The organism is Streptomyces sp. NPDC012794 (assembly GCF_042901085.1).
GTDB lineage: Bacteria > Actinomycetota > Actinomycetes > Streptomycetales > Streptomycetaceae > Streptomyces.
Map to the genome: position 1 here is coordinate 1 of NZ_JBIBCI010000024.1, position 55,063 is coordinate 55,063.

A 55,063-nucleotide genomic window follows, 5' to 3' on the forward strand; every position below is an offset into this window, starting at 1 on the left:
CCGAGTACGTCCAGTACGCGCGCTGTGCCTCCGCCTTGCGAGGCACCGCACCAGACGCCGCGGGCTTGACCGGCAAGATCCGAAAGAGACGACCTGGTCGTGGGGCGGGCGGGACTCCTGGGCCGGGCGATGCGCTGAAATTCGAATACATGCATGGAAACCACCCTTTGGGGTGAAGTGACGTCAGGTTGCTGACCGTTCACTCCTCGTGCGCAAGGATTCGAACGTCGAAGCCGTCGGCGTGCGCGATGTCCCCCATTGGCGCCGCGACGGCACCCAACTCCCCGGGGGTTCCACCATCTTGAACAGCAACACCTTCCGCATGCCCGCGGCCGTTCTGCTCGCCACGGGAGCGGTGGCCCTGCTCGCCGCGCCGCCCGCCCTCGCCACGGGCGGCGGTACCGGGAGCGAGGGAACGTCCGGCGCCGCCGTCCTGCGGACCGGACTGGACGTGGGCCTGCTCAACAAGGCCGTCCACGTTCCGCTGAAGGCCACCCTCAACGAGGTCACCGCCCCCGCCAGCGCCGCGAAGACGGCCCTCACCGTCACCCTCGACGGGGCCGAACAGGGGCGGCCGGTCAGCGTCCTGCGGGCGGACGTCGCCACCGCCAGGGCGAGCGCCGACAAGAGCCGCGCCGAGGCCGAATCGCACCTCGCCCACGCCAAGGTGCACGTCCCCGGCCTGCCCGCGCTCTCCCTCATCGAGGTCGAGAAGGTCACCTCCAAGGCCGTCTGCGAGGCCGGGAAGAAGCCCGTCGCCTCCTCGAACGTCCTCGGCACGGTCACCGCCCTCGGCAAGAAGGTCACCCTCACCTCCGGCGGCCCCACCAAGGTCGAGGTACCCGGCGTCGGCCTGGTCTCCCTGGAGCTCTCCGGTACCCGGACCACCTCCACCACCGCCGCCGCGTCCGCGCTGCGCCTGAAGGTGTCGGTCAACCCGCTGAACCTGAACGTGGCCGAGGTCGACGGCGAGGTCGTGCTCGCCGAAGCGCACTGCGAGTCCCCCCGGGGAACCGGCCCGGGCCCCGGCCCCGCGGCGAAGCCGGACGTCAAGCCGCAGACCGTGCCACAGGCCAACCTCGCCGAGACCGGCGCCGGTTCGGTCACCCCGTACGTCGCCGGCGGCGCCCTCCTCCTGCTCGGCATCGGCGCGGGCGCCCTCGTCGTCACCCGCCGCGGCAGGACCCGCTGACCCGTCAGCGCGAGGCGCGCTCCAGCCCCTGGCCGACGGCGCCGCGCGAGGTGACGGCCGCCGTGATCTCCTTGTCGGCCCGGGCGTAGTCGGACCGCCGGGCGGCTCCGTCCGCCGCGCAGGAGGTGCACACGACCCGGAAGGGCGGGCCCATGTCCGAGTACTGCGTGAAGTACTCGGCCTTGACGACCTCCCAGCGGCCGGGCCGCCCCGCCGCCGGGGCGAAGGTGAACCGGGGGATCGAGGACATGTTGCCCCGCGCCTTCTCCGCCTCGTAGAAGCTCGCGATCTGATCGCCCATGCCGAACACCACCCAGGTGCCGTTGATCTTCTCGTAGGGCTGCGGCACGTGGTTGTGCGTACCGAGGATCAGATCGATGTCGGGGAGGCCGTCCGCCCCGCGCGAGGCCGTCAGCGCCTGTGCCAGGTCGCGCTGCTGCTGGTCGGGCGCCGTCTGCCACTCGGTGCCCCAGTGGATGCTGAGGACGACGACGTTCGCGCCGGCCGCCCGGGCCGCGCGGGCGTCGGCGATGATCCGGCCCTGGTCGATCAGGTTGACGGCCCAGGGCTTGCCCGCCGGGAGCGGTATCCCGTTCGTCCCGTACGTGTAGTCCAACTGGGCGACCTTCGCGCCGCCGGCCGAGAGCACGGCCGGCGCCTTGGCCTCGTCGGCGCTGCGCGCCGAGCCGACGTGCTTGATGCCGACCCGGTCGAGGTGGTCGAGGGTGCGGGTGAGGCCGTCGTAGCCGTCGTCGAGGGTGTGGTTCGAAGCGGTGGAGCAGCTGTCGTAACCGGCGTCCTTGAGGGCGTCGGCCAGCTGGTGCGGGGCCTTGAAGGCGGGGTAGCCGGTGTAGGGGCCGCCGGGCCGCCCGTACGGTATCTCGTGGTGGCATATCGCCAGATCGGCGGCCGACACGATGGGCTTCACGCCCGCCAGTATCTTCCGGAAGTCGTACTCCCCGGCCTTGCCGCCGGCGTCGTCCGCCGAGCGCTGGATGATCGAGGGGTACGGGATGATGTCCCCGGTCGCGACCAGCGTGAACGGTGTCCCGCCCGGCGCGGCCCGGTCCGTCCCCGGCTTCGCCCCGAGCCGCTGCTCGGGGGCGGAGGCGCCGTCCCCCAGCAGCCGCGGCGCGGCGTACACGCCCCCGCCGACCACGGCCAGCCCGACCAGCCCGACCCCTATCCGCGCCGCCACCTTCATGGACCGTCCCCCGTCATCCCGTAGTTCCGGCCATCGTAGGCGCCCCGTAGTCCCCGCGCCGGACGGGCACCAGTGGGCACGGGTCGGCCGTACAACCGGCGCGAGGGGCCGGGGACGGGGTGGGGTGTCGTCCGGGACCGAAACGAGATGATTTCGGCGCGCGGTACCCCGCACACCTCACACCCGGAACAGGCGCCGAACGTCGAAGCCCGTCCCGGACGACACCCCACCCCGGCACCGACCCCCCCCCCCCCCCCCCCCCCCCCCCCCCCCCCCCCCCCCCCCCGGCACCGACCCCGCCCCACCACCCCGCCAACCAGGGCAACGGCACCCGCCCAACGGGGGCAACGGCAACGGCACGCGCCCGGCCAGGGCAAGGGCACCGCCACCCGCCCGGCCAGGGCAACGGCAACGGCCCGCCCCCGCCCCCTCCCTACCGCGCGGCCAGCGCCAGCGCGTGGTCCAGCGCCTGCAGCAGCCTCCCCGTCGTCGCCCTGTCGCGGACCGCCAGGCGCAGCCACGTCGCGTCCAGCCCCGGGAAGGTGTCCCCCCGCCGCACCGCGAAGCCCAGCGCGCGCAGCCGGGTGCGGACCTCCGCCGCGCCGGGGACCTGGACCAGCACGAACGGCCCCTCGGCCACCCCCGACACCCGCACCTCCTCGAACTCCGCCAGCCCCGCCAGCAGGTGCTCCCGGTCGACCGCGATCCGCCGCGCAGCGTCCTCCGCCTCCGCCAGCGCCGCCGGCGAAACGCACGCCTCCGCCGCCACCAGCGCCGGCGTCGACACCGGCCACAGCGGCTGCGCCCCGGCCAGCTTCGCGATGACCTCCGGCTCCGCCAGCACGTAGCCGATCCGCAGACCGGCCAGCCCCCACGTCTTCGTCAGGCTCCGCAGCACGACCAGCCCGGGGACGTCCATCCGCCCGGCCAGCGCCTCCCGCTCGCCCGGGACGGCGTCCATGAACGCCTCGTCCACCACCAGGATCCGCCCCGGCCGGGCCAGCTCGGCCAGGACCCCCGCCGGGTGCAGGACCGACGTCGGGTTGGTGGGGTTGCCGACCACCACCAGGTCGGCTTCCTCCGGCACCGCCGCCGGGTCCAGCCGGAAGCCGTCCTCGGCCCGCAGCAGCACCCGTTCCACCCGGTGCCCGGCGTCCCGCAGGGCCGCTTCCGGCTCGGTGAACTGCGGATGCACCACGACCGGCCGTACCGCCCCCAGCGCCCGCGCGATCAGGACGAACGCCTCCGCCGCCCCCGCCGTCAGCAGCACCCGTTCCACCGGCAGCCCGTGACGGGCCGCCACCGCCGCCCGCGCCGCCCGCCCGTCGGGGTAGGCCGCCAGGTCGCCCAGGCAGGCCGCGATCCGCTCCTTGAGCCACTGCGGCGGCGTGTCGGAGCGTACGTTCACCGCCAGGTCCACCAGCGCGCCGCCCGCGTCCGCCACCTCCGCGTCCCCGTGGTGGCGCAGGTCGTGCTCCTCGGTGCCGGCCACCGCGCACGTCGCCGCCACCGAGCGCCGCTTCGGCACGAGGAGTTCCCCGCCCCCGGCCAGGGCCGCCGCCTCCGCCACCGAGGCCGTGCCGGAGGCGTCCCGCACCGTCGCCGACGGATGCGGTACCGGTATGCGCGCGAGCTGTTCCGCCGGATAGCCGACCAACGGCACGCCGAAACGTTTCGCCGCACCGGCGATCCCCGGCTCCCCGGTCTTCGACTCCACCGTGGCCAGCGCCGCAACCGCCCCGGTGGCCAGCCCGGCCCCCCGGAGCGTCTCCTCCACCAGCGCGCAGACCTCCTCGACGGAGACCCCCGCACGCCCGCCGACCCCGACCACCAGCCGCGTCACGTATTCGCCCACAGCGATCCCTCCTCCGTCCGTCGTCCGTCTGTCGTCGTCAACACGCTGCCGCCCGCCCCCCGCACACGGAAGTGCGCGCCCGGCCGCCAGTCGGTATGCAGGGGCACATGGCGGTGATCGTGGCTTTGGGCGCGTTCCTGATGACGCTGGCCGGCGGCTGGACGGCGCAACGCGTCACCGACCGCCGCCACCTGGTGCTCGGCCTCGCCGGCGGGCTGATGCTCGGCGTGGTGGGCCTCGACCTGCTGCCCGAGGCGATGCACGCGGCCGGCGACGAGGTGTTCGGCGTGCCGCTGGCCCTGCTGCTCTTCGTGGGCGGCTTCCTGACGGCCCACGTGGTGGAGCGGCTGCTCGCCGTGCGCCAGGCCGCGCACGGCGCCGCGAACGACGCCGCGGCCCCCGGCGAGGACCCCCACGGCCCCAGCGGCGGCCGCGTTCCGCAGGTCGGTCTCACCGCGGCCGCCGCGATGGTCGGCCACAGCGTCGCCGACGGAGTGGCCCTCGGCGCGGCCTTCCAGGTCGGCGGCGGCATGGGCGTGGCCGTGGCGCTGGCCGTCATCACCCACGACTTCGCCGACGGGTTCAACACGTACACCCTCACCCGCCTCTACGGGAACGCCCGTCGCAAGGCCCTGCTGATGCTCTTCGCGGACGCCGTGGCGCCGGTCGTGGGCGCCGCGTCCACCCTGCTGTTCACCCTTCCGGAGGAACCCCTCGGGGCGTACCTCGGATTCTTCGGCGGCGCCCTGCTGTATCTCGCCGCCGCCGAGATTCTCCCCGAGGCGCACCACAGGCACCCCGCCCTGTCCACGCTGATGTGCACGGTGGGCGGGGTGGCCGGGATCTGGCTCGTGGTCGGCCTCGCCGAATGACCGCCGGCCGGGGCGGGCGGTCACCGGTGGGCTGCCGCGGCTTCCGCGAAGCGCCGGGCGACCGAGGGCCGGGCCGCCCAGTGGGTGTGCAGGTAGCTGGCGTGCACGCCCTGCCGTACGAAGCCCTCGACGCGGCGTTCGGGATGCGTGAACCCCCACGCCGGCTCGGCTCCGGCGCCCGGCTCGATCACCGTCCGGTGGAACTCGTGCCCCCGCAGCCGCGTCCCCGCGGCGGCGAGCGAGCTGTCCGTCACCGCCACCGCCTCCCGGTAGCCCAGCGTGAGCCGCTCCGACATCCGGGCGTCGGCGTCGAGCACCCCGCACATCGGCTTCCCGTCCAGGGAACGGGCCAGGTACAGCAGCCCCGCGCACTCGGCGGCGACCGGCCCGCCGGACGCCGCGAAATCCGCGACGGCCTTGCGCAGCGGCTCGTTCGCCGACAGCTCCGGCGCGTACACCTCGGGGAACCCGCCGCCGATCACCAGTCCGGAGGCCCCCTCGGGGAGCGACTCGTCCCGGAGCGGGTCGAAGGTGACCACCTCGGCTCCGGAGGCCGTCAGCAACTCCGCGTGCTCGGCGTACGAGAACGTGAACGCGGCCCCGCCCGCGACGGCGACGACGGGCCGCCGGCCCCCCGCGTCCGGGACGGCGGAGACGGCGTCCCGCGGCGACCACGCCGCGCAGTCCAGCGGCGGGGCCGTCCGGGCCAGCGCCATCAGCGCGTCCAGGTCGCAGCCGGCCCGCACCTGCCCGGCCAGCGCCGCCACCGCGGCCACGGCGTCGGCCCGCCGCTCGGCCACCGGGACCAGGCCCAGGTGCCGGGACGGCGTTGCCACCTGCGGGGCCCGCCGCATGACACCGAGGACCGGCATCCCGGCCTCCTCCAGCGCCTCCCGCAGCATCGCCTCGTGCCGGTCGGAGCCCACCTTGTTGAGGATCACCCCGCCGAGCCGCACCTGCGGGTCGAAGGAGGCGAAGCCGTGCACCAGCGCCGCCACCGACCGCGACTGCGAGGAGGCGTCCACCACCAGCACCACCGGCGCCCGCAGCAGCTTCGCCACCTGCGCCGTCGACGCGAGCTCACCCCGCCCCGCGGCCCCGTCGTACAGCCCCATCACGCCCTCGACCACGGCGAGGTCGCACCCGGCGGAGCCGTGCGCGAACAGCGGCGCGACCAGCTCCGGCCCGCACATGAAGGCGTCCAGGTTGCGGCCCGGCCGGCCCGTGGCCAGGGCGTGGTAGCCGGGGTCGATGTAGTCGGGCCCGGCCTTGTGCGGGGACACGGCCAGGCCGCGCTCCGCGAAGGCCGCCATCAGGCCCGTCGCCACGGTGGTCTTGCCGCTGCCGGAGGACGGCGCGGCGATGACCAGCCGGGGCACGCTCACGGACGTCACCACTCGATGCCCTTCTGGCCCTTCTGGCCGGCGTCCATGGGGTGCTTGACCTTGGTCATCTCCGTGACCAGGTCCGCGAACTCCACCAGCTTCTCCGGCGCGTTGCGGCCCGTGATGACCACGTGCTGGGTGCCGGGGCGGTTCCGCAGCACCTCGATCACCTCGTCCACGTCGATCCACCCCCAGTGCATGGGGTACGCGAACTCGTCGAGCACGTACAGCCGGTGCGTCTCGGCGGCCAGGTCGCGCTTGACCTGCTCCCACCCCTCCTTGGCGGCCTGCTCGTTGTCGAGCTGCGCGTCCCGCTGCACCCAGGACCAGCCCTCGCCCATCTTGTGCCAGACGACGGAACCGCCCTCGCCGGAGGCGCCCAGCACCTTCAGCGCGTTCTCCTCGCCGACCTTCCACTTCGCCGACTTGACGAACTGGAACACCCCGATCGGCCAGCCCTGGTTCCAGGCGCGCAGCGCCAGGCCGAACGCGGCCGTCGACTTGCCCTTGCCCGGGCCGGTGTGCACGAACACGAGCGGGCGGTTGCGGCGCTGACGCGTCGTGAGCCCGTCGTCGGGAACGACGGTCGGCTGTCCCTGCGGCATTACGCGGCCCTCCTGGAGGATTCGGATGTCACTGCGGTACGTACGTTCTTCACGAGCCCGGCCAGCGAATCGGCCCGCAGCCCGTCGAGGGTCACGGCCGGCCCGCCCAGATCGGCGGCCAGCGCCCCCGCCAGCCCGAGCCGGACCGGCCCGGACTCGCAGTCCACGACCACCGAGGCGATCCCCCCGGCCGCCAGCAGCCGGGCACTGCGCCCCGACAGCTCGCGCGGGTCACCGCCGAGGGCCCCGGCCGACGTGGCCCGCCCGTCGGTGACGACCACCAGCAGCGGGCGCCGCGAGGGGTCCCGCAGCCGCTCGATCCGCAGCACCTCGTGGGCCTTGAGCAGGCCCGGGCCGAGGGGGGTGCGGCCACCGGTCGGCAGCTTCTCCAGCCGGGCGGCCGCCGCGTCCACCGAGGAGGTGGGCGGCAGCGCCAGCTCGGCGCCGGCCCCGCGGAAGGTGATCAGGCCGACCTTGTCGCGGCGCTGGTAGGCATCCAGGAGCAGGGAGAGCACCGCGCCCTTGACCGCGCTCATACGCTGCCGGGCCGCCATCGAGCCGGAGGCGTCCACCACGAAGAGCACGAGGTTGCCCTCGCGGCCCTCCCGGGTGGCCTGGCGCAGGTCGTCCTTGCGCACGACGAGGCCGCGCCCGGCGCGCCCGCGCGCCTTCTGGTGCGGTGCGGCGGCGTGCACGGTGGCCGCCAGGTGCAGCTTCGTCAGCTGCCCCCGGGGCCGCTGGGCGCCGGTGGTGCGGCCGTGCGCGGTGCGGGCGCGCGAACGCCGCCCGGCCGCGCCCTCGCCGAGGCCGGGCACGCTGAGCATCTTGGTGCGGAACGGCTCGGCGGCCCGTACGGCGGCCTGCTCGGCGCCGCCGGCCCCGCCCCGCGGGGCGGAGGGCTCCGGCTCGGGGGCCTCGCCCGCGGGTTCGGCTCCGGCGGGCTCGTCCGGGGTGTCCGGCGCGTGCGCGGTCTCGGGCCCGCTCTCGGGCCCACCGCTCTGCGGGGGCACCCCGCCGCCGCCCCCGCCGGGTCCGCCGTCACCGCCGTCACCGCCGTCGTCCGGGCCCTCGGGCCCCGGGCCGGGCTCGGGCTCCGGGTCGGGCTCCTCGTCGGGGAACCGGTCCAGGATCTCGTCGAGCTTGTCCTCGTCGAGGCCCGGCGCGTCGAAGGGGGCCCGCCTGCGGCGGTGGGGGAGGGCCAGCAGGGCGGCCTGGCGGACATCCTCCTTGCGTACGGAGGTCCGCCCCGCCCAGGCCGCGAGCGCGGTCGCGGTACGGGCCATCACGATGTCGGCGCGCATCCCGTCGACCTCGAAGCCGGCGCAGGCGGCGGCGATCCGCAGCAGCGCGGTGTCCCCGAGCCGTACCCGCGGGAGCAGCGCCCGCGCCGCCACCACCTGGGCGCGCACCTCGTGCTCGTCCGCGGCCCAGCGGGCGGCGAAGCCCGCGGGGTCGTCCTCGTACGCGAGCCGGCGGCGCACCACCTCGACGCGCTGCCCGGGCTCCCGGGAGGCCGCGACCTCGACGGTCAGGCCGAAGCGGTCCAGGAGCTGCGGGCGCAGCTCGCCCTCCTCGGGGTTCATCGTCCCGACGAGCAGGAAGCGGGCGGCGTGCCGTACGGAGACGCCCTCCCGCTCCACGTACGAGGCGCCCATCGCGGCCGCGTCGAGCAGGACGTCCACCAAGTGGTCGTGGAGGAGGTTCACTTCGTCGACATACAGGATCCCGCGGTGCGCGTCGGCGAGGAGCCCCGGCTCGAAGGCCTTCACGCCCTCGGCGAGGGCCCGCTCGATGTCCAGGGCGCCGACGAGCCGGTCCTCGGAGGCACCGACGGGCAGCTCCACCATGCGGGCGGGCCTGGCCTTGCCCGGGCCGGGCTCGTGCGGCCCGTCGGGGCAGGCCGGATCCGGTGCGGCCGGCGCACACGAGAACCGGCAGCCGGGGACGACGTCGACCTGCGGCAGCAGCGCCGACAGCGCGCGCACGGCGGTGGACTTGGCGGTCCCCTTCTCGCCGCGTACGAGCACGCCGCCGACCGCGGGGCTCACGGCGTTGAGCAGCAGGGCCAGCCGCAGGTCGTCCTGACCGACCACCGCTGTGAACGGGAAGTGGGTGATGCTCATCCGCTGATCGCTCCTTCGAGTGGAATGCGCCCGCTGCCCATGGAGCGAGAGTGGCCCGCAGTGCGGGCACCTGACCGAACCGCTTCTCCGGTCCCCGCGCGCAGGGGGACGCCGGAGGCCCTCATGGGGCACCCGGCGGGAGGAAGGGGAGGCCGGACGGGGCGCCCCCCTCGATGAGGGCCAGCAGCGCGCGGGTGTCGGCGTGTTCCTCGATCAGGTCCCCCAGCAGGTCCAGCTGCTCCTCCCGCAGGGCGGCGAAGGAGGTGTCCGGGGCCGGGACGAAACGCCGTCCGGCCGCGACCGCCACCTCCCGCAGGAACGCCCGGCGGAAGCCGTCCGACTCCAGCGAGCCGTGCCAGTGGGTTCCCCACACCGATCCGACCCGGCAGCCGTCGAGGAAGGGCTCCCCGCCCAGGACCTCGGCGACACCGTGGTGGATCTCGTAGCCGTCCACCGGCTCGCCGAGGGCGGTACCGGCCGGCCGCGCCAGGGTCTTCCCGGGCGCGAACCGCACCCGGACCGGCAGCAGCCCGAGGCCCGCCACCGAGCCCGCCCGGGACTCGACCTCGTCCTCGATGTGCTCGCCCAGGGCCTGGAAGCCGCCGCAGATGCCGAGCACCGGGCGCCCCTCGGCGGCGCGGCGCGCCAGCGCGTCCGCGAGTCCCCGCTCCCGCAGCCACTCCAGGGCCTTCACCGTGCCGCGCGTACCCGGTACGACGACCAGGTCCGCGTCGGCCAGTTCCTCGGCCCGGTCCACGAACCGCACAACCACGCCCGGTTCCGCCGCCAGCGCGTCGACGTCGGTGAAGTTCGACATCAGCGGCACAGCGCACACCGCGACCCGCAGCACGTCCTCGCCGACCGGCGGTGCGACCACGGACTCGCGCACGGCGCCGCGCAGGGAGACCCTCAGGCCGTCCTCCTCGTCGATGCCCAGCCCGTGCCGGTAGGGCAGCACCCCGTACGTCGCCCGCCCGGTCAGGCCGCGCAGCATCTCCATGCCGGGCTCCAGCAGGGACACGTCACCGCGGAACTTGTTGACGAGGTATCCGGCGATCAGCGACTGGTCCTCGGGGGACAGCAGGGCCGTCGTGCCGAAGAAGGAGGCGAAGACCCCGCCCCGGTCGATGTCACCGACCACGACCACCGGGAACCGCGCGGCCCGGGCGATGCCCATGTTCACGATGTCGGTCCGGCGCAGGTTGATCTCGGCCGGACTGCCCGCCCCCTCGCAGATCACGGCGTCATACGTGCCCCGCAGCTGTTCCAGGCAGTCCGTGACGATGCCGAGGAGCTGTTCCTGCCGGCCGCCGTGGTAGCCGCGGGCGCTCATCTCGCCCACTGGCTTGCCGAGCAGCACCACCTGGCTGCTGCGGTCGCTGCCGGGCTTGAGCAGCACGGGGTTCATCAGCGCGGTCGGCTCCACCCGGGCCGCCTGGGCCTGCATGGCCTGGGCGCGGCCGATCTCGGCGCCCTCGCGCGTCACGAACGAGTTCAGCGACATGTTCTGCGCCTTGAACGGGGCCACCTTCACGCCCTGCCGGGCCAGCCAGCGGCAGATGCCCGCCGTGACCACGCTCTTGCCCGCGTCCGATGTCGTACCCGCGACCAGCAGTCCGCCGCCGCGCTTCGTGCCGCTCATCTGCCCGCCCTCCTTGTGCGGCAGCCCTCGCGTGCGCGGGCCGCCAGCGTCCGGGCCGCCACGCAGGCCCCCAGCGCCAGCCAGGTCACCCGCCGTGACAGCCGTACCGCGCGTTCGATGTCCGCGACCTCCACGGGCCGCCCCCGCTCCCCGTTCAGCACCGCGCGGTGCTCGACGCGGCCCCCGTAGGACAGGGTCCCGCCGAGCCGCACGCCGAGCGCCCCGGCGAAGGAGGCCTCCACCGGCCCGGCGTTGGGGCTGGGGTGGGCGGCGGCGTCCGCGCGCCAGGCCCGTACGGCTCCCCGCCGGTCGGGGCCGGCCGCCACGGCGGCGAGGGCCGTGAGCCGGGCGCCGGGCCAGCCCGCCACGTCGTCGAGGCGGGCGGAGGCCCAGCCGTAGCGCAGGTAGCGGGGCGACTTGTGGCCGACCATGGCGTCCAGGGTGTTCACGGCGCGGAAGGCCAGCAGCCCGGGGACCCCGGCGACGGCACCCCACACCAGGGCCCCGACCACCGCGTCGGAGGTGTTCTCGGCGACGGACTCCACGACGGCCCGCGCCATCTGCTGCTCGTCCAGGGCCTCGGGGTCGCGCCCGCACAGGTGGGGGAGCCGCTCCCGGGCCACCTCCGCGTCCCCGGCGGCGAGCGCCCCGCCGATCGCGCGGGCCTCCCGGCCCAGCGAGGTGCCGCCGACGACTGCCCAGGTGGCCGCCGCGGTCAGGGCGATACGGGCCGCCGCGGGCCGGGAGCGCACGGCGCGTGCGCCCAGCGCGCCGACGGCGGCGGCGCCGCCGGCGCAGAGGAGGGTGTGCAGGAGGCCCCGCGCGCGGTCGTCGCGCCACAGGGCGCCCTCGACTGCGGCGGCGGCTCGTCCGAAGGCGGCCACGGGGTGCCCCCGGCGCGGATCCCCGAGGATCCGGTCGCCGATCAGCCCCGCCGTGACGCCGTACGCGAAGACGCGGTCGGCACGCATGGTGGCAGGTATGTCCTCACTCAGGGTCCGCGCCCTGGTTCGACGTGTCCGGCGGCGAGAGTTCCTGGCTCCCGGGGCGCACGCGTCGCGTGAGCTCCTCGGTGACAGTGGCGGGACCGCGCCGGATTCGCACCGGACTTCCTCTCCATGCCGCCGTATTGGCTCGGGCAGTCCACCACGGCCTGCGAACGCCCGTCAACTTGCCGTTGACCTGGTGGGACGGCGGCGGAGAAGGGGCACGGGTGCGCGAAAGCTCCCTCCCGGGAATCCCGGAGGGAGCTTTCGTACGCGCTGCGCCGGTGTCAGCTGACGATCAGGTAGATCCCGTAGGCCACGGCCGCCGCGCAGAGCGCGAAGCAGGCGTAGGCGCCGCTGCGGGCCAGGCCGGCCGTTCCGCCCTGCTCGGTGGCGGTCTCGTGCTTGGAGAGGCCCACCAGGCCGAGGGTGAAGAGGGCCACGAGGGCGACGGTGGCGGAGAGGCTGACCCCGAAGACGGAGCCGAGTGCTGCCCAGTCGATCTTCATACTGCCGTTTCCTCTGTCGTTCTCGGGCTCAGACCGCCGCGGCCGGAGCCGTGGGGGTCGTCGGGGCGGCCGTCGCGGCCGGGATGGTGGCCTTGAGGTCCTCGTCGGTCACCGCGGCGGTGGTGCCGGCGGCCGGCGGGACGGCGACGGCGGCCATGGCGGTGGTGACCACGCCGGGCTGCTCGGCCCCGGCGAGGTCGGTGTCCGTGGCGTTGACGTTGGTGTGGTCGACGACCTGGCGGCGGGAGATGAGCCAGATGGCGACGCAGGAGGCGACCAGGAAGACCGTGACGGCGGCGACGCCGACGTCACCGGTGCGCATGACCAGCTCGGCGCCGGCGGCGACGAGGGCGGCGGCCGGCAGGGTCAGGCCCCACGCGATGAACATGCGGGTGGCGGTGGACCAGCGGACCACACCGCCCTTGCGGCCCAGGCCCGCGCCCATGACGGCGCCGGAGCAGGCGTGCGTGGTGGAGAGGGAGAAGCCGAGGCTGGACGAGGCCAGGATGACGCTCGCGGCCGAGGTCTGGGCGGCGAAGCCCTGCTGCGGCTGGAGGTCGGTCAGGCCGGAGCCCATGGTGCGGATGATGCGCCAGCCGCCCAGGTAGGTGCCCAGGGCGATGGCCACACCGGCCGACACGATGACCCAGACCGGCGGGTTGGAGCCGGGCGCGAGCGCGCCGCCGGCGACCAGGGCCAGGGTGATGATGCCCATCGTCTTCTGCGCGTCGTTGGTGCCGTGCGCGAGGGAGACCAGTCCGGCGGAGGCGATCTGGCCGGCCTTGTAGCCCTTGGCGGAGGTCTTCTCGCCGACGTGGCCGTTCAGCTTGTACGTGAGCTTCGCGGCCAGCATCGCGGCCACGCCGGCCACGATCGGGGCGGCGACGGCGGGGATGAGCACCTTGGTGACGACGACGCCGCCGTTGACGGCGCCGAGGCCGGCGGAGGCGACGGCCGCACCGACCAGGCCGCCCATCAGAGCGTGGGAGGAGCTGGAGGGGAGGCCGACCAGCCAGGTGACGAGGTTCCAGAGGATCGCGCCGACCAGGGCCGCGTAGATCACCTCCGGCTGAATGCCCTCCTCGTTGACCAGGCCCTTGGAGATCGTCTTCGCGACCTCCACGGACATGAACGCGCCGACGAGGTTGAGCACGGCGGACATGGCCACCGCCGTCTTGGGCTTGAGGGCGCCGGTCGAGATGGTGGTGGCCATCGCGTTGGCTGTGTCGTGGAAACCGTTCGTGAAGTCGAACACGAGAGCGGTGATGATCACGATCCCGAGGAGAAGCGTTATGTGCTCCATTTACCCAGGCTTCTGTTTGGCGTCAGTGGCACGGCGACCGTAGGCAACCTGGGTGAACGGAAGATGAACTGACGCGGGCGGCACGGTGTCCCCACGCGCCACACCATCAGGCCATTCGTCCCGATTCTCTCGCAGTCATCCCGGTTCATGCACGTCAAAGGGGGGTGAACGGATCCCTCCGGGCCGATCGGACACCCCGCGGAGCACCGCCCGCCGGCCCCCGGAAGAGAGGTAGATCACTCCTCCCGGGGCCGCCCCCGGCTCGGGGTGCGCCGTTCGCGGGACGATCTCCTCCGGTGGCCCCCGCGCCGTCGCGCGCCGAGACTGGAACGGTGCGTACCGCCACAGCGACGGCAGCGGCCGTCACCACGACCCTGATCGGTGCCGGAGCAGCCGCGGTCGCGGCCGGCCGGTACGCCGCCGACGCCGCCCTGCGGCCCGAACCCGGCCGCCCGCTGCCCGGCGGCCCCCGCCTCACCGTCCACTCCACCGGCCCCGGCCGGGTGGTCCTCACCCGCTCGCTGGCTTCCCTGCGCCCCGGCGTCCACGGACTGGAGGCGCCCGGGGTGCACGCCGTGGTCGGCTCCGTCCTCACCGACGTCCCGCACGACGCGGACACCGTCGTACGCCGCCTCCTCGCCGTCACCCACGGCAGCCTGACCCCCGGCACGAGGGTCGCCCTCACCCCTCAGGTGCACCGGGGCGACCCGCGCACCGCCCTCGGGCTCGACCACGCCGACGTGGACGTGCCCGGGGAGCTCGGCCCGCTCCCCGCCTGGTTCCTGCCCGGCGCCCGGGGCACCTGGGTGATCACCGTCCACGGGCTCGGCACCGGCCGCGAGCACCCGATGGTGGTCATGCCCTTCCTGCACCGCCACGGCCTCCCCGTGCTCGACCTCGGCTACCGGGGCGACCTGGGCGCCCCCGCCTCCCCGGACGGCCTCGGCCACCTGGGCGAGTCGGAGTGGCGGGACCTGGACGCCGCCATCCGCTACGCCGTGCGCTACGGGGCCCGCCGCGTGGTCCTGTACGGCTGGTCCACCGGGGCGGCCATGGCCCTGCGCGTCCTGGAGCGCTCCGCCCTGGCCGGGCGGGTCTCCGGGGTGGTGCTGGACTCGCCCGTCCTGGACTGGCACGCCACCCTCCGCGCCCTCGCGGCCGGCCGCCGCACCCCGGCCCCGCTGCTCCCGCTCGCGGTCCGGGCCGCCGAGGGCCGCGCCGGGCTGCGCGCCGACCACCTCGCCCCGGGGGCCGACCCCGGCGCGCTGCGGGTGCCCGTCCTGGTCTTCCACGGGCCCGCCGACGCGATCGCCCCCTGGCAGCCCTCCCGCCGGCTCGCCGCCGCCCGGCCCGACCTGGTCACCCTGCACACCGTCATGGACGCCGGGCACGGGGCGATGTGGAACGCCGACCCGCTGCGGTACGAGGAGGCGCTGCGGCGCTTCCTGACCCCGCTTATGTGACGTGTGGTGCGGCGCCACCGGTGAAGGGCCTGGGGCGGACGGGACGGGGTGGGTGATTCATCCCGGTTCCTCCGCCTCGTGACCTGTGGAAATGACCGGTTCCGTTTGGGCTTTCGGCCAGTGACGGGCGAGACTGCTTCCGTGACGTCCCGAAAGCCTGATGAGCAGTTGGCTCGCGACTCCAGACTCCGACTCGTCTCCCAGCGCTCCGTCGCCACGGCGCGCAAGGCGGTGACCGACCGGCGAACCCGGTCGGCCACCCGGCCCCCGGCGGGCACCCCCGCCACGGCAGACCTGGCGGACCGCGCCCGCGCCTCCCTCGCCGACGCGGTACGGCTGGCCCGCTGGGCCGAGCTGAACCTCGGCGCGGGCGATGGCGGCCGCCCCGTACCGGCGGGCGCGCTGCCCGCTCCCGACGTCGAACGCGCCGCCGCGGAACTGGGGCTGACGCACGGCCAGATCCAGGTCGGCTGGGACCGCGCCCGCCTCTCCGGCCTCGTCGAGGTGCACGGCGGACACGCCCGTCCCGGCTGGCGGCTGCGCGCCTGGGGCCGCGACGACACCGCCGTACTGCGCGGCTGGGTCGCGCTCTTCGACGCCTGGTCGCTCGTCCACCCGGCCCCCGCGGACATCGCCCCCTCGGCCGTCGCCGAAGTGGTCGAGGCCATGCCGCAGCTGCTGTCGCTGCTCCAGCTGTCCGCCGGCCCGGTGTCCGTCCCGGACCTCCTGGACCTCCTCGGCCAGCGGGTCACCGAGCTGCGCGGCGAGCGCTGCGAGGTCCCCTACGGCCCGGAGCCCGCCACCGGCTCCGCCACCGCCGAACCCAGGCCGCTCCCGCTCGCCCGGCTGCTGCGCTGGGCCCTCGGGGGACTCGCCGCCGTGGACGCCGTCACCCTCGGTCCCGCCCGGGCCACCCTGACCCCCCTCGGCAGCTGGGCCGTGTGGGTGAAGCTCGAGCAGATCTGCGTCGCCGCCCAGAGCCCGGCCGGGAACATCGAGCAGTCCGCCGCCGCCATGCTGCACGGCTGCGCCCGGCTCACCCCCGGACCGGCCCGCGCCGAGTACCAGGCCTGGCTCGCCGCCCGGCCCGTCGGCCACGCCGTCAGCGAGCTCCTGCACGCCGCCCGCGGCGAGGACGCCCTGCTGCGCGGCCTGGCCTTCGAGGCCCTGCGCGTGGTCGGCGCCCCCGCCGAGCCCGAGGTGCGCGCGGCCCTGCGCGAGCCCGCGCTGCGGCCGTACGCCCTGCTCTGGCTCGCCGAGCACGACGGGGCCGACCCCGACGACGCCCAGGACGTCCTCACCCCCGAGGAGTCGACCTGGCTGTGGGTCGACACGGCCGCCGCCATCGCCGACCACGGCGAGGCCGGCCTGCTGGCCCGGCACCTCGACTCCGCCGTCCGCACCACCGTCCCCCGGCTGCTGGACGAGGTCCGCGCGGTCGGCCACCCGCGCACCGTGCAGGTCCTGGTCGCGCTGGCCGCCGCACACCCCGACCCGGCCCTCGCCAAGGCGGTCCGCCGGGCCGCCTTCCAGGTCCACACCGGCGGCGCGTAGCCCGCGGGGGAGCGGGAGCTGCGGCAAGGGCGGCGGCGTACCCGCCGCGGGTCTCAGACCTGCGGCGCGTACGTCCCGAAGCTCCAGATGTTGCCCTCGGCGTCCCGGGCCATGTAGTCGCGGGAGCCGTAGTCCTGGTCGGTGGGCCCCATCAGGACCTCCGCACCGTGCTCGACGGCCCGCCGGTGGTGGGCGTCGACGTCCTCGACCACGACGTAGACCCCCGAGGGCCCCGCGTCGCCCATGGCCTTGTCGAAGACCCCGCCGGTGCCCTTGCTGCCCAGCATCACCACGCCGTTGCCGTACGCCAGCTCCGCGTGCACCACCGAGCCGTCCTCACCCTCGTACACCGCGACCTGGCTGAAGCCGAAGGCCTCGGTCAGCAGCTTGATGGCCGCCTTCGCGTCGCGGTAGACCAGCGTGGGGCAGATGGACGGAACGCCTGCCATGACGATCACTCCCTCTCGTGACGGTGACCCACGTCACAGCATGGCAGGCGCCGCCGGCAGTCAGCGGAAGGTGTTGCACTGGGCCATGTCGCCCGTGCGGTAGCCCTGGAGGAACCACTGCTGGCGCTGCTCGGCCGAGCCGTGGGTCCAGGACTCCGGGGTCACGCGGCCCTGAAGCCTCTCCTGGATCCGGTCGTCGCCGACCGCGGCCGCCGCGTCCAGCCCGTCCCTGATGTCCTGCTCGGTGAGGCTGGTGATCAGCGGCCGCCCGGTGGACTCGTCCGGCGTCCTCGTCGCGTTGTGCGCCCACACCCCCGCGTAGCAGTCGGCCTGGAGCTCGACCTTCACCGCGTTGCTGTTCGCGCCCTGCTGCCCGTCCTGGGCCCGCTGGAGCGTGCCGGTCAGGTTCTGGACGTGGTGCCCGTACTCGTGGGCGACGACGTAGGCCTGGGCGAAGGGGCCGCCGCTCGCCCCGAACTTCGTCCGCAGCTCCCGGAAGAAGTCCAGGTCGAGGTAGACCTGCCGGTCGCGCGGGCAGTAGAAGGGGCCGACCGCCGCGGTGGCGGCCCCGCAGGCGGTGTTCACCCGGCCGGTGAAGAAGACGGTGGACGCCGGGCGGTAGGCGCCGCCGCGCTTCTGGAACTCCTGCCTCCAGAAGTCCTGGGTGCTGTTGACCACCGCGACCAGCCGGCAGTCCTCGCGCGTGTTGGCGTCCCGTCCGGTCCGGCAGGACTGCTGCACCTGGGCGGCCGAGGAGGAGGTCGCGGCAGGCTCCGGACTCCCGTCCGACAGGCCCAGCTGCTCCGGGCCCACGCCGAAGAGCAGCCCCAGCACCAGTGCGATCAGGCCGACGAGCCCACCGCCGATCGTGGCCCTCCCGCCCGGGACGCGGCTGCCGCGCACGTCCTTGACCTCGGACGTGTCCAGATTGGCGTTGTCGTCGAACTGCATCCCGCACCGCCTCTATCGGTGAGACCGCAGGGACGGGCCGGCCGCCCCTGCGGCGAGTATCAACCCGTTCATCCTGATGCGCGCCCCGGGGCGCCCGCGTGGTCCGTGCGCCGAACGGGGGACGGGAGGTCCCGAAAAGTGGTTGCGCGCCCCCGGTAGAATGAATCCCATGGCAAATCTCCTCGCGGATTAGCGGCGTCGAAGCAACGCGCGTCCTGCCCCCACTTCCGCCGTCCCCACCGCCCTGGAGTATTTCCGTGATCACCGCCACCGGCATCGAGCTGCGCGCCGGCGCCCGCATCCTCATCGAGAACGCGTCGTTCCGCGTCGCCAAGGGCGACCGCATCGGGCTCGTCGGCCGCAACGGAGCCGGCAAGACCACCCTCACCAAGTGCCTCGCGGGCGAGGGCCAGCCCGCCGGCGGCACCATCACCCGATCCGGTGAGGTCGGCTACCTCCCGCAGGACCCGCGCACCGGCGACCTCGACGTACTCGCCCGTGACCGGATCCTGTCCGCGCGCGGGCTCGACGTACTGCTCCAGAAGATGCGCGCCAACGAGGAGCGCATCGCCACCGGCTCCGGCGCCACCCGCGAGAAGGCCCTGAAGCAGTACGAGCGCCAGGAGACCGAGTTCCTCACCAAGGGCGGCTACGCCGCCGAGTCGGAGGCCGCGACCATCTCGGCCGCCCTCAGCCTCCCCGACCGGGTCCTCGGCCAGCCCCTGCACACCCTCTCCGGCGGTCAGCGCCGCCGTGTCGAGCTCGCCCGGATCCTCTTCTCGGACGCCGACACCCTGCTCCTCGACGAGCCCACCAACCACCTCGACGCCGACTCGATCGTCTGGCTGCGCGACTACCTGAAGAACTACCGCGGCGGCTTCATCGTGATCTCCCACGATGTCGACCTGGTCGAGACCGTCGTCAACAAGGTCTTCTACCTCGACGCCAACCGCTCCCAGATCGACGTCTACAACATGGGCTGGAAGCTCTACCAGCAGCAGCGCGAGGCCGACGAGAAGCGCCGCAAGCGCGAGCGCCAGAACGCCGAGAAGAAGGCCGCGGCCCTCAACGCCCAGGCCGACAAGATGCGCGCCAAGGCCACCAAGACGGTCGCCGCCCAGAACATGGCCAAGCGCGCCGACCGGCTGCTCTCCGGCCTGGAGGCCGTCCGCGCCTCCGACAAGGTCGCCAAGCTCCGCTTCCCGGACCCGGCGCCCTGCGGCAAGACCCCGCTGACCGCGGAGGGCCTGTCGAAGTCCTACGGTTCGCTGGAGATCTTCACCGACGTCGACCTGGCCATCGACAAGGGCTCCCGCGTGGTCATCCTCGGCCTCAACGGCGCCGGCAAGACCACCCTGCTGCGCCTGCTGTCGGGCACCGAGAAGCCCGACACCGGCACGGTCGTGCCCGGTCACGGCCTCAAGCTGGGCTACTACGCGCAGGAGCACGAGACGCTCGACCCGGACCGCACGGTCCTGGAGAACATGCGCTCCTCCGCGCCCGACCTGGACCTGGTCGAGGTGCGCAAGACGCTCGGCTCCTTCCTGTTCTCCGGCGACGACGTGGACAAGCCCGCGGGCGTGCTCTCCGGCGGTGAGAAGACCCGTCTGGCCCTGGCCACCCTGGTCGTCTCCTCGGCCAACGTGCTGCTGCTCGACGAGCCCACCAACAACCTCGACCCGGCCAGCCGCGAGGAGATCCTCGGCGCGCTGCGCACCTACAAGGGAGCGGTCATCCTCGTCACGCACGACGAGGGCGCCGTGGAGGCCCTGGAGCCGGAGCGGATCATCCTGCTCCCGGACGGGGTCGAGGACCTGTGGGGTCCGGACTACCGGGACCTCGTCGCCCTCGCCTGAGCCCCGCCCGACCGCCTCCGCCGGGGTGATCCAGGTCCTTATGGATCATTCGGCTCAGGCGTGATCCATCATCTGAGTGAGACGGTCTCGTACCGTCGCGCTCTGTACGACGGCCCTGGCCGCGTCCTTCCGGACGCGCGACCGGGGCCGCCTTTTTGCCCTGACCGGCCCCTGACCTGGTGATTCCCGTCTGCGGTGGAGAAATGTGACGGAGGTCATGCGGCGGAAAGGGAGATTCCGTTCTGCTCGGGTGTCCACGGCCCGGGGAATGCCGTGGCACCGACCTTGCTGAATGGGTGGCCAGGAAGCCGGGGAGGGGTGATCATGAGAAGTCCAGAGCGCACTTCCCACGAGGAGGCACGGGTGGCCGAGACTCTGAAGAAGGGCAGCCGGGTGACCGGCGCCGCGCGCGACAAGCTCGCGGCAGACCTGAAGAAGAAGTACGACTCCGGTGCGAGTATCCGGGCGCTGGCCGAAGAGACCGGCCGGTCCTACGGATTCGTCCACCGGATGCTCAGCGAGTCCGGAGTCACGCTGCGCGGTCGCGGTGGCGCGACACGCGGCAAGAAGGCGGCTGCGGCCTGACCCCGGCCGTCAGGCCGGGGCCGTACCGAAGACCGCTCGACAGCTCCGTTCTCTTACACGCTGTCTGATCCGTGCTGTCTGTTTCATCCGTTCCACGCACGGTACCTTCGGTGACCCCCGGTCGGCCCCGTGGCCGACTGGGTGGTTACTGTGCAGTCACTTAGGCCGAGTATGCGGCCACGACTGCACACCGGAGGCACCAGATGGCTCTGCTCGACAAGGATGGCGTACGGCTCACCATCGACGACACGGTCGCCACGGTGACACTGACCAATCCGGCCAAGCGAAACGCTCAATCCCCCGCGCTCTGGCGGGCGTTGGCGGAGGCCGGACGGTCGCTGCCCGGCACCGTCCGGGTGGTCGTGCTGCGCGGCGAGGGCAAGTCCTTCTCCGCCGGGCTCGACCGCCAGGCGTTCACCCCCGAGGGCTTCGAGGGCGAGCCGTCCTTCCTCGACCTGGCGCGCGGTTCCGACGAACTGCTCGACTCCACCATCGCCGAGTACCAGGAGGCCTTCACCTGGTGGCGGCGCAATGACATCGTCTCCATCGCCGCCGTACAGGGCCACGCGATCGGCGCCGGCTTCCAGCTCGCGCTCGCCTGCGACCTGCGCGTCGTCGCGGACGACGTGCAGTTCGCCATGCGCGAGACCAGCCTGGGCCTGGTCCCCGACCTGGCCGGCACCCAGCCGCTGACCGCCCTCGTCGGCTACGCCCGCGCGCTCGAGATCTGCGCCACGGGCCGCTTCGTGCACGCCGAGGAGGCCGAGCGGGTGGGCCTCGCCAACCTGGTGGTCCCGGCCGGTGAACTGGACGCCGCCGTCCAGGACCTCACCACCGCCCTGCTGGCCCCGGCCCGCGACGCCGTCATCGAGACCAAGGCGCTGCTGCGCGGGGCCCCGTCCCGTACCTACGATGACCAGCGCGCCGCCGAGCGCGCCGCCCAGGCCCGCCGGCTGCGCGACCTGGCGGGCCTGTCCGACTGAGGCCGTACGCACGCCCGGAAGGCCGGAACGGCGGGACCGTTCCGGCCTTCCGGCGTAGTTCCCGGAGCGCCGGGGACCGTACGCGCTTACCGTGGTCGGGAGACTCCCCTTCCTAAGGACGTCCCATGAGTGATTCCGCAGAGACGGGCTTCGCCAAGGACCCCGCGGACCGTGGCCGCACCAGCATCGCCGACGGGGTGGTCGAGAAGATCGCCGGACTGGCCGCCCGGGAGGTGGTCGGCGTCCACGCCATGGGCAGCGGCAGCGGACTCTCCCGTACCTTCGGGGCCGTCCGCGACCGGGTCCCCGGCGGAGCCAAGGCCGCGGCCGCCCGAGGCGTAAAGGCAGAGGTCGGAGAGGTCCAGACCGCCCTCGACCTGGAGATCGTCGTCGACTACGGGGTGGAGATCCGCGAGGTCGCCCGGGCCGTCCGGGAGAACGTCATCGCCGCCGTCGAGCGGATGACCGGCCTGGAGGTCGTCGAGGTCAACATCGCCGTCAGCGACGTCAAACTGCCCGACGAGCCCGACGACGAACCGGACTCCCGGCTCCAGTAGCGGGCCCGGAAACGGAGAGGAGCCACGCGATGAGCATGGCGATCGCCGGCCTGTTCGCCGGCATCGCCCTGGCGTTCGCCGGGTACTTCGGCGGCTTCGGGGCCTTCCTGCTGGTGGCGGCACTGGGCGCCATCGGCTTCCTCGTCGGCCGGTACCTCGACGGGGACCTCGACCCGGACGACTTGTTCCGCCCCCGCGGCCGGGACGGCCGGCGCGGGTGAGCGGCCGATGAGCACGCCCCGCCCCCTGCCGCCCCGGGTGCCGCCCGCCGAGCGGGGTGCCCTGCGGATCGCCGACCGGGTTGTCGCCAAGATCGCGGCACAGGCGGCCCGCGAGGCGCTCGACACCCTGCCGGGGGCCGTCCCGCACGCCACCGTCACCGTCCACCACGACATCGCGCGGGTCCGGGTCAGCCTGGAGCTGGACTACCCCTCCGACCTGGCCGCCCAGTGCGCGGCCGTACGCGAGCAGGTTGCCCGGCGCGTCCAGCAGTGCGCGGCGATGGCGGTCCCCGAGGTGGCCATCGACATCGAGCACCTGCACTCCGCCCACACCCGGCCCGGCGCCCCCGCCGGGCGGGACCGGCGGCTGCGGTGAGCCGGCCGCACCGCTTCCGGTCGCCGCGCAGGGGCCCGGCCGGGGTCGTCGCCCTGGTGGTGCTCGCGGTGGCGGGGCTTTTCCTCTACGACCTGGCCGCGGTACGCGCACACCGGCCCGGGATGCGCTGGCGGCGCGAGCTGACCGCCCTGCTGGAGCGGCACACCCCGGCCGACGCGGAGGTACTGGCGGGCGGGGCGCTGCTGGCCCTGGCCGGAGCGGTGCTGCTGCTGCTCGCGGTGGCCCCCGGGCTGCGCCGGGTGCTGCCGATGCGAACGGAGCCGGGGGTGCGGGCGGGCATCGGGCGCCGGGCCGCCGCGCTGGTCCTGCGGGACCGGGCCATGGAGGTCGCCGGGGTCCGCTCGGTCCGGGTCAGGGTGGGCCGTACCCGCGTCGGGGTCCGGGCCACCTCGCACTTCCGCGAACTGGACGACGTACGGGCCGACCTGGACGAGGTGCTCGCCGTCGGCATCGGGGAACTGGGGCTCGCGCGTCCGCCGCGGGCCCGGATCAGGGTCAGGAGGTGAGCGGCGTGCCGCTGCTCGGCGTGGTGAACCGGGCGGTGCTGGCGCTGGCCGGTCTGCTGCTGCTCGCGGCGGGCCTGTCGGTCCTGACGGCGTCCTGGCCGTTCGGCGGACGGCACGCGCCGCTGCTCGCGCGGCACCGGGGCCTGGAGGGCGGGTGGTGGTGGGCGGTGTTCGCCGCGCTGGCGGTGTGCGTGCTGCTGGCGCTGTGGTGGCTGGCGGCGCAGCTGCGGCGTCCGCGGCTCGCGGCGGTGGCGGTGGACACCGGCGACGGGGACTACGCGCTGCTGCGGGGGCGCGCGCTGGAGTCGGCGGTGGCGGCCGAGGCGGCGGCCCTGGACGGCGTCGCCCACTGCCGGGTCGTGCTGCGGGGCAGGCGGGGTGCGCCTGCCCTGCGGGTGGCGCTGGAACTGGCACCGCACGCCGTGCCGGCGGACGCCCTCGCGGCCCTGGCCGGCCCGGTCCTCGCCCACGCCCGTACCGCGACGGGCCTCGCGTCCCTTCCCGCGGAAGCCCGCCTGCACGTCAGGCCGCACCCGGCGCCACGGGTCACGTGAACGGGGTGCCGGTGCCCTGGCCGGGCGGGGGTGGGGGTGGGGGCGCGGTTGCGGTGCTGTCCTGCCGGGCGGTGGGCCTGTGGGGCGGTGCCGGAGCGGGGTGGTTTCGGGTGGGTCGGGGGCGGTGCCGGGGTGGGGTGTCGTCCGGGGCGGGCTTCGATGTTCGGCGCCTGTTCCGGGTCTTGTTGTACGGGGTACCGGGCGCCGGATTCATCTCGTTTTGGCCCCGGACGACACCCCACCCCGTCCCCGCCCCCTCGCGTAGCCGTTTGCCGTCCCGCCGCTTTGGCCTCGCAGGCGTGCTGCTGGCACATCCGGCACGGTCGGCAACTTCAGCCTCGCCGGCGTTTGAGGCGCGGGGTCCGGGGCGGAGCCCCGGGGAACGGGGGAAGGGCGGGTAGGGGGCCGGCCCCGCGCAGCGGCACAGCGCACGCCGACGGAGTCCGGGGGCTAGAAGCCGTGGCGGGCTCCGCCGTCCACCGGGAGCATCACGCCCGTGAGGTACGACGCCGCCGGGGAGAGGAGGAACGCCGCGGTGCGGCCGAACTCCGGCGGGGTGCCGTAGCGGCGCAGCGGGATGCGGGACTCGTGGCCCGCCCGGGCCGCGTCCGCGTCGCCGGACAGCGCGTCCAGCTCCCGCACCCGGTCCGTGTCGATCCGCGCCGGCAGCAGCCCGACCACGCGGATCCCGCGCGGGCCCAGCTCCACCGACAGGGACTTGGCGAAGCCCGCCAGCCCCGGCCGCAGGCCGTTCGAGATGGTCAGGCCGGGGATCGGCTCGTGGACCGAGCCCGACAGGACGAAGCCGATGACCCCGCCCTCCCCCAGCTCGGCCGCGGCCGCCCGGGCCAGGCGGACCGCGCCCAGGAACACCGTCTCGAACGCCGCCGTCCACTGCTCGTCGGTGTTGCCCGCCGCGGTGCCCGGCGGGGGGCCGCCGACGCTGATGAGGACGCCGTCGAAGCGCCCGAAGCGGTCCCGCGCGGTGGCGACCAGCCGCGCCGCCACGTCCGGGTCGGAGTTGTCCGCCGCCACACCGACCGCGTTCGGGCCGAGTTCGGCGGCCGCGTCCGCCGCGCGCTTCGCGTCCCTGCCCGTCAGTACGACCCGCGCCCCGTCGGCGGTGAGCTCGCGCGCGGCGGCGAAGCCGAGGCCCCGCGTGGCACCGGTGACGACGTAGACACGGTCCTTCAGTCCAAGATCCATGCCGGACAACCTACGCCGAAGCGGGCTCCGGAGACACAGCCTTGGCCGCCGCCTCCTCGCGGTCGCGCTTCTCCCGCCGCACCAGCACCAGCCACCCCACCGGCACCGCCGAGGCGAAGAGCCACCACTGCACGGCGTAGGCCATGTGCGCGCCGATCGAGTCGTGGTCGGGGTCTGCCACCGGCTCGGGGCTGCCGCCGGCCGGTTCGGGCGCGGTCAGTTCGAGGTAGCCGCCGAGCACCGGCTTGCCCAGGGCGGCCGCCTGCTGCTCACTGTTGATCAGCATCACCTGGCGGTCGGGCAGGCCCTTGCGGTCCTTGATCCCGCTGCCGCCGCTGGTCTCGTCGGCCTTGAGCCGCCCGGTGACCGTGACCTGGCCCGAGGGCGCGGCCGGGACCGGCGGAAAGGCGCGCGGGTCGCCGCCGCCGGGCACCCAGCCCCGGTTGACCAGTACCGCCCGGCCGTCGTCCAGCACCAGCGGCGTCACCACGTGGAAGCCGACCTTGTCGCCGTTGGAGGTGCGCATCCGTACGACGACCTCGTGCGCGGAGTCGTACGTGCCGGTGGCGGTGACGGCCCGCCAGTAGTCGGCCCTCGGGACGGTGTGCCCGGGCGAGGTGATCTCGGTCACGGGTACCGGCTTCCCGTACAGGTTCCTCGCGATCAGCTCGTTCTGGGCGACCCGGTGCTCGTGGCGGTGGAACTGCCAGAACCCCAGCTTGACCATCACGGGGACGAGGACGAGGGCGACGAGGGTGAGGGACACCCACTGCCGGGTCAGCACAAAGCGGTACACGCCCACGACGGTACCCCCAGCGGGGAGGACCCCGGCGGCCGGGTGGCCTTCCGGGGTCCCGGGGGGAAGGGGGGGAGGGGGTCAGACGTGGTCGACGATGCCCACCTTCCCCTCCGCGCGGGCGCAGTGACCGCCGCAGTACCACTGGCCCTCGACCTCGACGCCCTGTCCGATGATCTGGACCCGGCAGTGCTCGCAGATGGGCGCCATGCGGTGGATGGCGCAGGAGAAGCAGTCGAAGACGTGCACCGCGCCCTGCGCGTGCACCTCGAAGGACATGCCGTAGTCGTTTCCGCAGACCTCGCAACGTGCCATGCGCCGCATGCTCGGCGCGGCGGCCGAACGGAACAAGATCCACCGGGGTGAGTCGCCGCGCCTGCACCCGGCCGGAGCAAGGGCCGTTACTTCTCCCCGGCCGCCGCCACGTCCCGCAGCAGCTGGGTGAAGGCCGCCTCGTCGACGATCGGGGTGCCGTACGCCTTGGCCTTGACCGTCTTCGAGGTCGGGGAGTCGGGGTCGTTGGTCACCAGCAGGCTGGTGAGCCGGGACACGCTCGTCGCGATGTGCAGACCCGCCTCCACCGCCCGGTCCTCCAGCAGTTCCCGGTCCACGGAGGTGTCGCCCGAGAAGGCGATCCGCATGCCCTGCTTGAGCGGCTTGCCGTCCTCGAAGCGCCCCGGGTTCGGGTACGGGCACGGCGGCCGTTTGCGCGAGACCCGCCAGTTGCCGCCGTTCCCGTACGAGGACTGGTAGCCGACGCGCGGAGTGGCGGGGGAGTCCGACCACTCGGTCAGCGGGCGGCATTCCAGCAGGGGCAGCCGTACGCCGTCGCGCGCGGCCGCGTGAAGCGACGGTCGGAAGGCCTCCGCCAGCACCCGGGCGTCGTCGAGGGCGTGGTGGGCGCGCTGCTGGACCACGCCGTAGTGGGCGGCGAGGGACTCCAGCTTGTGGTTGGGCAGCGGCAGGTTCAGTTCCTTCGACAGGGCGATGGTGCACAGCCGCTGGCGCACGGGCGCCGTCACGGAGGCCCTCGCGTACTCCCGGGCGATCATCTGCCAGTCGAACATGGCGTTGTGCGCGACGAGCACCCGGTCGGCGAGCCGGCCCGCGAACTCCTCGGCGATGTCCTCGAAGAGCGGCGCGTCCTGGAGCATCGCGGTGGTCAGGCCGTGGATCCAGGTCGGTCCGGGGTCACGGCGCGGGTTGACCAGGGTGTACCAGTGGTCCTCCACGTTGCCCCGCGCGTCGAGCCGGTAGACGGCCGCGGAGACTATCCGGTCGTCGCGAGCGAGCCCGGTGGTCTCCACGTCGACGACCGCGTACCCCTGTGGGTACGCGGTCGGCCATTCCGCCTCTGCGGTCGTACGGTCGTAGAGCATGGTCACAGAGGATATCGGCACGCACTGACACGCGTGGTCCGATGCCCTTTCAGGCCCGCTCCGGCTCCGGCCCGGCCGCCAGCTCCGCCACCAGGTCCGAGGCGCTCACCGACGCGAAGGATCCGGCCACTTCGGCCGGACCCGCGAAGAGCCGGCAGGCCGTTCCCGAGGCGCCCGGCCCGGCGGCGGTGGCGTGCACCGTGGCCAGGAACACCCTGCGGCCCGCGCTTTCCTCGGCGACGGCCGCCCCGGCGTCCGCGGCCGCGCGCCGCTCCTCGGGCTCGCCCGGCGACGCGACGCGGGCGGCGAATCCGGCCACCGTCTCCGCCGCGCCGGCCCGGTACCTCCACAACTCCCCGTCCCGCAGGACGGCCACCTCGCGGGAGCGGGCCGCGGCCCGCCACACCGCCAGGTCCCACAGGGTGGTGCGGGTGCCGGACCCGAAGTGCTCCCACACGTCGCGGGCGACGGACCCGAGCCGCTCGCCGTGCGAGGCGACGCTCTGGAAGCCTTCGGACGGCGGCAGGTGGACGTCCGCCCACAGGGCCCGGCGGGCGGCGAGGTCCACGACCATCGGCATGCAGACCCGGGAGTCCCCCGTCAGGTCGAAGCGCTGACGCACGGTCCGCGGGTCGTACGAGGAACCGCGGGGGCCGTCCGCCGGCAGGGCCATGAAGCCGGCGAAGGCGTCCGGCAGTTCGTCGAAGGGCACGTTGTTGTAGCTGAAGACCAGCGGTACCGCGTACACGTCCCCGTTCTCGGCGAGGGCCGCCAGGTCCAGGTCCACGTACTCGGTGGCACCGTCCGGAGCGGGCGCCGAGGTGAGGTCGCCCGAGTGCACGGCGGCCGCGCGCGGCCCGTACCGCAGGCGGGTGTAGTCGCAGAGCCCCCTGTACTTCCAGCCGGCGTCGAAGAAGGCGACGGACAGGTCCAGGTCGGTTCGGTCGCCCGAGGGCTCCGTCCAGTGCAGGAACAGCCGCAGCACCTCGTCCCCGGGCAGGGTCTGCGTACTGCCGCGCGGGACGGCGACCAGCGACCGGGACGCGTTGCGTTCGCCGAAGGGCACGGTCAGGTCCGCGAGCCCGGCGTCCAGGACCGCCAGGTCGTACGCCTCCCCGTCGGCCGCGGCGAACCGGCGCAGCACCTCCGCCTCCAGCCGGGCCGTGACCGCCCCGACGAGGGGTGCGGGCAGCGGGGCCCGCTCCTCCCACGCCACCTGGGCGCGCGCCACCCGGCCGCGCGGGAAGAACACCCGGCGCCCACCGGTACGGTCCTCGGCGCGGGTGCGCAGGGCGCCGAACGCCGACAGCAGCGGTCCCGCCCCCACGTGGGGCAGGCCCCGGTCCAGGGCCCGCTCCAGCTCGGGCAGGAGTTCCGCGCCCGGGTGCAGGCGCAGCAGGTGGTCGAGGCGGCGTACGAGTTCCCCCGGGCGCTGCCCGGCCAGCGCGGCGGCGGCCCCCGCGTCCCCCTCGGCGAGGGCCTGTTCGAGCCGGCCGGCCCAGGTGGCGGGCCGGATCCGGTCCCCGTCCACGCGGACGGCGTCCGGGTGCGCGGCCGCGCCGGCCAGCAGCGCCGCGCCGAGCGGGGTGGCGGCGGACACGGTGGTGCCGCGCAGCACGGCGAAGGCGAGCGCGGCCCGCGGATGCCGGTCGTGCCGCTCGAAGGGGTGCAGCAGCTCGGCGGCCCGCTTCCAGGCGGTCGGGTGCCGCAGCAGGTCCTCGACCAGGTACCGCGGGTCCAACCCGTCGAGCACCGCGAGGAGTTCCCGCCGCAGCGGCCGCCCGGGGTTCACGAACCGGGGCAGCGGCTGAAGGCCGGCGTCCCCGCCGGACAGCACGGCGAGCAGCCGCAGCACGTCGGTGGCGGTGGTGAGCCGCGCGGCGAGCAGCGGCCGTACCGCGTCGGCGGTCCGCCAGGCGCGCAGCAGCGTACCGAGGACCCGCGCCTTGGTCTCGCGTACGGGGATCTGCTCGGGGAGCCAGCCGAGGTCCGCCGGAGCGGCGTGCAGCAGCAGGTCCAGGTCGTCGCTCTCCTCGGGGGACAGCGGGGTCTGCCGGGCCAGCAGCGAGGCGACCACGCGGCCGCAGTCGGCCTGCCGGTCGGTGCCGAGCCGCAGCAGCCGCAGTGGGCCCCCCGCCCCCTGGGCGGCGGGTGCGGCGGAACCGGAGGACCGGTCGGGGACCGGGCGCAGGAAGGGGTCGGCGGGGTCGACGCGCCGGTGGCAGACGGGGCAGCCGGTGTAGTCGGAGCCGTCCCAGCAGGCGCGGCAGACGAGGTGGGCGCAGGGCGCGACGGGGTGGACCGTGCCGGCCTCGCCGCACAGGACGCACGGCTGCGCGGCATCCTGGAGCATCAGGGCGAAGACGCGGCTGACGTACCAGTGTTCGGTGTCGTGCGGGATGGAGAAGGGGAAGCGGCGGAAGAGCGGCTTGTGCACCCGGTCGGAGCCCATCAGCCCGTTCAGCAGCGCCAGCAGCCGCAGCCGCTCCTCGGCGAGGTCGGTCGGCGCGAGCCGCGAGAGCGCGGCGTGCAGCTCCGGGCTCAGCGCGTGGCCGCGTTCGAGGAGCTCGCCCTCCAGGGGCCGCACTCCCTCGTGGCCGGGTGACACGGCGGCGTTGGGCAGGTCGACGTAGACGGTCCTGAGCCGGTGCAGCAGGACGGACTCGATGGCGGACACGGCTGGGACCCCCTCCGGGAACGACAGGGCGGGGGCGGAGAGTGGGCGCGCGGATTCTTGGTAAAGGAGTGGAGAAGGATGCGCGCCGGGGAGCCGCCCCCGCACGGCCGATCTGATCACGGGGCCGGGCACCCGGGCAATCCGATTATCGTCCGGAGCCGGTGAGCAGGGCCTGCGTCAGGGACCGTACCGACAGCAGGAACAGCCGGTCCGGGTCGGCCGGGCGGGCCAGGGCGCGGGCGAGCGCCGGGTCGTTGGGGGCGGACTGCGGGTCCCACAGCTCACCCTCGCCCGGCGACTGGGCGGGGGAGCGCTCGCGGTTGCGCTCGACGAGCAGGAAGCCGACGGTCTGGAACTGGACGGCGCGCACCGCGTCGGCGGCCCGCACCCCCCGCAGTCCGGCGGCGTGCACCTCGTCGGCCAGTGCCCGCTGGGCGGGCAGGAACATCCGCTCGGTGAGCCCGCGCTCGTGGACCATCGCGATCAGGTGCGGGCGGGCGCGGATCTCCCGCCGCAGGGTCAGGGCCACCGAGACGATCCGCTCGGCCGGGGTGCGGCCGGCGGGGCGCACCGCGCCCATCTCCTGGACGGTCCGCTCCACCAGGGCGTCGAGGAGCCGCTCGCGGTTGCCGACGTGCCAGTAGATGGAGGTCACCGCCGTGCCCAGCTCGGCCGCGAGGCCGCGCATGGTCAGGGCCGCCGGACCGTGTCGCCTGACCAGGGACGCGGCCGCTTCCAGTACTTCGTCGCGGGTCAGCGCGTTTCTCGCCATCGCCGGGGCCGCCGATCTGTCTGCCGGAGCGTCAGTTCCGTGGTGTGCGCGGGTCTTTACCCATCATCGGTACCGGTGTAACTGTGTTACAAAACCGCCTCCGGCCCCCGCCGGGGGGACCCTCGGAAGGGTGGTGCGAGACATGGCACGCATACGGTACGGAGCGCGGACCGAGGCCGAGATCAGGGCATCGCGCGAGAAGAGCGCCAAGCTCCCCGACATCTGGTCCACCGGCGTGGTGGCCGTCTGGGAGACCGACCCCGACGTGGTGGCGGCGGTCCTGCCCCCACCGCTCAAGCCCGCCGAACGGCCCCTCGTACGGGCGAACATCAGCAAGGTCGACCTGCCCGGCTACCCCCTCGGCGCCGGCTCGGTGGCCGTGGCGGCCCGGCACGGCGGGGTCGACGGCTGGTACCCCCTCGTCATGCCGATGACCCACGAGCGCGCCCTGACCGGCGGCCGCGAGGTGTTCGGCGAGCCGAAGAAGCTGGGCGAGGTCACCGTCGAGCGCGAGGGGCTCGTCGTACGGGCCGTCCTCGCCCGGCACGGGATCGCCTTCGTCGAGGTGCGCGGGGCCGTCGACCGCGAGCTGCCGCCGCCCGGACCGACCGTGAAGACCGACTTCTACTTCAAGTTCCTCCCGGCCGTCGACGGATCCGGCCTCGACGGCGATCCGGTGCTCGTGCACTGCACCCGCAACGAGAAGGTCCGCAGACTGGAGCACCTCACCGGGGACGTGGTGCTGCGCGAGTCGATGTACGACCCCGTCGCCGACCTTCCGGTACGGCGCCTCGTGGAGCTCACCATCGGCGAGAAGACCACCGACCAGCGGGGCAGGGTCGTCGAACGGGTCAGCGCCCGGGCACTGCTCCCCTACGTCCACCAGCGCTACGACGACCCCCTCCAGATCCTCGACGGCCCGCCCGAGGGGAGCGTGTGACATGCGGCTCGCACCCGGACAGGTGGCCGTCGTCACCGGCGCCGCGAGCGGCATCGGCCTCGCCATGGCCCGCCGCTTCGCCGCCGAGGGCCTCAAGGTGGTCCTCGCCGACGTGGAGGAGGCCGCCCTGCGCAAGGCCGCCGGCGAACTCGCCACGGACGGCGCCGAGGTGCTCGCCCGGACCGTCGACGTCAGCGAACGCGACTCCGTCCTCGCCCTCGCCGACGCCGCCTACGGGACCTTCGGCGCCGTGCACGTGCTGTGCAACAACGCGGGCGTCGGATCCGGCGCCGAGGGCCGGATGTGGGAACACGAGCCCAACGACTGGAAGTGGGCCTTCTCCGTCAACGTCTGGGGCGTCTTCCACGGCATCCAGGCCTTCGTCCCCCGCATGATCGCCTCCGGCGCCCCCGGCCACGTCGTCAACACCTCCTCCGGCGACGGCGGCATCGCCCCCCTGCCCACCGCCTCCGTGTACGCCGTCACCAAGGCCGCCGTGGTCACCATGACCGAGTCCCTCTACGCCCACCTCAAGGCGGAGGGCGCCCCCGTGGGCGCCTCCGTCCTCTTCCCCGGCCCGCACATGCTGCGCACCGGCCTCTGGGAGTCCCACCGCAACCGGCCCGAGCGCTTCGCCAAGGAGCGGCCGCGCAGGTCCCCGTACCGCAGCCTCGACCAGTACGAGGCCGCGATGAGGGAGGCCGGGCACGAGGTGCGCTTCACCCCGGTCGAGGAGGTCGCGGAGCATGTCGTCGACGGCATCCGCGCCGACCGCTTCTGGATGCTGCCGCCGAGCGAGCACAGCGACCGGCAGATCCGCGCCCGGGCGCGGTCGATGCTCGACCGCGCCAACCCCGCCTACCTGGAGAGCTTCATCCTCGACCGAGGGGACCGACGTGCCTGACGAGACGTACGAGGACCCGTACCTGATCATCTCCTCCGACTGCCACGCGGGCCTGCCCACCGAGCAGTACCGCCCCTACCTCGACTCCCGCTTCCATCCCCGGTTCGACGAGTTCCTCGGGCAGCGCGACGCGCGCCGCGAGGAGGCCACCCGGCTCGGCGTGCGCAACGAGGCCTTCGCCGCGAAGTGGTTCCACGACCACGAGGAAGGCCTCAAGGGCGGTTGGGACAGCGCCCGGCGGCTCAAGGAACTCGACGGCGACGGAGTGGCCGCCGAGGTCGTCTTCCCCGACGCGGACGCCGTCGACAGCCGCACCGCCGCCCCCTTCGGGGTGGGCCTGGGCCTGTCCGGAGACCAGGACCCCGAGCTCGGCATGGCGGGCGCGCAGGCGCACAACCGCTGGCTGGCGGAGTTCGTCGGGCACAACCCCGAGCGCCACTGCGGTGTCGCCCTGCTGCCCATCACGGGCGAACCGTCCAAGGCCGTCGCCGAGATCCACCGGGCCAGGGAATCCGGCCTCGGCGCCCTGATGATCCCCTCCATGTGGGTGGACCGGGCGCCCTACCACGACCGCCGCTACGATCCCGTGTGGGCGGCCGCCGCCGAGACGGCGATGCCGATCGTCACCCACTCGGGGGCCGCGCCGCGCCACGAGTACGGCGACCACCTGGGCATCTACGTCTCCGAGGTCACCTGGTGGCCGGCCCGCCCGCTGTGGTTCCTGCTCTGGTCCGGGGTCTTCGAGCGCCACCCCGGCCTGAGGTTCGGCGTCGCCGAGTCGGGCTGCTGGTGGCTGCCGAACCTGCTGTGGTTCATGGACCGCCTCTACCTCGGCGCCCACGGCGGCAAGAAGCTCTCGCCCTTCTCGGAGCTGAAGCGCCCGCCCAGCGAGTACCTGGACCGGCAGGTGTTCGTCTGCGCGACCAACACCAAGCGCCGGGAACTCGCCCAGCGCTACGAGATCGGCGTGGACAACATCCTGTGGGGCTCGGACTTCCCGCACCCCGAGGGCACCTGGCCCGACACCCGCGCCTGGCTGAAGAAGACGTTCCACGACATCCCGGTCGCGGAGACCCGCCGGATGCTGGGCCTGGCCGCCGCCGAGGTCTTCGGCTTCGACACCGACCGGCTCGCCCCGATCGCCCGCCGCATCGGCCCCACCCCGGCCGAGCTGGGCCAGAGCCCCGACCAGGCGGCGGTGGAGGCCTCCTGGGCCCGCTCCCGCGAGACCGGCCGCCACTGGCTCACCGGCGACGACTTCCCCTCGCTGGGGGTGTCCCGGTGACGGCGGACGACCGCTACACGGTCATCTCGGCGGACTGCCACGCGGGAGCCGACCTGCTCGACTACAGGCCGTACCTCGCCAAGCGCCACCACGAGGCCTTCGACGCCTGGGCCGCGTCCTACGTCAACCCGTACGAGGACCTCCTCGCCGACTCGGCGGACCTCAACTGGAACTCGCGCCGCCGGCTCGCCGAGCTGGAGGCCGACGGCATCGTCGCCGAGGTCGTCTTCCCGAACACCATCCCGCCCTTCTTCCCCAAGGCCTCGCTGATGGCCCAGCCGCCGACCGCCGAGGAGTACGAACTGCGGTGGGCCGGGCTCCAGGCGCACAACCGGTGGCTGGCCGACTTCTGCGCGGACGCGCCGGGGCGGCGGGCGGGCGTCGCCCAGATCCTCCTCAACGACGCGGACGCGGCGGTGGCGGAGATCCGCCGCACCCGGGAGGCGGGCCTGACCGGTGGCGTCCTCCTCCCCGGCGTCCCGCCCGGCTCACCCGTCCCCGAGCTGTACTCGGCCGCGTACGACCCGATCTGGGCGGTGTGCGCGGAACTGGACGTCCCGGTCAACCACCACGGCGGCTCGGCCTCACCGCCGCTGGGCGACGAACCGGCCGCGCGGGCCGTCTTCATGGTCGAGACCACCTGGTTCTCGCACCGCGCCCTGTGGCACCTGATCTTTGGCGGGGCCTTCCGCCGCCACCCCGGCCTGAAGCTCGTCCTGACGGAGCAGGGCTCCGGCTGGATACCGGGCGTGCTGGAGATGCTGGACTACTACCACGGGCGCCTGGTCGCGGCGTCGTCCACCGCCGAGGCCAAGTTCGGCGCGGGCCTGGCCGAGTCCATGGGCCGGGGCCCGAGCGAGGTCTGGCGGGACAACTGCTTCGTGGGAGCCAGCTTCATGCGCCCCCACGAGGTCCCGCTGCGGGAACGGATCGGCCTCGACAAGATCATGTGGGGCAGCGACTTCCCCCACGACGAGGGCACCGCCCCCTTCTCCCGCGAAGCCCTGCGCATCGCGTACGCGGGCCTGCCGAGGGAGGAGGTCGCGGCCATGACCGGCGGCAACGCGGCCCGCGTCTACGGCTTCGACCTGACCCTGCTCGACAAGCTGGCGGCACAACACGGCCCGCTGGTCTCGGATACGGCCGAGCCCCTGACACAGATCCCGCCCGGCGCCACCAGCCCGGCCTTCGCCCGAGGAGCCTCCGTCCGGGTCTGGTGACACCCGGCCCCCGCCGGAGCGGATCAGGCGTCGTACGCCGTGAGCCGCTCCGGCGGGGGGGGGGGGTCTGGCCCGGCGCGGTTCGACCCCCAGGGCGGGGGGTTCCGGGCGCTGCTCTGCGAGACCCCCTTGTACCCCGGGTAACCCCGTCGGATACTGATCGGTAACAACCCCTGGCGGCAGCCCGGAACCCGCCCTAAGGTGCGCCCATGCCAAATCTGCCCGATGTCGTGCTGTGGTCCATACCCGCCTTCGTACTGCTCACCGTCATCGAGGTGGTCAGCTACCGGCTCCATCCCGACGAGGACGCCGCCGGCTACGACGCCAAGGACGCGGTCACCAGCGTCACCATGGGGCTCGGCAGCATCGGCTTCGACCTGCTGTGGAAGATCCCGGTCGTCGCCGTCTTCACCGCCGTCTACGAACTGACCCCGCTGCGCGTGCCGTTCCTGTGGTGGACCGCCCTGCTGATGCTGCTCGTCCAGGACTTCCTCTACTACTGGCAGCACCGGCTACACCACGTCATCCGCATCCTGTGGGCCTGCCACGTGGTCCACCACAGCAGCCGCAGGTTCAACCTCACCACCGCCCTGCGCCAGCCGTGGACCAGCGCGACCACGTGGTGGTTCTACCTGCCGATGGTCGCCCTCGGGGTGCACCCGGCGGCGATCCCGTTCTGCTACGGCATCAACCTGCTCTACCAGTTCTGGGTGCACACCGAGCGCATCGGGAAGCTGCCGAGGCCCTACGAGTACGTCTTCAACACCCCCTCCCACCACCGCGTCCACCACGCCTCCCAAGGCGGCTACCTGGACCGCAACTTCGGCGGCATCCTGATCGTCTGGGACCGGATGTTCGGGTCCTGGGTGGGGGAGACCGAGCGGCCCGTCTACGGGCTCACCAAGAACATCGACACCCACAACCCGCTGCGCGTCGCCACCCACGAGTACGCCGCCATCGCCCGCGACGTACGCGCCGCCGACAGCTGGCGCGAGCGCGCCGGGCGGGTGTTCCGGGGCCCCGGCTGGCAGCCGGCGGCCAAGCGCGCCGATGCGGCGCGGGCCGCCGCTCCCGCTCCCGCCGCCGCCCCCGCCGCGAAGGCGCCGGAGCGCGCCGCGTGAGCGCCGCCGGGACCCGTACGCCCTCCTGGGCGGCGCGGCCGGTGGCCGCCGGACGTGCCGGACGCGTCCTGCTCGCCGCCTTCGGCGCGGCGGCCGCCGCCGACCTCGGTTCGCTGCTGGCCGACTGGCACCTCGGGCACGTCCTCGCCAAGCCGCTGCTGATGCCGCTGCTGGCGGGGTACGTGCTGACCCGCGGCGCGCCCCGCCTGCTGGTCGCCGCCCTGCTCTTCGGCTGGGGCGGGGACCTCGCCCTGCTCTTCGACGCCGAGCCCGCCTTCCTCGTCGGGATGGGCTCCTTCGCCCTGGGGCACGTCTGCTACCTGTTCCTCTTCGGCAGGGTCAGGACGAGCCCCGCGCTCGGGGGCGCGTACGCCGTCGCACTCGTCGGGACCGTCGCGCTGCTGTGGCCGGACCTGCCGGCGGACCTGCGGATCCCCGTCGCCGGGTACAGCCTGCTGCTCACCGCCATGGCCTACCGCTCCAGCGCCCTCGGCCGCGCGGCGGGCGCCGGCGGGGCGCTGTTCCTGCTGTCCGACACCCTCATCGCCACCGGGGTCGCCGAGTGGCCCCAGCTCCCGCGGCCCGACTTCTGGATCATGGCCACGTACCTCGCCGCCCAGTACCTGCTGGCGCTGGGCGCGATCACCCGGGGGCAGGCGTACCGTAGGGAGGTCATACAAGACTCAACCATTTGATCCGGAGGGCTGCACCACCATGCGCGCCACCGTCATCCACGCCCCGCACGACATCCGCGTGGAGGAGGTGCCCGACGCTGCGATCCAGCGCCCCGAGGACGCCGTCGTCCGCGTCCTGCGCGCCTGCATCTGCGGCAGCGACCTGTGGGCCTACCGCGGCGAGGCCGCGCGTCAGCCCGGCCAGCGCATCGGCCACGAGTTCCTCGGCATCGTCGAGGAGACCGGCTCCGCCGTCTCCGGCCTGCGCGCCGGGGACCTCGTCGTCGCCCCGTTCATGTGGTCCGACGGCACCTGCGACTACTGCTCCGAGGGCCTGTACACCTCCTGCGCGCACGGCGGCTTCTGGGGCTCCGTCGGCCACGACGGCGGCCAGGGCGAGGCGGTCCGGGTCCCGCACGCCGACGGCACCCTGGTGAAGCTGCCCGCCGAGGCCGTCTCGGACGACCACCTGCTGACCGGCCTGCTCGCGCTCTCCGACGTCATGGGCACCGGCCACCACGCCGCGCTGGGCGCCGGCGTCCGCGCGGGCTCCACCGTGGCCGTCGTCGGGGACGGCGCGGTCGGGCTGTGCGGCGTCCTCGCGGCCAAGCGGCTCGGAGCCGAGCGGATCATCGCACTGGGCCGCCACAGCGCCCGTACGGACATCGCGAAGTTCTTCGGGGCCACCGAGGTGGTCGCCGAGCGCGGGGAGGCCGCCGAGGCCGCCGTGCGGGAGCTGACCCGGGGCCAGGGCGCCCACGCCGTCATCGAGGCGGTCGGCACCGAGCAGTCCATGCGCACCGCCGTGAACATCACCCGCGACGGCGGCGCCATCGGCTACGTCGGCGTCCCGCACGGCAGCGGCACCGGCCTCGACCTCGGTGTGATGTTCGACCGCAACATCACCCTGCGCGGCGGCGTGGCACCGGTCCGGGCCTACATCCCGGAGCTGCTGGAGGACGTGCTGAGCGGCGCGATCGACCCGGCCCCCGTCTTCGACCGGGCGGTCTCGCTGGACGAGGTCCCGGACGGCTACCGCGCGATGGACGACCGCAGCGCGCTGAAGGTCCTGATCAAGCCCTGAACCGGCGGACGTGAAGGGCCGGGCGGGGAAACACCCCGCCCGGCCCCTTCACGCGTGGGCCGTTACTTGACGGCCTTGAGCGCGTCGACCACGCCCGAGCCGTAGTACGCCGTCTGGCCCCACTTGGTGGTGCAGGTGGTGGCGTCGATCAGCTTGCCGGTGTTGTCGTAGACCTTCTCCGGGCAGGCCGTCTTCGTGGCCTGGGCCTTCAGCATGGCCTGGAGCTGGGACGGCGTGGCCGTCGGGTGCGCGCTCTTCAGCAGCGCCGCGACGCCCGCCACGTGCGGGGCGGCCATCGAGGTGCCCTGCTTGTAGCCGTAGCCGCCGGGGACGGTCGACAGTACGCGGCCGTTGGCGTCCGGGGTGGCGGGGACCTGCCACTTGTCGCCGCCGGGGGCGGCCACGTCGACGACACCCAGGCCGTAGGTGGAGTAGTACGACTTGAAGCCCTGGTCACCGGTCGCGCTCACGGTGACCACGCCCGGCAGCTGGGTGGGCAGGTCCAGGCAGACCTTCGGGTCGATCGTGCGCGGGCCCGGGGTGGAGTCGTTCGGGCTGGAGTCGTCGAGGATCGAGTCCGCGGCCAGGTCGTGGTTGGAGTTGCCGGCCGAGGCCACGTGGAGGACGCCCTTGCGCTCGGCGTACTTGGTGGCCCGGCCGAGGGCCTCCACCAGCGCCTTCTGGTCGTCGTCCGCCTTGCAGTTGTAGAGCCACGGGTCGACGTAGTAGCTGTTGTTGGTCACCTCGATCCCCTTCTCGGCGGCGAACATGAAGCCGCACACGACCGCCTCGGTGTAGAAGAGGCCGTTCCCGGGCTCGCTCACCTTGATGCCGGCGACCTTCGCGCCCGGCGCGACACCGCTGATGCCCACGCCGTTGCGGGCGGCGGCTATGGTGCCGGCCACGTGGGTGCCGTGGTCGCTGCCGTCCGCGTACGGACGCCACGCGCCCTCACTGGTGTCGGCGACGCCGCCGACACAGTTGGCGGACTGCTCCTTGGAGAAGTTGGGCGCCAAGTCGGGGTGAGTGTCGTCCACACCCGTGTCGATGACGCCCACGGTGACGTCCGTGCTGCCATCGTTGATCTTGTGCGCCGCGTCGGCCTTGATCGCCCGCAGGTCCCACTGGTTGGACTCCAGGGGCTCCTGACCCGGCTCGGCCTGCGCCGCCGCGTTGGCGGCGGCCTCCGCGCTCAGCCGCTGGGTCGTGCCCTCATCGGTGGTCTGCACCGGCTGGAGGGGGGCCGTGCGGGTGGCGCCGACCGAGACGAAGAGGCCGCGCTGCGCCCGCAGCTGCTTGGCGAAGTCCGGGTTCTCGGAGTGCGCGACGATGACTCCGATCTGCTCGTGGGCGATCACCACCGTCCCACCGGCCCGCTCGATGGCCTTCTTCGCCGCCGTCGTCGTGGCGTACACGTTCAGGTTCGCCACGTAGGACAGCTTCGGGCCGGTGGCGGCGGTCTTCGATGCCGTCACCGAGTCCGCCGTGGTGCCCAGCGGCGCCGCCGAGGCGGCCACCGAGGGCAGGAAGGCGAGCGAGGCCGTGAGCGCCAGGCCGACCGGAACGGCGAGAACTCGCCGGCGGCCGTGTCCCAGATGAGCCATGGGTTCTCCACATCATCCGTCAAAAAGCCGTCCGCGCGCGGTCGCGCGCGACGGGTTCATGACACGCGAACCTAGCGCCGACGTGCCTGATTGCGCCATGAGTTCGAGAAAGAAGTTCTTGAAGTAACAGTGGGTGTTGAACCGTCCCGACGCGCCGGCCGTGCCGTTGACAGGGGGGATCAGCGCCACCGTCCCCCCCACACGGAGGTTGTTTTGTCCGTCGTCCCCACCGCACCCGCGTCACAAGGAGAACCCCCCGTGACCACCGAAGCAGCAGCGCCGCCGCCGGGCGGCGCGGGACCGGTCCGCCCGTCGGCCGAAGAGTTCACGCGCGTCCAGCAGAGCCCGGAATTCGCCGAACTGCGCGGCTCCTACCGGTCGTTCGCCTTCCCGCTCACCGTGGCCTTCATCGCCTGGTACCTGCTCTACGTCCTGCTGTCCAGCTACGCGGGCGGCTTCATGGGGATCAGGCTCTTCGGCAACATCAACGTCGCTCTGGTCCTCGGCCTCGCCCAGTTCCTGACGACCTTCCTGATCGCCTGGCTGTACTCGCGGCACGCCGCCGCCAAGCTCGACCCCAAGGCCGAGGCCATCAAGGAACGCATGGAGGCCGGAGCATGACCACGAGCACGAGCGCGGTCCCCGCGGTGACGGTCGCCGCCGGGGCGGGCGAGCACCGCCCGCTGATCATCACCCTCTTCGGGCTGTTCGTCGTCGCCACCCTCATCATCACCGTCTGGGCCGGCCGCCAGACCAAGGACGCCGCCGACTTCTACGCGGGCGGCCGCCAGTTCACCGGGTTCCAGAACGGCCTGGCCATCTCCGGCGACTACATGTCCGCCGCGTCCTTCCTCGGCATCGCCGGGGCCATCGCGCTCTTCGGCTACGACGGCTTCCTGTACTCCATCGGCTTCCTCGTGGCCTGGCTGGTGGCCCTGCTGCTCGTCGCCGAGCCGCTGCGCAACTCCGGCCGCTACACGATGGGCGACGTCCTCGCGTACCGGATGCGCCAGCGGCCCGTCCGCACCGCCGCCGGCACCTCCACCATCGTGGTCTCGATCTTCTACCTGCTCGCCCAGATGGCCGGGGCCGGCGTGCTCGTCTCGCTGCTCCTGGGCATCACCAGCGACGGTGGCAAGGTCGCCGTCGTCGCCCTGGTCGGCCTGCTGATGATCGTCTACGTCACGATCGGCGGGATGAAGGGCACCACCTGGGTCCAGATGGTCAAGGCGGTCCTCCTCATCGCGGGCGCCCTGCTCATCACCTTCCTGGTGCTGCTGAAGTTCGACTTCAACATCTCCGCCCTGCTGGGCCAGGCCGCCGAGAACAGCGGCCAGGGCACCAAGTTCCTCGAGCCCGGGCTCAAGTACGGCAAGGACGGGCTCACCAAGCTGGACTTCATCTCCCTCGGCCTCGCCCTCGTCCTCGGCACCGCCGGTCTGCCGCACATCCTGATCCGCTTCTACACGGTCCCCACCGCCAAGGCCGCCCGCAAGTCCGTGAACTGGGCCATCGGCATCATCGGCGCCTTCTACCTGATGACGATCGCCCTCGGCTTCGGAGCCGCGGCCCTGCTCAACCGGGCCGACATCCTGGCCTCCAACAAGGCCGGCAACACCGCCGCACCGCTCCTCGCCCAGGAGATCGGCGGCGGCGCGGACTCCACCGGCGGCGCGATCCTGCTCGCGGTGATCTCGGCGGTGGCCTTCGCCACCATCCTCGCCGTGGTCGCGGGCCTGACCCTGGCCTCCTCGTCCTCCTTCGCGCACGACATCTACGTGAACGTCATCCGCAGGGGGAAGGCCACCGAGAAGGAGGAGGTGCGCGCCGCCCGCTGGTCCACCGTGGTCATCGGCGCCGTCGCCATCTTCCTCGGGGCCCTCGCCCGCGACATGAACGTCGCCGGCCTGGTCGCCCTCGCCTTCGCGGTCGCGGCCTCCGCCAACCTGCCGACCATCCTCTACAGCCTCTTCTGGAAGCGCTTCACCACCCGGGGCGCGCTGTGGTCGATCTACGGCGGGCTGATCTCGGCGGTCGGTCTCGTCCTCTTCTCGCCGGTCGTCTCGGGCAAGCCCACCTCGATGTTCAAGGACGCCGACTTCTACTGGTTCCCGCTGGAGAACCCGGGGATCATCTCCATCCCCCTCGGCTTCCTGCTGGGGTGGCTGGGAACGGTCCTCTCCAAGGAGGAGGCCGATCCGCAGAAGTTCGCCGAGCTGGAGGTGCGCTCCCTCACCGGCACCGGGGCCCACTGACCGGGGGCTCCCCGAGACCGTACGAACACCGTGCGTGGCCGCGTCGTACTTCCCTACGACGCGGCCACGTTACGTATCGTTCATTCGGGCATCCCTCCACGACACACGGGTCGCGTACGCTCGAGCCATAGAACCTCTAGAACCGGACAGGGGAGGGGGCCCACAGTGCTTCTCGACACGTACGGCCGCGTGGCCACTGACCTGCGCGTCTCACTCACCGACCGGTGCAACCTGCGGTGTACCTACTGCATGCCCGAGGAGGGCCTGCAGTGGCTGGGAAAGTCCGATCTGCTGAGTGACGACGAGATCGTCCGGCTGATCCGCATCGCCGTGACGAGCCTCGGCATCACCGAGGTCCGTTTCACCGGCGGCGAGCCGCTGCTGAGGCCCGGCCTGGTCGGGATCGTGGAACAGTGCGCGGCTCTGGAGCCCCGCCCCAGGATGTCGCTGACGACCAACGGCATCGGCCTCAAGCGCACCGCCCAGGCCCTCAAGGCCGCCGGCCTGGACAGGGTGAACGTTTCCCTGGACACCCTGCGGCCCGAGGTCTTCAAGACCCTCACCCGCCGCGACCGCCACCACGACGTCATCGACGGCATGGCCGCCGCCCGCGAGGCCGGCCTGACCCCCGTCAAGGTCAACGCCGTCCTGATGCCGGGGCTGAACGACGACGAGGCGCCCGACCTGCTTGCCTGGGCCGTGGAGAACGAGTACGAGCTCCGCTTCATCGAGCAGATGCCGCTGGACGCCCAGCACGGCTGGAAGCGCGAGGGCATGATCACCGCCGGGGACATCCTGGAGTCCCTGCGCACCCGCTTCACCCTCACCGAGGAGGGCGCCGAGGAGCGCGGCTCGGCCCCGGCCGAGCGCTGGCTGGTCGACGGCGGCCCGGCCACCGTCGGGGTCATCGCCTCCGTCACCCGCCCGTTCTGCGGCGCCTGCGACCGTACCCGGCTTACCGCCGACGGCCAGGTCCGTACGTGCCTGTTCGCCACCGAGGAGTCGGACCTGCGGTCCGCACTGCGCTCGGGCGCCCCGGACGAGGAGATCGCCCGCCTGTGGAAGGTGGCGATGTGGGGCAAGAAGGCCGGGTCCGGACTCGACGACCCGTCCTTCCTGCAGCCCGACCGCCCCATGTCGGCGATCGGCGGCTGACGCCTCCCGGCGGTCCCCCCGCCGACAGGATCTAGCGCTCGCGCTCGGAGCCCTCGGGCTGGACCCAGTCCTCCAGCCTCACGACGTCCTTGAGGAAGCCGCGGACCCCCAGGAACTGGGAGAGGTGTTCGCGGTGTTCCCCGCACGCCAGCCAGGTCTTGCGGCGCTCCGGCGCGTGCAGCTTCGGGTTGTTCCACGCCAGGACCCATACGGCCGCGTCGCGGCAGCCCTTGGCGGAGCAGGTCGGGGTTTCGGGAGAAGTCACGGCCCCAACCCTAGAACGGAACGGCGACGCCGGGCAGCCACGGGGGGAGCTGCCCGGCGTCGGTCCGTCGCTCCGACGGGGGATGCGGAGCGCGTAGGCAGTATGTCACGCACGACCCGGTGCGGTGCACCGGAACTTCATGATTGATCTGAGCTTTTATTGAGGTTTCCCGGGTCCAGTGCGGGGCGCACAGGGGCCGGCATGAAGTGCGAGGGCAGTGAGGGCGTCGATTCGCGCCCCGCGTTGGCGATGACGACGGCGATGTACGGCAGCAGCAGCCCGGCGGCCAGTGTCACGACGGCCACATGGCGCTCCACGTTCCACAGGATCACCGTGGCCACCACCGACAGGGTCCGGATCCCCATCGAGATGACGTAGCGGCGCTGGCGCCCCCGTACGTCCTCGGCCAGGCCCATCCGGGCTCCCGTGATACGGAAGACCTCGGGTCCGTTCCGCTTCGTCCGCTGCATGCTCCACCACCCGATCAGCCCGCCGGACGCTCCCGGTCCGGACCAGTCCACGGTACGCCGCTCCCGCTCGCGGGGAGGAGAGGGGGGTGTCCCCCGAACGGCAGTGTCCGAAATGCGCTGTACGCCGGATGGGCCGAGACTGGGCGCACATGCGCACAACGCGCCACGAGGAGGCTCGACATGCAATGGTTGTGGGCGATCATCGTCGGTTTCGTGCTGGGCCTCATCGCCCGGGCCGTCCTGCCCGGCAAGCAGCACCAGCCCCTCTGGCTGACCACCATCTTCGGCATCGTCGGCGCGGTCCTCGGCAACGCCGTCTCACGATGGATCGGCGTCGAGGACACCAAGGGCATCGACTGGATCCGGCACCTGCTCCAGCTCGCCGGAGCCGTCGTCGTCGTCGGCCTCGGCGACATGATCTACATGGCCCTCCGGGGCGGCAGGCGCCACACCGTCTGACGGCGGCGGCACGGCCGAGGGGCCGGTGCGGACGATGGAGTCCGCACCGGCCCCTCGGCCGTGTTCGTGTCCTCAGGCGCCGGTGACCTCCACCGCGGCGAGGTTCTTCTTGCCGCGGCGCAGCACCAGCCAGCGCCCGTGCAGCAGGTCCTCCGGCGAGGGGACCGCGTCCTCGGCGGTGACCTTCGCGTTGTTCACGTAGGCGCCGCCCTCCTTCACCGTCCGGCGGGCCGCGGACTTGCTGGCGACCAGGCCCGTCTCGGCGAACAGGTCCACGACCGGGCCCAGCTCGGAGACCCGGGCGTGCGGCAGCTCGGAGAGGGCCGCGGCCAGCGTGGCCTCGTCCAGCTCCGCGAGCTCGCCCTGGCCGAACAGCGCCTTCGACGCGGCGATCACGGCGGCGCACTGGTCCGCGCCGTGCACCAGCGTGGTCAGCTCCTCCGCCAGCGCCCGCTGGGCCGCCCGCGCCTGCGGACGCTCCGCGGTCTGCGCCTCCAGCTCCACCAACTCCTCACGGGACCTGAAGGACAGGATCCGCATGTAGGTGGAGATGTCCCGGTCGTCCACGTTCAGCCAGAACTGGTAGAAGGCGTACGGGGTGGTCATCTCCGGGTCGAGCCAGACGGCCCCGCTCTCGGACTTGCCGAACTTGGTGCCGTCCGCCTTCACCATCAGCGGGGTCGCCATCGCGTGCACCTGCGCGCCCGGCTCCACCCGGTGGATCAGGTCGAGGCCCGCCGTCAGGTTGCCCCACTGGTCGGAGCCGCCCTGCTGGAGGGTGCAGCCGTAGCGGCGGTACAGCTCCAGGAAGTCCATGCCCTGGAGCAGCTGGTAGCTGAACTCCGTGTAGCTGATGCCCTGCTCGGAGTCCAGCCGCTTGGCGACCGAGTCCTTCGTCAGCATCTTGTTGACGCGGAAGTGCTTGCCGATGTCCCGCAGGAACTCGATGGCGGACAGGCCCGCCGTCCAGTCCAGGTTGTTCACCATGACCGCCGCGTTCTCGCCCTCGAAGGACAGGAACGGCTCGATCTGCGTGCGCAGCCGGTTCACCCAGTTCGCGACCGTCTCCGGGTCGTTCAGGGTCCGCTCCGCCGTCGGGCGCGGGTCACCGATCTGACCGGTGGCCCCGCCGACCAGCGCCAGCGGCCGGTGGCCGGCCTGCTGGAGCCGGCGCACGGTGAGCACCTGCACCAGGTGCCCCACGTGCAGGGAGGCCGCGGTCGGGTCGAAGCCGCAATAGAACGTGACCGGACCGTCCGCGAAGGCCTTGCGCAGCGCTTCTTCGTCAGTGGACTGGGCGAACAGCCCGCGCCACTTCAGTTCGTCGACGATGTCCGTCACGGTCTCTCGACTCCTTGCGAAATGTGGAAATGCCGAGCTCAGTCTAGGTGGATCAGACGCCCTTGCTGACCGAACTCATGTTGAAGTCCGGGATGCGGACAGGAGGCATGGCGGCCCGCGTGAACCAGTCGCCCCACTCGCGCGGAAGGGTCCTCTCGGTCCGCCCCGCCTCCGAGGCCCGCGACAGCAGGTCCACCGGCGACTCGTTGAACCGGAAGTTGTTGACCTCGCCCGTGACCTGCCCGTTCTCCACCAGGTACACCCCGTCCCGGGTCAGGCCCGTGAGCAGCAGCGTGGCCGGGTCGACCTCGCGGATGTACCAGAGGCAGGTCAGCAGCAGACCCCGCTCGGTGCCCGCCACCATCTCCTCCAGGGACTTCTCGCCGCCCCCGTCCAGGATCAGGTTCCCGAAGGCCGGGGAGAGCGGCAGCCCGGTCAGCGCGGCGCTGTGCCGGGTCGTGGTCAGCCGCGCCAGTTCCCCCTCGCGGATCCATTCCGTCGCCGGGACGGGCAGGCCGTTGTCGAAGACCGACGCGTCGTCGCCCGAGCTGTGCGCGATCACGAACGGCGCGGACTCCAGGCCCGGCGCGTTCGGGTCGCTGCGCAGGGTCAGCGGCAGCCGCGAGAGCCGCTCCCCGATCCGGGTGCCGCCGCCGGGCCTGGAGAAGACCGTCCGGCCCTCCACCGCGTCCCGGGCCGCCGCCGACCACATCTGGTAGATCAGCAGGTCGGCCACCGCGGTCGGCGGCAGCAGGGTCTCGTACCGGCCGGCGGGCAGCTCGACCTTCCGCTCCGCCCAGCCCAGGCGTACGGCGAGCTCCGCGTCCAGGGCGGTCGGATCCACGTCCTTGAAGTCGCGGGTGGCCCGGCCGGCCCAGGCCGAACGCAGCCGGTCCGGGGACTTGGCGTTGAGCTCCAGGGTGCCGTTCGGCTGGTCGTGGCGCAGCCGTAGCCCGGCCGAGGTGCCGACGTACGTGGAGGTCATCTCGTGGTTGGCGAAGCCGTACAGCTCGCGGCCGCCCGCGCGGGCCCGGGCGAAGGCCTCGCCGAGGGCCGGGGCGAAGTCGGCGAACACCGCCGAGGAGGTCTCGTCCGGCGCGTCGGCGAAGTCCGGGGAGGCCGGGGTTCCGGTCACCAGCGGCTGGGCGTCCTCGGCGGGCCCGGCCGCCCGCGCGGCCGCCTCGGCGGCCCGCACCAGCGGCTCCAGGTCGGCGGCGGTGACGGCGGAGCGCGAGACGACCCCCGAGGCCGTGCCCTCCTTGCCGTCGACCGTGGCGATGACCGTCAGGGTCCGGCCGCGGGTGACCCCGTTGGTGGTGAGCGCGTTGCCGGCCCAGCGCAGGTTGGCGCTGGACTCCTCGTCCGCGATGACGACGCAGCCGTCGGCGGTGGACAGCTCCAGGGCCCGCTCGACGATCTCGTGGGGCTTCGTGCGGTTCGGCGACATCAGCGTCCGGCCTCCTGGGTGGTGTTCAAGATGTTCACGTCGCGGAACAGGGCCGACGGGCAGCCGTGCGAGACCGCCGCGACCTGGCCCGGCTGGGCCTTGCCGCAGTTGAAGGCGCCGCCCAGGACGTAGGTCTGCGGGCCGCCGACCTTCTCCATCGAGCCCCAGAATTCGGTGGTCGTGGCCTGGTACGCGACGTCGCGCAGCTGCCCGGCCAGCCGGCCGTTCTCGATCCGGAAGAAGCGCTGCCCGGTGAACTGGAAGTTGTAACGCTGCATGTCGATGGACCAGGAGCGGTCGCCGACCACGTAGATCCCGCGCTCCACCCCGCCGATCAGGTCCTCGGTGGAGAGCCCGCCCGGATCCGGCTGGAGCGAGACGTTCGCCATCCGCTGCACCGGCACGTGCCCGGGGGAGTCGGCGTAGGCGCAGCCGTTGGAGCGGCCGAGGCCGGTCAGCCGGGCGATGCGCCGGTCGGTCTGGTAGCCGGTCAGGACGCCGTCCTTGACCAGGTCCCAGCTCTGCGCCTCGACGCCCTCGTCGTCGTAGCCGATGGTCGCCAGGCCGTGCTCGGCGGTGCGGTCCCCGGTCACGTTCATGATCGAGGAGCCGTACTTGAGCGTGCCCAGCCGGTCGAAGGTGGCGAAGGAGGTCCCCGCGTACGCCGCCTCGTAGCCCAGCGCCCGGTCGAGCTCGGTGGCGTGGCCGATGGACTCGTGGATGGTGAGCCACAGGTTGGACGGGTCCACGACCAGGTCGTAGCGCCCGGCCTCGACGCCGGGGGCCCGCATCTTCTCCGCGAGGAGGGCGGGGATCTGCTCCAGCTCGGCGTCCCAGTCCCAGCCGGTGCCGGTCAGGTACTCCCAGCCGCGCCCGGCGGGCGGGGCGATGGTGCGCATGGAGTCGAACTCGCCGGTGGTGCCGTTGACGGCGACCGCGGTGAGCTGCGGGTGCAGGCGCACCCGCTGCTGGGTGGTGGAGGTGCCCGCGGTATCGGCGTAGAACTTGTTCTCGTGGACGGCGAGCAGCGAGGCGTCGACGTGCGCGACGCCCGCGGCCGCCAGCAGCCGCGCGCTCCAGTCGGCGAGCAGGGCCGACTTCTCGGCGTCCGGTACCTCGAAGGGGTTCACGTCGTAGGCGGAGATCCAGGTCTTCTCCGCGTGCACCGGCTCCTCGGCCAGCTCCACCCGCTCGTCGGAGCCGGCGGCCTTGATCACCTGGGCCGACAGCTTCGCCATGGCCACGGCCTGCGAGGCCACCTTGGCGGCGCCGTCCATGGTCAGGTCCACGCCGGAGGCGAAGCCCCAGCTGCCGCCGTGCACCACCCGGACCGCGTAACCGAGGTCGGTGGTGTCGGAGCCGCCGGAGGGCTTGGCGTCGCGCAGCCGCCAGGAGGCGCTGCGGATCCGCTCGAGCCGGAAGTCGGCATGGTCGGCGCCCAGCGCGCGCGCCCGGGCGAGTGCCGCGTCGGCGAGAGCCCGCAGGGGCAGCGCGGTGAAAGCCGCGTCGATGGAATGGGGCACGGGAGTCCTCCCGGGGTCGGGGCCGGTCGCCCCGATCATGTCGCGCCCGGAGCCACTGTGCCTACCTCTTTCTGTAGGGACTCGACAGAGCCCGTCGCGAGGCCCTGTCGGAGCCCGATTCTCCGGATGACCGGCCCGGCCTATAGGTTTTTGCTATTCAGACCGCTAGGGAAAGGGTGATCCGTTGAGCCGCTCGGTTCTCGTCACCGGAGGAAACCGGGGCATCGGCCTCGCCATCGCCCGAGCCTTCGCAGAGGCCGGCGACAAGGTCGCCATCACGTACCGCTCGGGAGAGCCCCCCCAGGAGCTCACCTCGCTCGGTGTGCTGGCGGTGCGCTGCGACATCACCGATTCCGAGCAGGTGGAGCAGGCCTACAAGGAGATCGAGGAGAAGCACGGCAACGTCGAGGTGCTGGTGGCCAACGCCGGCATCACCAAGGACACGCTGCTGATGCGGATGTCGGAGGAGGACTTCGCGTCCGTCGTCGACACCAACCTCACCGGCACCTTCCGGGTGGTCAAGCGCGCCAACCGCGGCATGCTCCGGGCCAAGAAGGGCCGCGTCGTCCTGATCTCCTCGGTCGTCGGCCTGCTGGGCTCGGCCGGCCAGGCTAACTACGCCGCCTCCAAGGCGGCCCTGGTGGGCTTCGCCCGCTCGCTCGCCCGCGAGCTGGGCTCCCGCAACATCACCTTCAACGTGGTCGCCCCCGGCTTCGTGGACACCGACATGACGAAGGTGCTCACCGACGAGCAGCGCGCGGCCATCGTGGCGAACGTGCCGCTCGCCCGCTACGCGCGGCCCGAGGAGATCGCGGCGGCCGTCAGCTTCCTGGCGTCCGACGACGCCGCGTACATCACAGGAGCCGTCATTCCCGTTGACGGCGGATTGGGCATGGGTCACTGATCACCATGAGCGGAATTCTCGAGGGCAAGCGCATCCTCATCACCGGGGTGCTGATGGAGTCGTCCATCGCTTTCCACACCGCCAGGCTGGCCCAGGAGCAGGGCGCCGAGGTCATCCTCACGGCGTTCCCGCGGCCGACGCTGACCGAGCGCATCGCCAAGAAGCTGCCCAAGCCGGTCAAGGTGATCGAGCTCGACGTCACCAACGACGAGCACCTGGCCCGTCTGGAGCAGCTCGTCCGTGACGAGCTCGGCGGCCTCGACGGGGTCGTGCACTCCATCGGCTTCGCCCCGCAGGACGCCCTCGGCGGCAACTTCCTGAACACCCCGTTCGAGTCGGTGGCCACCGCCATGCACGTCTCGGCGTTCTCGCTGAAGTCGCTGACCATGGCCTGCAAGCCGCTGTTCCCGGCGGAGGGCGCGGCCGTCGTCGGCCTCACCTTCGACGCGCAGTACGCCTGGCCGCAGTACGACTGGATGGGCCCGGCCAAGGCCGCCCTGGAGGCCACCAGCCGCTACCTCGCCCGTGACCTGGGCAAGGAGAACATCCGCTGCAACCTGGTGTCGGCCGGTCCGATCGGCTCGATGGCCGCCAAGTCCATCCCGGGCTTCTCGGAGCTGGCGGACGTCTGGAACTCCCGCTCGATGCTGGAGTGGGACATGAGCGACCCGGAGCCGGCGGGCAAGGGCGTCGTGGCCCTGCTGTCGGACTGGTTCCCCAAGACCACCGGCGAGATCGTCCACGTGGACGGCGGCCTGCACGCGATGGGTGCCTGATCCCGGACCGTCCCCCCGTACGGCGGTGGCCGCGCCTTCCTCCCGGAAGGCGCGGCCACCGCCGTTTCCGTGCGCGGAGCCGGGAGCGGGGGCCGGTCGCGCGGCCGCGTTCGTTCGGATGTCCGGCGCCCGGCCGGATCTTCCCGAGTCGAAAACCGGGACACATGCCTGCAAAATGACCATGCCGGGATCTTCCCGGTGTGTGCGGGGAGGAGGTCCGGCCATGCGCGCGAGGCCGAGCCGAGCGGTATCGCTGCTGGTCACCTCGGTGGTCCTGACCGGCCTCCTGGGCCCCGGCGCCCTCGCCCAGCCCGGCGTACGGGAACCCGTGCCCGGCCCCGAAGCGGGCGCCCCGGCCGTCGTGGACCTCCAGGACATCCCCGCCGAGCCACCCGTACGGCCCGCCCGGACGCCCGCGGCGGAACTCTTCGGCTCCGACTGCGACACCGAGATCACCGGCTCGACGGTGGTGGCCTCCTGCCACAACGCCTACCCCCGGACCGACCTGCTCCGCCTCCATGTGGAGTGCGAGCGCTGGTGGGACCTGGACGCGGACGGCGCCCTCGTCCCCCTGGATCCGGCCGGCCGCACCCGGCTCGCGGGCCGCTGCTGGAAGGAGGTCCGCACGGCCTGGGTGAGCCACCAGCGCACCCCCTGAGCCCGCGCCCCGGCGGCCCCGTGTGCGTCAGGGGCCTCAGGGGCTTCAGGGGCCTCAGGGCCTCAGGAAGGGGCGCCCTTGCCCAGGCAGGCGAAGGGGTAGCCCGCGGCCTCCGCCGCGGCCGTGTCCGCGTCCCCGCGCCGGATCGCCTCGATCAGGCGGGCGTGGTCCAGGTGGTCCGCCGGGTCCAGCTCGGTGCCGACGTCCGTCCGCAGCCAGTCCGCGACGAGGTCGCCGAGGTCCGCGTACAGCCCGGTCAGCACCTCGTTGTGCGAGGCCGTCACCACCGCCATGTGCAGGCTCACGTCCGCCGCCACGAACAGCTCCGCGTCCCCGCTCTCCCACGCCTCCTCGCGCCGCGCCAGCAGCGCGTCCAGCTGTACGAGGTCCCGCTCGGTCCGCCGCTCCGCCGCCAGCCGGGCCGCCGCGGACTCCAGCGTCGAGCGCAGCTCCGCGACGTGCCGCGGGTCGGCCCCGGCGAAGCGCCGGTGCATCACCCCGGCGAGTTCGCTGGTGGCGAGCACGTACGTACCCGAACCCTGGCGGATGTCGAGGAGCCCGTTGTGCGCGAGGGCGCGTACCGCCTCCCGCACGGTGTTGCGGGCGACGCCCAGCAGCTCCACCAGCTCGGGCTCGGTGGGGATCCGGCTCCCGACCGGCCATTCGCCGGAGGTGATCTGGTTCCTCAGCTGGGCGATCACCTGATCGACGAGCGCGGAGCGCCGGGGCGAGGTCAGCGGCATGGCGGGTGGAACCCCCTCGGGGTCGGCTGGAGCGGAGCTGGGGCCGGGACGGACGGGCCCGTGCGGGACCGTCCCGGTCCGTCCGCGACTGGACAACCAATCATCCCATGATTCTATGATGGCGGGATGCGTGACGAAGACATCCAGACCATGAACCGCCCGGCGGTCGCGGACGGCGGCCCCGCACGGCCCGCTCCCGCCGCGCCCGAAGCCGCCCCCGCGTGGCTGGGCCCGGTGCTCATCGTCGGGATCGTGCTGGCCGCCCTCAACCTGCGGCCGGCCATCACCAGCCTCGGCGCCCTCTTCGAGGAGGCCCGCACCGGTCTCCGCATGAGCGGCACCGTCGCCGGGCTCATCACCTCGGTCCCCGCACTCTGCTTCGCCGTCTTCGGCATCACCGCGCCCCGGCTCTCGCGCCGCTTCGGCCCGGCCGCCGTCGTCTGCGCCGGCATGGCCGCCGTCGCCGCCGGCCTGCTGATCCGCCCCTTCGCGGACAGCGCCGCCGGCTTCCTCGCCGCCAGCGCCCTGTCCCTGGCGGGCATCGCCCTGACCAACGTGCTGCTCCCGGTGATCGTCAAGCGCTACTTCCCGGACCGCGTCGGCACCATGACCGGCCTCTACTCCATGGCCCTGGCCGCCGGGACCTCCCTCGCCGCCGCCGCGACCGTCCCGCTGACCGGCGCCCTCGGCGGCAGCTGGCGCACCGGCCTGCTGATCTGGGCCGGCCTCGCCCTGGCCGCCGTACTGCCCTGGCTGCCCGTCGCCGCCGCGAGCCGCCGCGAGAGGGCCGCGGCGCCCGCCGCCGCGACCGCCGCGACCGGCCCCTCCGTCGTCCGCAGCCGCACCGCCTGGGCCCTCGCCTGCTACTTCGGCCTCCAGGCCACCGGCGCCTACGTCACCATGGGCTGGCTCCCGCAGATCTTCCGCGACGCGGGCGTCTCCGCCTCCACCGCCGGCGTGCTGCTCGCCGTCACCATGGTCATGGGCGTCCCCCTGGCCTTCGTCATCCCCGGCCTCGCCGGACGCATGCGCAACCAGGGCCCCATCGCCGTCGTCCTCGGCGTCTTCGGCCTCATCGGCTACCTCGGGCTCTACCTCGCTCCCGCCGCCGGAGCCTGGGCCTGGGCGCTGCTGCTCGGCATCTCCAACTGCGCCTTCCCCCTCGTCATCACGATGATCGGGCTGCGCGCCAAGTCCCCGGCCGGAGTCGTCAAGCTCTCCGCGTTCGCCCAGAGCACCGGGTACCTCATCTCCATCCCCGGCCCCCTGGTCATCGGCACCCTCTACCAGCACAGCGGCGGCTGGGACCTGCCACTGGCCCTGATGGCGGGCCTCCTCGTCCCCCAGGTCGTCCTCGGCCTCCTCGCGGGCCGGGACCGCACGATCGAGGACGAATGCGGCATGCGAGACTGAACGGCATGTCGCCCGTACTCGAACCCAACCCGCAGAACGGCCACAGGAAGCTCGGCCTCGTGCTCGGCGCGATGCTCCTGGTGTCCGTGATCATCTCCGTCATCGCGACCGTCGCCTCCCCCTGACACCGGTGACCCCGGCGGGTGGTGGGGATAACCCCACCACCCCCTAGGGGGCCAGGTTCAGGGTTGCCTGGGGTGCGCCCCGGATGGGAACCGCCCCTTCGGATCCATAGGTTCGAAGGAGAGCGAGCCCGTCCCACCCCGCACACCCAGGAGGCGGCCATGTCGGCCCCCGCACACCCGTCCGGCCCCCGCACCAGCGCCCCCGGCACCCGGCTGCACTGGTGGACGCTGGCGCTGCCCGCCCTCGCCTTCGGCCTCCTCCTGCTCCTCCTCGCCGGTTCCGGCCAGGCACACGCCGCCGCCGGAGAGGGCTCCGCCCTGGTCCAGGTCACCCACCAGCTGCTGCGCGCCGTCGGCTGACCCGTGCGCGGGACACGTCCCACCGAGGGGGGAAGGCCCCCCAACACCCTGCGCCCGGCAGCCCGTTTCATGCGAAGCTGGGAGCCATGAGCGCCGACACACCCCGCAGGATCGCCCTCCTCCGGCACGCCAAGGCCGACTGGCCGCAGGTGTCCGACCACGACCGCCCGCTGGCGGAACGCGGCCGCAAGGACGCGCCCGCCGTCGGACTGAAGCTGGCCGAGACCGGCATCACCTTCGACCTGGCCCTCTGCTCCACCGCCGCCCGCACCCGGGAGACCTGGAAGCTCGCCGTCCAGGAACTCCCCTCCCGGCCGAAGACCGTGTACGAGGACAGGCTCTACGAAGCCTCGCCGGGCGAGCTCATCGCCCTGCTGAACGAGACCCCCGACGAGGTGTCCGACGTCCTCGTCATCGGCCACAACCCCGGCATGCACGCCCTCGCCGACGGCCTGTGCGGACGCGCCGAGGGCGACGCCCTGTCACGGATGACCCGTACGGGCTTCCCGACCGCCGCGCTGGCCATCGTCTCCTTCACCGGCCCGTGGAAGTCCCTCGAACTCGGGGCGTGCACCCTGCTGGACTACTGGACGCCCAAGGAGCACTGAGCCCGAGCCCCCTACGTGGCCCGAGCACCACGCAAGGACGTACGCCCGGCCGGAGACGATCCGGCCGGGCGTACGGGGGTGAGGGCGGGCGAAGGGGCCTCAGGCCAGGTTCGCCGCTTCCACTTCCTCACGCGTGACGCCGAGCAGGTACAGCACCGCGTCCAGGAAGGGCACGTTCACGGCGGTGTGGGCGGCCTCGCGGACCACCGGCTTGGCGTTGAAGGCGACGCCCAGGCCGGCCGCGTTCAGCATGTCCAGGTCATTGGCGCCGTCACCGATCGCCACCGTCTGCGACAGCGGCACCCCGGCCTCCTCCGCGAAGCGGCGCAGCAGCCGGGCCTTGCCCGCCCGGTCCACGATCTCGCCGGTGACCCTGCCGGTCAGCTTCCCGTCGACGATCTCCAGGGTGTTGGCCGAGGCGAAGTCCAGCCCCAGCCGCTCCCGCAGGTCGTCCGTCACCTGGGTGAACCCGCCCGAGACCACGCCCACCTGGTAGCCCAGCATCTTCAGGGTCCGGATCAGGGTCCGCGCGCCCGGCGTCAGCCGCACCTCCGAGCGGACCTTGTCCACCACCGACGCGTCCAGCCCCGCCAGCAGCGCGACCCGGGCGTGCAGGGACTGCTCGAAGTCCAGCTCGCCGCGCATGGCGCGCTCGGTCACCTCGGCCACCTCGGCCTCGCAGCCGGCGTGCGCGGCGAAGAGCTCGATGACCTCGTCCTGGATCAGGGTCGAGTCCACGTCCATGACCACGAGCCGCTGCGCCCGGCGGTGCAGCCCGGCCGAGACCACGGCCACGTCGACACCGATCTGCGCGGCGGTGGTGGCCAGGGCGGTGCGCAGCGGCTCCGTCTCGACGCCGGAGACGGCGAACTCGACCGCCGTCACCGGGTACTTCGCGAGCCGGAAGATACGGTCGATGTTGCCGCCGGCCGCGGTGATCCGGGCGGCGATGGTCGCCGTGGACTCGGCGGTGAGGGGGTGTCCCAGAACGGTGACGTGGGAGCGGCCGCTGCCGCGGGGCCGGTTGTCACCGGTACCGGAGATGATCTCCGCCTGCAGCTTGAGCGACTCGGCCCAGCTGTGCACGGTGGAGCGCAGCCCGCCCTCGGAGCCGGCGGCGGGCTTGGTGACGAGGGCGCACAGGACG

56 protein-coding genes and 1 riboswitch (1 of these 57 cut by a window edge) are annotated in these 55,063 nt (G+C 73.4%); of the genes, 30 read left to right on the top strand and 26 right to left on the bottom strand.

What is annotated here, in order from left to right:
* The first annotated feature begins 301 nt into the window (after positions 1–301).
* The gene (locus tag ACFY7H_RS30240) at positions 302–1,192 is read left to right on the top strand and encodes an SCO1860 family LAETG-anchored protein (RefSeq protein ID WP_388944563.1); all 891 of its coding nucleotides are present in this window, start codon (positions 302–304) and stop codon (positions 1,190–1,192) included.
* A gap of 4 nt (positions 1,193–1,196) precedes the next feature.
* On the opposite strand, the gene ACFY7H_RS30245 is transcribed toward ACFY7H_RS30240, so the two are convergent.
* Both ACFY7H_RS30245 and cobC read right to left on the bottom strand, forming a co-directional pair.
* A complete protein-coding gene (locus ACFY7H_RS30245) occupies positions 1,197–2,396 on the bottom strand; it encodes a CapA family protein (protein ID WP_388944566.1) in 1,200 nt (399 codons plus the stop codon).
* A 433-nt stretch (positions 2,397–2,829) separates the two neighbouring features.
* Positions 2,830–4,239, bottom strand: a complete 1,410-nt coding sequence (gene cobC / locus ACFY7H_RS30250) for an Rv2231c family pyridoxal phosphate-dependent protein CobC (protein ID WP_388944743.1) — start codon at positions 4,237–4,239, stop codon at positions 2,830–2,832.
* A gap of 119 nt (positions 4,240–4,358) precedes the next feature.
* Between cobC and ACFY7H_RS30255 the strand changes: the two genes are divergently transcribed.
* A complete protein-coding gene (locus ACFY7H_RS30255; protein WP_388944570.1) occupies positions 4,359–5,123 on the top strand; it encodes a ZIP family metal transporter in 765 nt (254 codons plus the stop codon).
* Between the two features lie 20 nt (positions 5,124–5,143).
* Here ACFY7H_RS30255 and ACFY7H_RS30260 read toward each other — a convergent pair whose 3' ends face one another.
* The 7 genes from ACFY7H_RS30260 to ACFY7H_RS30290 all read right to left on the bottom strand — a co-directional run bounded on the left by ACFY7H_RS30260 (position 5,144) and on the right by ACFY7H_RS30290 (position 13,676).
* Positions 5,144–6,508: a cobyrinate a,c-diamide synthase gene (locus ACFY7H_RS30260; protein ID WP_388944571.1), complete on the bottom strand. Its 1,365-nt coding sequence runs from the start codon at positions 6,506–6,508 to the stop codon at positions 5,144–5,146.
* A 5-nt stretch (positions 6,509–6,513) separates the two neighbouring features.
* Positions 6,514–7,113, bottom strand: coding sequence for a cob(I)yrinic acid a,c-diamide adenosyltransferase (gene cobO / locus ACFY7H_RS30265; RefSeq protein ID WP_352212342.1), 600 nt, complete (start codon positions 7,111–7,113; stop codon positions 6,514–6,516).
* On the bottom strand, positions 7,113–9,236 hold the full coding sequence (locus ACFY7H_RS30270; RefSeq protein WP_388944573.1) for a putative cobaltochelatase: 2,124 nt from the start codon (positions 9,234–9,236) through the stop codon (positions 7,113–7,115). The genes cobO and ACFY7H_RS30270 overlap by 1 nt, the downstream gene beginning before the upstream one ends.
* Positions 9,237–9,357: 121 nt before the next feature.
* The gene (locus ACFY7H_RS30275; RefSeq protein ID WP_388944576.1) at positions 9,358–10,878 is read right to left on the bottom strand and encodes a cobyric acid synthase; all 1,521 of its coding nucleotides are present in this window, start codon (positions 10,876–10,878) and stop codon (positions 9,358–9,360) included.
* Complete coding sequence (locus tag ACFY7H_RS30280; RefSeq protein ID WP_388944579.1) at positions 10,875–11,849, bottom strand: cobalamin biosynthesis protein; 975 nt, start codon at positions 11,847–11,849, stop codon at positions 10,875–10,877. The genes ACFY7H_RS30275 and ACFY7H_RS30280 overlap by 4 nt, the downstream gene beginning before the upstream one ends.
* A 58-nt stretch (positions 11,850–11,907) precedes the next feature.
* A riboswitch (cobalamin riboswitch) is annotated at positions 11,908–11,994 on the bottom strand.
* A 157-nt stretch (positions 11,995–12,151) separates the two neighbouring features.
* Entirely contained in the window at positions 12,152–12,373 is a 222-nt protein-coding gene (locus ACFY7H_RS30285) for a hypothetical protein (RefSeq protein ID WP_388944581.1), read from the bottom strand.
* 28 nt (positions 12,374–12,401) lie between these two features.
* Positions 12,402–13,676, bottom strand: coding sequence for an anion permease (locus tag ACFY7H_RS30290; protein ID WP_388944584.1), 1,275 nt, complete (start codon positions 13,674–13,676; stop codon positions 12,402–12,404).
* A 332-nt stretch (positions 13,677–14,008) separates the two neighbouring features.
* Between ACFY7H_RS30290 and ACFY7H_RS30295 the strand changes: the two genes are divergently transcribed.
* Both ACFY7H_RS30295 and ACFY7H_RS30300 read left to right on the top strand, forming a co-directional pair.
* On the top strand, positions 14,009–15,139 hold the full coding sequence (locus tag ACFY7H_RS30295; protein ID WP_388944587.1) for an alpha/beta hydrolase family protein: 1,131 nt from the start codon (positions 14,009–14,011) through the stop codon (positions 15,137–15,139).
* Positions 15,140–15,280: 141 nt separating this feature from the next.
* The gene (locus ACFY7H_RS30300; protein WP_388944590.1) at positions 15,281–16,693 is read left to right on the top strand and encodes a hypothetical protein; all 1,413 of its coding nucleotides are present in this window, start codon (positions 15,281–15,283) and stop codon (positions 16,691–16,693) included.
* A 53-nt stretch (positions 16,694–16,746) separates the two neighbouring features.
* On the opposite strand, the gene ACFY7H_RS30305 is transcribed toward ACFY7H_RS30300, so the two are convergent.
* Positions 16,747–17,142 (bottom strand): VOC family protein, encoded by a 396-nt coding sequence (locus tag ACFY7H_RS30305; RefSeq protein ID WP_388944593.1) that lies wholly within the window; start codon positions 17,140–17,142, stop codon positions 16,747–16,749.
* A 60-nt stretch (positions 17,143–17,202) separates the two neighbouring features.
* A complete protein-coding gene (locus ACFY7H_RS30310; protein ID WP_388944595.1) occupies positions 17,203–18,093 on the bottom strand; it encodes a neutral zinc metallopeptidase in 891 nt (296 codons plus the stop codon).
* A gap of 257 nt (positions 18,094–18,350) precedes the next feature.
* Here ACFY7H_RS30310 and ACFY7H_RS30315 point away from each other — a divergent pair, with 257 nt between their 5' ends.
* The 8 genes from ACFY7H_RS30315 to amaP all read left to right on the top strand — a co-directional run bounded on the left by ACFY7H_RS30315 (position 18,351) and on the right by amaP (position 23,752).
* Complete coding sequence (locus ACFY7H_RS30315) at positions 18,351–19,949, top strand: ABC-F family ATP-binding cassette domain-containing protein (protein ID WP_388944598.1); 1,599 nt, start codon at positions 18,351–18,353, stop codon at positions 19,947–19,949.
* A 363-nt stretch (positions 19,950–20,312) separates the two neighbouring features.
* Complete coding sequence (locus tag ACFY7H_RS30320; protein WP_007263382.1) at positions 20,313–20,534, top strand: helix-turn-helix domain-containing protein; 222 nt, start codon at positions 20,313–20,315, stop codon at positions 20,532–20,534.
* A gap of 203 nt (positions 20,535–20,737) precedes the next feature.
* Positions 20,738–21,517: an enoyl-CoA hydratase/isomerase family protein gene (locus tag ACFY7H_RS30325; protein ID WP_388944602.1), complete on the top strand. Its 780-nt coding sequence runs from the start codon at positions 20,738–20,740 to the stop codon at positions 21,515–21,517.
* Positions 21,518–21,642: 125 nt separating this feature from the next.
* Positions 21,643–22,074 carry an Asp23/Gls24 family envelope stress response protein gene (locus ACFY7H_RS30330; RefSeq protein ID WP_388944605.1) on the top strand — a complete coding sequence of 144 codons (432 nt, stop codon included), beginning with the start codon at positions 21,643–21,645 and terminating at the stop codon, positions 22,072–22,074.
* A gap of 29 nt (positions 22,075–22,103) precedes the next feature.
* Positions 22,104–22,295, top strand: coding sequence for a hypothetical protein (locus tag ACFY7H_RS30335; protein WP_388944608.1), 192 nt, complete (start codon positions 22,104–22,106; stop codon positions 22,293–22,295).
* Positions 22,296–22,302: 7 nt separating this feature from the next.
* Complete coding sequence (locus tag ACFY7H_RS30340; protein WP_388944610.1) at positions 22,303–22,671, top strand: hypothetical protein; 369 nt, start codon at positions 22,303–22,305, stop codon at positions 22,669–22,671.
* Positions 22,668–23,198, top strand: coding sequence for a DUF6286 domain-containing protein (locus ACFY7H_RS30345; protein WP_388944612.1), 531 nt, complete (start codon positions 22,668–22,670; stop codon positions 23,196–23,198). Before ACFY7H_RS30340 ends, ACFY7H_RS30345 begins: the two co-directional genes overlap by 4 nt.
* On the top strand, positions 23,195–23,752 hold the full coding sequence (gene amaP / locus ACFY7H_RS30350) for an alkaline shock response membrane anchor protein AmaP (RefSeq protein ID WP_388944615.1): 558 nt from the start codon (positions 23,195–23,197) through the stop codon (positions 23,750–23,752). The genes ACFY7H_RS30345 and amaP overlap by 4 nt, the downstream gene beginning before the upstream one ends.
* A 450-nt stretch (positions 23,753–24,202) precedes the next feature.
* Here amaP and ACFY7H_RS30355 read toward each other — a convergent pair whose 3' ends face one another.
* From ACFY7H_RS30355 to ACFY7H_RS30380, 6 genes are all read right to left on the bottom strand, one after another.
* Positions 24,203–24,958 carry an SDR family oxidoreductase gene (locus ACFY7H_RS30355; protein ID WP_388944618.1) on the bottom strand — a complete coding sequence of 252 codons (756 nt, stop codon included), beginning with the start codon at positions 24,956–24,958 and terminating at the stop codon, positions 24,203–24,205.
* Between the two features lie 10 nt (positions 24,959–24,968).
* Positions 24,969–25,754, bottom strand: a complete 786-nt coding sequence (locus ACFY7H_RS30360; RefSeq protein WP_388944621.1) for an SURF1 family protein — start codon at positions 25,752–25,754, stop codon at positions 24,969–24,971.
* An 81-nt stretch (positions 25,755–25,835) separates the two neighbouring features.
* The gene (locus tag ACFY7H_RS30365) at positions 25,836–26,069 is read right to left on the bottom strand and encodes a hypothetical protein (RefSeq protein ID WP_007263378.1); all 234 of its coding nucleotides are present in this window, start codon (positions 26,067–26,069) and stop codon (positions 25,836–25,838) included.
* Between the two features lie 86 nt (positions 26,070–26,155).
* Positions 26,156–27,133, bottom strand: a complete 978-nt coding sequence (locus tag ACFY7H_RS30370) for a DEDDh family exonuclease (RefSeq protein WP_388944624.1) — start codon at positions 27,131–27,133, stop codon at positions 26,156–26,158.
* A gap of 49 nt (positions 27,134–27,182) precedes the next feature.
* Complete coding sequence (locus ACFY7H_RS30375) at positions 27,183–29,810, bottom strand: MXAN_6230/SCO0854 family RING domain-containing protein (protein ID WP_388944627.1); 2,628 nt, start codon at positions 29,808–29,810, stop codon at positions 27,183–27,185.
* A gap of 145 nt (positions 29,811–29,955) precedes the next feature.
* Positions 29,956–30,582, bottom strand: coding sequence for a TetR/AcrR family transcriptional regulator (locus tag ACFY7H_RS30380; RefSeq protein ID WP_388944629.1), 627 nt, complete (start codon positions 30,580–30,582; stop codon positions 29,956–29,958).
* A 142-nt stretch (positions 30,583–30,724) separates the two neighbouring features.
* Between ACFY7H_RS30380 and ACFY7H_RS30385 the strand changes: the two genes are divergently transcribed.
* The 7 genes from ACFY7H_RS30385 (at position 30,725) to ACFY7H_RS30415 (ending at position 37,810) form a co-directional block, all read left to right on the top strand.
* Positions 30,725–31,522, top strand: coding sequence for an acetoacetate decarboxylase family protein (locus tag ACFY7H_RS30385; RefSeq protein WP_388944631.1), 798 nt, complete (start codon positions 30,725–30,727; stop codon positions 31,520–31,522).
* Position 31,523: 1 nt separating this feature from the next.
* Entirely contained in the window at positions 31,524–32,426 is a 903-nt protein-coding gene (locus ACFY7H_RS30390; protein ID WP_388944634.1) for an SDR family NAD(P)-dependent oxidoreductase, read from the top strand.
* The gene (locus ACFY7H_RS30395) at positions 32,419–33,711 is read left to right on the top strand and encodes an amidohydrolase family protein (RefSeq protein WP_388944637.1); all 1,293 of its coding nucleotides are present in this window, start codon (positions 32,419–32,421) and stop codon (positions 33,709–33,711) included. Before ACFY7H_RS30390 ends, ACFY7H_RS30395 begins: the two co-directional genes overlap by 8 nt.
* Positions 33,708–34,931: an amidohydrolase family protein gene (locus ACFY7H_RS30400; RefSeq protein ID WP_388944640.1), complete on the top strand. Its 1,224-nt coding sequence runs from the start codon at positions 33,708–33,710 to the stop codon at positions 34,929–34,931. The genes ACFY7H_RS30395 and ACFY7H_RS30400 overlap by 4 nt, the downstream gene beginning before the upstream one ends.
* Positions 34,932–35,140: 209 nt before the next feature.
* Complete coding sequence (locus ACFY7H_RS30405; RefSeq protein WP_388944643.1) at positions 35,141–36,052, top strand: sterol desaturase family protein; 912 nt, start codon at positions 35,141–35,143, stop codon at positions 36,050–36,052.
* Complete coding sequence (locus ACFY7H_RS30410) at positions 36,049–36,747, top strand: lysoplasmalogenase (protein ID WP_388944646.1); 699 nt, start codon at positions 36,049–36,051, stop codon at positions 36,745–36,747. Before ACFY7H_RS30405 ends, ACFY7H_RS30410 begins: the two co-directional genes overlap by 4 nt.
* A 19-nt stretch (positions 36,748–36,766) precedes the next feature.
* Positions 36,767–37,810 (top strand): zinc-dependent alcohol dehydrogenase family protein, encoded by a 1,044-nt coding sequence (locus ACFY7H_RS30415; protein ID WP_388944649.1) that lies wholly within the window; start codon positions 36,767–36,769, stop codon positions 37,808–37,810.
* A 62-nt stretch (positions 37,811–37,872) separates the two neighbouring features.
* On the opposite strand, the gene ACFY7H_RS30420 is transcribed toward ACFY7H_RS30415, so the two are convergent.
* A complete protein-coding gene (locus ACFY7H_RS30420; protein WP_388944652.1) occupies positions 37,873–39,414 on the bottom strand; it encodes a S8 family serine peptidase in 1,542 nt (513 codons plus the stop codon).
* A gap of 12 nt (positions 39,415–39,426) precedes the next feature.
* Positions 39,427–39,603: a hypothetical protein gene (locus ACFY7H_RS30425; RefSeq protein ID WP_388944655.1), complete on the bottom strand. Its 177-nt coding sequence runs from the start codon at positions 39,601–39,603 to the stop codon at positions 39,427–39,429.
* Positions 39,604–39,672: 69 nt separating this feature from the next.
* Between ACFY7H_RS30425 and ACFY7H_RS30430 the strand changes: the two genes are divergently transcribed.
* The 3 genes from ACFY7H_RS30430 (at position 39,673) to moaA (ending at position 42,824) form a co-directional block, all read left to right on the top strand.
* Positions 39,673–40,035, top strand: a complete 363-nt coding sequence (locus tag ACFY7H_RS30430; RefSeq protein ID WP_388944658.1) for a DUF485 domain-containing protein — start codon at positions 39,673–39,675, stop codon at positions 40,033–40,035.
* Positions 40,032–41,669, top strand: coding sequence for a cation acetate symporter (locus tag ACFY7H_RS30435; protein ID WP_388944661.1), 1,638 nt, complete (start codon positions 40,032–40,034; stop codon positions 41,667–41,669). The genes ACFY7H_RS30430 and ACFY7H_RS30435 overlap by 4 nt, the downstream gene beginning before the upstream one ends.
* A 165-nt stretch (positions 41,670–41,834) precedes the next feature.
* Positions 41,835–42,824 (top strand): GTP 3',8-cyclase MoaA, encoded by a 990-nt coding sequence (moaA, locus tag ACFY7H_RS30440; RefSeq protein WP_388944664.1) that lies wholly within the window; start codon positions 41,835–41,837, stop codon positions 42,822–42,824.
* Between the two features lie 31 nt (positions 42,825–42,855).
* Here moaA and ACFY7H_RS30445 read toward each other — a convergent pair whose 3' ends face one another.
* Together ACFY7H_RS30445 and ACFY7H_RS30450 are read right to left on the bottom strand one after the other, a co-directional pair.
* A complete protein-coding gene (locus ACFY7H_RS30445; protein WP_388944667.1) occupies positions 42,856–43,089 on the bottom strand; it encodes a hypothetical protein in 234 nt (77 codons plus the stop codon).
* A 137-nt stretch (positions 43,090–43,226) separates the two neighbouring features.
* Complete coding sequence (locus ACFY7H_RS30450) at positions 43,227–43,559, bottom strand: DUF3099 domain-containing protein (RefSeq protein WP_388944670.1); 333 nt, start codon at positions 43,557–43,559, stop codon at positions 43,227–43,229.
* Positions 43,560–43,739: 180 nt separating this feature from the next.
* On the opposite strand from ACFY7H_RS30450, the gene ACFY7H_RS30455 reads away from it, so the two are divergent.
* Positions 43,740–44,018 carry a GlsB/YeaQ/YmgE family stress response membrane protein gene (locus ACFY7H_RS30455; RefSeq protein ID WP_388944673.1) on the top strand — a complete coding sequence of 93 codons (279 nt, stop codon included), beginning with the start codon at positions 43,740–43,742 and terminating at the stop codon, positions 44,016–44,018.
* Positions 44,019–44,090: 72 nt separating this feature from the next.
* Here the strand turns inward: ACFY7H_RS30455 and tyrS are convergent, their stop codons facing one another.
* Genes tyrS through ACFY7H_RS30470 form a run of 3 tightly spaced genes read right to left on the bottom strand, consistent with a single transcriptional unit; the run spans position 44,091 to position 48,368 of the window.
* Positions 44,091–45,359, bottom strand: coding sequence for a tyrosine--tRNA ligase (tyrS, locus tag ACFY7H_RS30460; protein ID WP_388944676.1), 1,269 nt, complete (start codon positions 45,357–45,359; stop codon positions 44,091–44,093).
* 52 nt (positions 45,360–45,411) lie between these two features.
* A complete protein-coding gene (locus tag ACFY7H_RS30465; protein WP_388944679.1) occupies positions 45,412–46,806 on the bottom strand; it encodes a metallopeptidase TldD-related protein in 1,395 nt (464 codons plus the stop codon).
* Entirely contained in the window at positions 46,806–48,368 is a 1,563-nt protein-coding gene (locus ACFY7H_RS30470) for a TldD/PmbA family protein (RefSeq protein ID WP_388944682.1), read from the bottom strand. Before ACFY7H_RS30470 ends, ACFY7H_RS30465 begins: the two co-directional genes overlap by 1 nt.
* 145 nt (positions 48,369–48,513) lie before the next feature.
* Between ACFY7H_RS30470 and fabG the strand changes: the two genes are divergently transcribed.
* The 3 genes from fabG to ACFY7H_RS30485 all read left to right on the top strand — a co-directional run bounded on the left by fabG (position 48,514) and on the right by ACFY7H_RS30485 (position 50,667).
* A complete protein-coding gene (fabG, locus tag ACFY7H_RS30475; RefSeq protein WP_388944685.1) occupies positions 48,514–49,233 on the top strand; it encodes a 3-oxoacyl-[acyl-carrier-protein] reductase in 720 nt (239 codons plus the stop codon).
* 5 nt (positions 49,234–49,238) lie between these two features.
* Complete coding sequence (fabI, locus tag ACFY7H_RS30480; protein WP_388944688.1) at positions 49,239–50,009, top strand: enoyl-ACP reductase FabI; 771 nt, start codon at positions 49,239–49,241, stop codon at positions 50,007–50,009.
* Between the two features lie 223 nt (positions 50,010–50,232).
* Positions 50,233–50,667, top strand: a complete 435-nt coding sequence (locus ACFY7H_RS30485; RefSeq protein ID WP_388944691.1) for a hypothetical protein — start codon at positions 50,233–50,235, stop codon at positions 50,665–50,667.
* Between the two features lie 62 nt (positions 50,668–50,729).
* Here the strand turns inward: ACFY7H_RS30485 and ACFY7H_RS30490 are convergent, their stop codons facing one another.
* A complete protein-coding gene (locus ACFY7H_RS30490; protein ID WP_388944694.1) occupies positions 50,730–51,410 on the bottom strand; it encodes a FadR/GntR family transcriptional regulator in 681 nt (226 codons plus the stop codon).
* A 126-nt stretch (positions 51,411–51,536) separates the two neighbouring features.
* Between ACFY7H_RS30490 and ACFY7H_RS30495 the strand changes: the two genes are divergently transcribed.
* The 4 genes from ACFY7H_RS30495 to ACFY7H_RS30510 all read left to right on the top strand — a co-directional run bounded on the left by ACFY7H_RS30495 (position 51,537) and on the right by ACFY7H_RS30510 (position 53,916).
* Entirely contained in the window at positions 51,537–52,823 is a 1,287-nt protein-coding gene (locus ACFY7H_RS30495; RefSeq protein ID WP_388944697.1) for a CynX/NimT family MFS transporter, read from the top strand.
* A gap of 5 nt (positions 52,824–52,828) precedes the next feature.
* Positions 52,829–52,948, top strand: a complete 120-nt coding sequence (locus ACFY7H_RS30500; protein WP_388944700.1) for an SGM_5486 family transporter-associated protein — start codon at positions 52,829–52,831, stop codon at positions 52,946–52,948.
* A 159-nt stretch (positions 52,949–53,107) separates the two neighbouring features.
* The gene (locus ACFY7H_RS30505; protein WP_388944703.1) at positions 53,108–53,308 is read left to right on the top strand and encodes a hypothetical protein; all 201 of its coding nucleotides are present in this window, start codon (positions 53,108–53,110) and stop codon (positions 53,306–53,308) included.
* An 86-nt stretch (positions 53,309–53,394) separates the two neighbouring features.
* Positions 53,395–53,916 (top strand): SixA phosphatase family protein, encoded by a 522-nt coding sequence (locus ACFY7H_RS30510; protein ID WP_388944706.1) that lies wholly within the window; start codon positions 53,395–53,397, stop codon positions 53,914–53,916.
* A 99-nt stretch (positions 53,917–54,015) separates the two neighbouring features.
* On the opposite strand, the gene serB is transcribed toward ACFY7H_RS30510, so the two are convergent.
* A protein-coding gene (serB, locus tag ACFY7H_RS30515) for a phosphoserine phosphatase SerB (protein WP_388944710.1) crosses the window boundary here: on the bottom strand, positions 54,016–55,063 show its 3' portion. Its footprint extends 152 nt past the window's final position; only the last 1,048 of its 1,200 coding nucleotides appear in the window; the start codon falls outside the window, past its right edge; it ends in the stop codon at positions 54,016–54,018.

Coding starts and splice junctions, on each gene's coding strand:
- ACFY7H_RS30450 (WP_388944670.1), bottom strand. CDS start 43,559: ATGCAGCGGACGAAGCGGAACGGACCCGAGGTCTTCCGTATCACGGGA.
- ACFY7H_RS30270 (WP_388944573.1), bottom strand. CDS start 9,236: ATGAGCATCACCCACTTCCCGTTCACAGCGGTGGTCGGTCAGGACGAC.
- ACFY7H_RS30335 (WP_388944608.1), top strand. CDS start 22,104: ATGAGCATGGCGATCGCCGGCCTGTTCGCCGGCATCGCCCTGGCGTTC.
- ACFY7H_RS30255 (WP_388944570.1), top strand. CDS start 4,359: ATGGCGGTGATCGTGGCTTTGGGCGCGTTCCTGATGACGCTGGCCGGC.
- ACFY7H_RS30485 (WP_388944691.1), top strand. CDS start 50,233: ATGCGCGCGAGGCCGAGCCGAGCGGTATCGCTGCTGGTCACCTCGGTG.
- ACFY7H_RS30495 (WP_388944697.1), top strand. CDS start 51,537: ATGCGTGACGAAGACATCCAGACCATGAACCGCCCGGCGGTCGCGGAC.
- ACFY7H_RS30370 (WP_388944624.1), bottom strand. CDS start 27,133: ATGCTCTACGACCGTACGACCGCAGAGGCGGAATGGCCGACCGCGTAC.
- fabI (WP_388944688.1), top strand. CDS start 49,239: ATGAGCGGAATTCTCGAGGGCAAGCGCATCCTCATCACCGGGGTGCTG.
- ACFY7H_RS30280 (WP_388944579.1), bottom strand. CDS start 11,849: ATGCGTGCCGACCGCGTCTTCGCGTACGGCGTCACGGCGGGGCTGATC.
- ACFY7H_RS30365 (WP_007263378.1), bottom strand. CDS start 26,069: ATGGCACGTTGCGAGGTCTGCGGAAACGACTACGGCATGTCCTTCGAG.
- ACFY7H_RS30325 (WP_388944602.1), top strand. CDS start 20,738: ATGGCTCTGCTCGACAAGGATGGCGTACGGCTCACCATCGACGACACG.
- ACFY7H_RS30290 (WP_388944584.1), bottom strand. CDS start 13,676: ATGGAGCACATAACGCTTCTCCTCGGGATCGTGATCATCACCGCTCTC.
- ACFY7H_RS30505 (WP_388944703.1), top strand. CDS start 53,108: ATGTCGGCCCCCGCACACCCGTCCGGCCCCCGCACCAGCGCCCCCGGC.
- ACFY7H_RS30500 (WP_388944700.1), top strand. CDS start 52,829: ATGTCGCCCGTACTCGAACCCAACCCGCAGAACGGCCACAGGAAGCTC.
- ACFY7H_RS30385 (WP_388944631.1), top strand. CDS start 30,725: ATGGCACGCATACGGTACGGAGCGCGGACCGAGGCCGAGATCAGGGCA.
- ACFY7H_RS30330 (WP_388944605.1), top strand. CDS start 21,643: ATGAGTGATTCCGCAGAGACGGGCTTCGCCAAGGACCCCGCGGACCGT.
- ACFY7H_RS30310 (WP_388944595.1), bottom strand. CDS start 18,093: ATGCAGTTCGACGACAACGCCAATCTGGACACGTCCGAGGTCAAGGAC.
- ACFY7H_RS30470 (WP_388944682.1), bottom strand. CDS start 48,368: ATGATCGGGGCGACCGGCCCCGACCCCGGGAGGACTCCCGTGCCCCAT.
- cobO (WP_352212342.1), bottom strand. CDS start 7,113: ATGCCGCAGGGACAGCCGACCGTCGTTCCCGACGACGGGCTCACGACG.
- ACFY7H_RS30510 (WP_388944706.1), top strand. CDS start 53,395: ATGAGCGCCGACACACCCCGCAGGATCGCCCTCCTCCGGCACGCCAAG.
- ACFY7H_RS30285 (WP_388944581.1), bottom strand. CDS start 12,373: ATGAAGATCGACTGGGCAGCACTCGGCTCCGTCTTCGGGGTCAGCCTC.
- ACFY7H_RS30355 (WP_388944618.1), bottom strand. CDS start 24,958: ATGGATCTTGGACTGAAGGACCGTGTCTACGTCGTCACCGGTGCCACG.
- ACFY7H_RS30275 (WP_388944576.1), bottom strand. CDS start 10,878: ATGAGCGGCACGAAGCGCGGCGGCGGACTGCTGGTCGCGGGTACGACA.
- ACFY7H_RS30455 (WP_388944673.1), top strand. CDS start 43,740: ATGCAATGGTTGTGGGCGATCATCGTCGGTTTCGTGCTGGGCCTCATC.
- ACFY7H_RS30490 (WP_388944694.1), bottom strand. CDS start 51,410: ATGCCGCTGACCTCGCCCCGGCGCTCCGCGCTCGTCGATCAGGTGATC.
- ACFY7H_RS30465 (WP_388944679.1), bottom strand. CDS start 46,806: ATGTCGCCGAACCGCACGAAGCCCCACGAGATCGTCGAGCGGGCCCTG.
- ACFY7H_RS30435 (WP_388944661.1), top strand. CDS start 40,032: ATGACCACGAGCACGAGCGCGGTCCCCGCGGTGACGGTCGCCGCCGGG.
- ACFY7H_RS30390 (WP_388944634.1), top strand. CDS start 31,524: ATGCGGCTCGCACCCGGACAGGTGGCCGTCGTCACCGGCGCCGCGAGC.
- ACFY7H_RS30405 (WP_388944643.1), top strand. CDS start 35,141: ATGCCAAATCTGCCCGATGTCGTGCTGTGGTCCATACCCGCCTTCGTA.
- ACFY7H_RS30340 (WP_388944610.1), top strand. CDS start 22,303: ATGAGCACGCCCCGCCCCCTGCCGCCCCGGGTGCCGCCCGCCGAGCGG.
- ACFY7H_RS30305 (WP_388944593.1), bottom strand. CDS start 17,142: ATGGCAGGCGTTCCGTCCATCTGCCCCACGCTGGTCTACCGCGACGCG.
- ACFY7H_RS30380 (WP_388944629.1), bottom strand. CDS start 30,582: ATGGCGAGAAACGCGCTGACCCGCGACGAAGTACTGGAAGCGGCCGCG.
- ACFY7H_RS30415 (WP_388944649.1), top strand. CDS start 36,767: ATGCGCGCCACCGTCATCCACGCCCCGCACGACATCCGCGTGGAGGAG.
- ACFY7H_RS30420 (WP_388944652.1), bottom strand. CDS start 39,414: ATGGCTCATCTGGGACACGGCCGCCGGCGAGTTCTCGCCGTTCCGGTC.
- ACFY7H_RS30245 (WP_388944566.1), bottom strand. CDS start 2,396: ATGAAGGTGGCGGCGCGGATAGGGGTCGGGCTGGTCGGGCTGGCCGTG.